Below are 56,529 nucleotides of genomic sequence, written 5' to 3' on the forward strand. Positions count from 1 at the left end.
GCCAGAGATATAATTATAAGGAAAAAGTAGGACGTCTGGAAGATATCCGCAGCATGAAAATGTGGATCACCAATTACATTAACTGGGTAATGGATTATTCTGTGGGTAAGATCGATGCCATGGAGACGAATGTGATCACGAAAGCGAAACGTTACCTGGCGGATCACTATGACGATGCGGAACTGACGCTTGCGAAAGTAGCGGAGCATGTGGGACTGAGTGAAAAATATTTCACCAACCGCTTTACCAAAGAGACCGGGGAGACCTTTTCCAACTATCTTACCCAGCTGCGGATCCAGAAAGCCAGAGAACTGCTCCGGACTACTACGTTTAAAAGCTATGAGATCGGAGAAATGGTGGGTTACCGGAATGCGGAGCACTTTACGAGGATGTTCAAAAAAGAGACCGGATGCACTCCGGCACAGTATCGAAAACAGGGCGAACAATAAAAAACATACAGAGATACAATACAAAACGCAGGGAAAAACCCTGCGTTTTGTTACGTTTCATCAAGAATTCCAACGATAGATCAAAAACAGGCAAATCGTACTTAGTACCATTTATCAAGAAAACGAAAGATATGAAATGGCGCAAATATTGCACGGTTGTTATACTTAGCCTCGTAAACAGCAACAAAACATTTTTCCACAAGGAGGAAGAAAACGTATGAAAAAGAGGGTTATAGCAGCAGTGCTTGCATGCGTTATGGGCGTGGGGTTACTTACCGGATGCGGCAGCACAGCAGAAAGCAGCACTACTAATAATGGTGCAACGACAGAAAGCAAAACAGAAGGAACCGCAACAGCTTCCAATGAGAACTTAAGCGGAACCATTACTTTTACCATCTGGGACAACAACCTGAATGACTTCATTGAATCCAATGATATGGTAGGCAAGTTCCAGGAGAAGTATCCTGACATCGATATTGAAATAGAGAAGATCAAGGATGACTCCGAATACTGGAACGCCATGAAGATGAGAGCATCCGCAAATCAGTTACCCGATGTTATGTTCAATAAGACCTTTACTCTGGCAAGATTTAAGGAGTACCTGCTGGATCTGTCCGATACCGAGGCAGCAAAGAATAATGAACTGGCAGCAGGATATGCCGTAGACGGCAAGATCCTCGGCATCCCCATGACCTGTGGTTATGAGTATGTATATTATTGGAAAGACATGTTCAAAGAGGCGGGAGTAGAAGTACCTACCACTTGGGGTGAGTTCGAAGACGCAGCCAAGACCTTACAGGATTATTATGGAAAAGACAATGCCAACTTCATGGCAATTGCCTGTGGATTCAAGGATGAGTGGCCGGATTACCCTTACATGGAGTTCATGCCCGCACTGGAATCCGGTAACGGACAGAACTGGAACACCATGGCAACTCAGGATGAGCCCTTCTCCGAGGGAACAGACATCTACAAAGCATACAGCAAGGCTTATGAACTGTTCAACTCCGGTGTCATGGGCAAGGATCCTCTGGGTATGGGTTCCGATCAGGCAACCGCACTGTTCTCTTCCAAGCAGGCAGCCATCATCGCACTGGGTGACTGGGGACTCCAGAATATCCAGAACCAGGCAGAAGATACTTCCGAACTGGGAGCATTCTACCTTCCTACCAGAAACACTACCTCCGATCCTTACAATGTGATCGTACAGGGTGACTCCTTCATGGGTGTGACCACACATTCCAAGAACCCCGAAGCTGCCAAGGCTTTCGTAGAGTGGTTCTACTCAGAAGACTGGTATCCTGAGTACCTGGCATACATCTCTTCCTCTTCTTCTATGACGAACTTCCCGAAGGAGAAGGATCCTATCCTTGCAGAAGCAGATACTCTCTGCAAGGATAAGCAGATCATTACCTATGACGGCGGCGGAGATGACTTCACAGCCATCCAGAATGAGACCACCTTCGACTACAAGAAGCTTGGTGCAGAGATGCTGACCGGCAACTTTGATCTGGACAGCAAGATGAGCGAGCTGAACCAGAAGTGGAAAGACGCAAGAACCAAACTGGGCATCCAGTAAAAAGGATTTAAATCTGATAGATCGGGAGCTGCGAAGCGGCTCCCGAAAATCATAAAGAGAGGGATATCCATGAATAAATTAAACAAGAAACGCAGACAGTTTATCTTCATATCCTTGCTGATACCGGTTACTTTGCTGATCGCATTTGTGGTGTTCCCGGCGATTGACCTGTTCCGTATGAGTTTCACGGACTGGGACGGATTTTCAGCAGATTATCATTTTATTAATTTTGAGAACTATATTTCCATGTTCCACAATAAAGACCTCTGGCTGTCCTTACGGAACAATGCCGTATATTTTGTGATCCATTTATTTATGATCCTGGTTGAGCTTGCCTTTGCAGTCTTGCTGACCAGTAAGCTTCGGGCGGCAAAGTTCTACAAGACCATGGTATTTTTACCTTATATTATTAACGGCGTTGCTATTTCCTATGCCTTTTCCTATTTCTTTTCCCCGATCAACGGTGCCTTCAACGGAATCCTGACTGCCCTGCATCTGGAAAGTCTGATCCGCAATTGGTTATCCGATGAGAAAATTGTAAACTTCGTATTGGCATCTGTATCTGTCTGGAGATTCAGCGGATACCATGTGATCCTGTTCATGGCAGCCCTGCAGTCCATCCCTACGGACATTCTGGAGGCAGCAAGGATCGACGGCGCAAGTACCGGACAGATTTTCAAATACATACAGATTCCTGCAATCATGCTGATGGTGGACTTCGTATTGTTCGACAATATCCGCGGAGCATTGCAGGTATTCGACATTCCTTTCGTTATGACGGCAGGTGGTCCCGGCTATGCTTCTTCTACCTTTACCCTGTACACCATCAAGACGGCGTTCACCTTCTCGAACTTCGGACTGGCGGCAACCATGGCAGTGGCGATCATGCTGATGATCGTGATCATCTATGTGATCCAGAACAAGATCATCCACGGTCTGGTTCTGAGAGACAAATAAACAGAAAGGATGCTAAACATATGGCAAAGAGAGTAATTCAACAGGTAATCAAACAGGTAATATGTATCGGCATGGTCATTATCGTGTTGGCACCAATCCTTCTGACATTGTTCGCTTCTTTAAAGTCCAAGGGCGCCATGACACTGTCTTCCCCATTGCTGCCCCCTGCCGGAAGTGACCTGACTTTTGAAAATTATAAAAAAGTATTTACCAATAAATATTTGCTGATCGGCTTTAAAAATACTATAATAATACTGGTGGTTTCCCTGATATTTAATGTAATGCTGGGAACCATTACCGCATTTATCATCGAACGATTTGAATTCCGCGGCAAAAAGTTCGTCGTGGGACTGTTTTTCCTGGGAATGTTGATTCCTTCCTTTGTAACAGAGATTTCCAGATTCCGTATCATCAATGGTTTCCATCTGTACAATACACTGGGAGCACCGATTGTGATCTACATTGCATCCGACCTGATGCAGCTGTACATTTACAGACAGTTTATTTCCGGATTATCGGTATCTCTGGATGAGGCGGCACTGCTGGATGGCTGTTCCTATTTCCAGCTGTTCTACAAGATTATTTTCCCGCTGCTGGCACCGGCTACAGCCACGGTATGTATCGTGAAGGCCATCAACATCATCAACGACATGTACATCCCTTATCTGTATATGCCGAAGAACAAGCTGCGTACCATCACTACATTTCTGATGGACTATGCGAATGCACAGCAGGGATCCTGGCAGACACTGGCAGCAGGTATCATCGTAGTCATGATCCCAACAGTTCTGACTTACATTTTCTTCCAGAAATACATTCTGGCAGGAATCGCAGCCGGTGCTGTCAAGGAATAACAGAAGAAAACAAGAAGAAATTAAGGAGAAATCAGGAGGAGAAAACATGGAAGCAGATATCCGTTGGCTGGACGATCCGAAGGTGTTCCGGGTTGGTCAGCTGCCAGCCCACAGTGATCATCCGATCTATCAGGATACGGAAGAAGCGGCAGAGGGCAGAAGCTCCCTGGTACAGTCTCTGGACGGAAACTGGGAGTTCGCCTATTCGGTGAATGCGAAGAGCCGTCCGGTGGATTTCTACCGGGAAAATGCTGACAGTGCGCAGTTCGATACGATCCGTGTGCCAGGACATATTGAACTGGCAGGTTATGACCAAATTCATTATATCAACACCATGTATCCCTGGGAGGGCAAAATTTACCGCCGCCCGGCTTACACGCTGGGAAAAGGATTGGCAGAAGGTGCTTTCAGCGAGGCAGAGTATAATCCCGTAGGTTCTTACCGGAAGCGTTTTCATCTGGCAGAAGGTCTGCGGGGAAAGAGAGTCATTATCTGTTTTGAAGGTGTGGAGCAGGCCATGTATGTCTGGCTGAATGGCCGTTTCGTGGGATATGCGGAAGACAGTTTTACTCCTTCGGAATTCGATCTGACACCATATATTAAGGAAAAAGATAACCTGCTGGCGGTGGAAGTGCACAAGCGCAGTACGGCGGCATTTCTCGAAGACCAGGATTTCTTCCGCTTTTTCGGAATCTTCCGCAGTGTAAAGCTTTATGCAAAGCCCAGCTGGCATGTGGAAGATCTCTGGGCAAAGCCTAATTATAGCGTACAGGATGCAATGGGCACTTTAGATCTGACGGTAAAAGTATCTGCCGCAGATGCGGGACAGCACCCGGGCAAAATGCAGATCCGTCTGTCGGATCCTGCGGGGAAAGCGTTGCTTACGCGAACCGAGTTTTTACAGCCCCAGGCGGAGCAGGCTCTGCATCTTAAGGAAGAACTGGCAGAGAAAGTAACACCCTGGAGTCATGAGAATCCTTATCTGTATCAGTTGGAGATCACGCTGACAGACAGTGAGGGTGAAGTGACGGAAGTGGTGCCTTATAAGATCGGCTTCCGGGATTTTATTTTGGATTCTACGGATAGAGTGATGAAACTGAACGGCGAGCGGCTGGTGATCTGTGGAGTGAACCGCCATGAGTGGAATGCAGCTTCCGGACGGTGTATTTCCCTGGAAGACATGAAATGGGACATCGAATGCTTCAAACGTAACCATATCAATGCCGTCCGTACCTGTCATTATCCGGATCGCATGGAATGGTACACATTGTGCGATGAAGCCGGTATTTACATGATGGCGGAGACGAATCTGGAGAGTCACGGCTCCTGGCAGAAGATGGGAGCTGTGGAACCTTCCTGGAATGTGCCCGGTTCCCTGCCGGAGTGGAAGGAAGCGGTAGTGGACCGTGCCAGAACCAATTTTGAATGCTTTAAGAACCATCCGTCAATCCTGTTCTGGTCCCTGGGAAATGAATCTTATGCCGAGGATGATATCGCTGCGATGCAGCAGTTCTTCAAGGAAAAAGACGACTTGCGTCTGGTGCACTATGAGGGCGTTTTCCATAACAAGACATATGAGGATGTGATTTCCGATATGGAGAGCCGGATGTATGCATATCCGCAGGAGATTATAGATTATCTGGAAAACGACCCGAAAAAGCCGTATCTGTTGTGCGAATATATGCATGATATGGGCAATTCCCTGGGTGGAATGAAGTCCTATATGGAATTATTGGATCGCTTTGAAATGTATCAGGGCGGATTTATCTGGGATTATATTGACCAGGCGCTTTGGGTGGAAGATGAAGTCACAGGACGGAGAGTCCTGCGCTATGGCGGAGACTTTGATGACAGACCCAGTGATTATGAATTCTCGGGAAATGGAATCTTATTCGCAGACCGTAGTGAAAAACCGGCAATGCAGGAGGTGAGATATTATTATGGCACTCAGAATCGTAATCGGTGATGTGACTATCGGTATACAGGGACAGGATTTTTCCTATATTTTCTCCGTGGGCTCCGGAGGCATGGAGTCTTTATATAAGGATGGCAAAGAGTGGCTGTACAGGTCTCCCAGACCGGCGTTCTGGCGCGCGGTCACGGATAATGACAGAGGGTGTGGATTCGCATTCCGCAGTGCGGTATGGTCCGCGGCGGATCGTTTTGTACGCTGCAGCCGGGTAGAGGCCCGGATGGATGGGCAGGAGATTGCCATCCCGCTGGCACCGGCGAATAATAAATACACCGGAAAAGAGACCTGTGACAGATTCGAGATCGTCTATACGTATAAGACACCGACAGTTCCGGTGACGGAGGTGACAGTGACTTATACGGTGGAAACGGATGGCAGAATCCATGTGCAGGCAGATTATTGTGGAAAACAGGGTCTGCCGGAGCTTCCGGTATTCGGAATGCGGTTCCTGATGCCCACCGCAGCGGAGAGGTATACCTATGAAGGATTGTCCGGAGAGACCTATCCGGACCGTATGGCAGGAGGAATTCCCGGTGTGTATGAAGTACAGGGCCTGCCGGTGACACCCTATATGGTGCCTCAGGACTGTGGGATGCATATGCAGACCAAATGGCTGGAGATCGTTAGGAAGACTTCCCTGGATAATACAGACCGTGGAGAAAGAAGCAGCCGTTTAAAAATAACCGCGGAGGAGGGAAAATACTTCGCATTTTCCTGCCTGCCTTATACGGCACAGGAACTGGAAAATGCCATGCACCACGAAGAACTACCTCCTGCCCGCAGGACGGTGGTATCCATCCTGGGAGCAGTGAGGGGCGTGGGTGGTATCAACAGCTGGGGCGCTGATGTGGAAGATGCTTATCATATCAGCGGAGAACAGGATATCACTTACGGATTCTGGATCGAATGAAATACTTCCCCGATCGGGCCCTGAACTAGGAGATCTGCGTGGCTGTCTCTGGGGGTCGCACTTTTGTTGATGACCACCAGCTTATCACCCTGAAAATAATCAATTAACCCGGCTGCGGGATAGACAGCCAGAGAAGTGCCGCCGATGATCAGGACATCTGCTTCGTGGATGTATCTGACGGCGGCATTTAACGTCTTCTCATCCAGTCCCTCTTCGTACAGAACCACATCCGGCTTGATGATACCACCGCATTTTTCACAGCGGGGAATACCGGTGCTGTTTAAGATCGTGTCGATTCCATAGAACTGATAGCATTTTTCACAGTAATTGCGAAGCACGGAGCCGTGGAGCTCCAGTACGGTCCTGCTTCCGGCAGCCTGATGCAGTCCGTCGATATTCTGGGTGATCACGGCCCGGACTTTCCCGGCAGCTTCCAGTTCTGCCAGTTTTTTATGGGCGGCATTGGGCTGTGCATTGGGGAAGAGCATCTTATTCCGATAAAAACGAAAGAATTCCTCCGTGTGGGAACGATAAAAGGTGTGACTTAAAATCGTCTCCGGCGGGTAATCGTACTGTTGGTGATACAGTCCGTCCACGCTTCGGAAATCCGGGATTCCACTCTCGGTGGAGACACCGGCACCACCGAAAAATACGATATTGCCGTAGGTATCAATGATCTTTTGCAATTCCTGAATCTGTTTGTTCAAATTTTCCATAAGTTATTCCTCCTTTTCCTTATGAGAATTACGAAAATTTTGAAAATATTGTTTCCGTATCGGTTGCAGGCTGGTGGCAGTAGTAATAACCGCCAGATATTTGAACATCTGCAGCAGAATGTAGACGCCACAGGAATAGAAGCTGTTGATGAACTTTTGCATGTCTTCGGAAAACCATGCGGTGAACAGGCCACAGCCGAAACGCAGCAGAACGGCACTGAGCAGAATCCCACAGGTCAGGATCCACAGTTCGAGATCTTTTGTGTCCCCATGGAAAAGTCCATGGATCACGCGGACGGTCAGCACACAAAGGGCAAGCAGTGCCAGCAGGAACATGGGCTGTCCCAACAACTGATAGATAGCGTTGCTCTTATTCAGAAGAGATACCATACCGGAACTGTAGATCTCATTGAAATCATATAAGGTCTCATCCTCAATGGAATCATAATCGGCAGCCTGAAACTGTGACAGTGTGGGGTACACGGTCAGGCAGGAGGCAAAGGATTCCATACGACGGATATCCGACAGCCGGCCGGCACTTTTGGCGGAACTGCTCAAAGCACAATTGGTGTATCCTGCAATTTTCCAGATATTCTGCAAAGTATCACTGAGGATACCGGGAATTTCTTCCGGCAGTACGCCACGGGATTGGGAGGAAAAATAGAGGGCACCGTCCGTCTTTTCGGTCAGCTCGCCACTGGCTACGGCTGCCCGCAGTTCGGAGAGGACGTTGCCATAAAAGGTCTGTGCACTGACGGCATTCGGGGCAATTCCCGAGTCCTGTACCGCATCCCGCAGTACCCAGCTGAAGTGATCGCCGGGAATCTCACCATCCCTTGTGGCCCAGTCTTCGGTATAACTGTCCAATAGTGGCTGAATCTGCTGCAGAGTGGGACTGGCTGCTTCTGCTCTGACAATAGTATCCCGGGAGATCCAGATGTCGGGATTGGTTCTCGTATTGCTGTCCAGATGATACAACAGGGACATCAGCTCTGCAAAATTTCCCTCCGTGCGGTCGTTGTTCAGGAAAACACCGTAGTGGATCCGGTTGACGACGGAGACACCGGTGTTGGCGCCGAACAGGAGAAGGAGTGGCAATAACATGGTCAGGCAGTGAAGCAGAAGTGCCTTTGTGTTTAATTTCTTATGCAGGACCAGAATTACATAACCCACGTTCCATACCGTCATAACGGCGATAAACGGCAGGATCCAGACGGAATCCTCCTGGATCTGCCAGAAAAAGGCAAGAGTCAGTCCGGTCAGGAATGCCCAGGGCAGCTGTTTTTTCAAGGGGAGCTCTTTGCGCAGAGTCAGTCCGATCATGCTGGAAAATACCACCAGGACCATTCCTGGAACGATTGCCATGCGGTACAGCCGCTGCGTGACCAACAGCGTGAGGCTGATGGGGGAAAACAACAGGAGCAGATAGAGAATTGCCTGCCCATAGGGATTCTGCCATCTCACAGACACTGCGCGGACAAACAGCCATGCACCGGCCGCCTGCAACAGCGACAGCAGAACAGAGTAGGGAAGGCACAGCTTTTTCGCCAGTACCAGAAACAGCGGATAGCCGATTCCTTTTGCCAGTGTATAAGAATCGTAGCTGCCAAGCCACACGCCGCTCAGCAGATCGTAAGCATTCTCGAACAGCAGCCGGTCATCATAGCGCTGATTTGCCAGGATCATATAAGGAATCCTCAGTCCGGCGAGGACGCGGAAAACGGTCATCACCAGAAGGAGGAAGGGCAGATATCGGGAAAAATCTTTTTTGGATAATGTGGTATGCATAAGGTTTCCATCCGTTTCTTTTTTCAAAAGTAGTATGTTAATTACATCATAGTGTTAGGTGAGTGACAAGTCAATCAGTGTCCGGTAAAGAAAATTTTCGAAAAAATTAAGAAAACCCTAAAATATGTGGTATTGAGACTGCCGTAGGAGATATGCTACAATAGATCGTAGGAAAGAATGGAGGCAGTATGAAAAGGAACCACTTGATTCCGAGGGAAAAAAGTAAAAAAGTGATCTATCTGGATCCCAGAGGCAGAGGCGTGGGAGAAAAACATTACGGAGCAAGGGCGTTATATGTTCTGGCGGTGCTGTGTCTGCTGTACTGTGTGGGGATCGGTCTTTTTGTTGCCTTCGGCAGCTACTTTTTCCTGGTCTGGGGTGTGATTGGTGCTTTTTGTGCCGCATGGGCATGGGTGCTGACCCACAGAACCGTATATTACTGGATCCCCCGATGGCTGCATATTACATTCCGGAGTCTTGTGATGGCAGGGATGGTATTGCTTCTTATTATAGAAGGGATGATCGTCAGTCAGTTCCATGCCACGGCGCAGGAAGGTGCGGATTATATGATCATACTGGGAGCCCAGTGGAAGACTTCCGGCCCCAGTTATGTGCTACAGAAACGGCTGGATAAAGCCATAGAATATCTGAATGCCAATCCGGAGACCAAAGTCATCGTGTCCGGTGGACAGGGATACAATGAACCCATCAGCGAGGCCGAGGGAATGCAAGGATATCTGGAAACCGCCGGGATCGATCCGGAGCGGATCCTCATGGAGGATGCTTCCACGAATACCACGCAGAATCTGATCTTCAGCGGAGAACTGCTGGACAAATCAGAGGACAGTGTTGTGGTTATTACCAACAATTTTCATATGTTCCGGGCGTTGGCTATTGCGAGAAAACAGGGCTATGCCCATGTAGAGGGACTGTCCGCGGGAACTTATCCCGTTACCGTACCGAATAACCTGCTGAGGGAGGCTTTCGGGGTAGTGAAGGACTTTATGGCGAATCATTTATAATACAGAATCACAGGCCTCTGTCGCGACATGTTTGCGGAGGAGTGGCGATACAGGCAGGAAAAGAAGAGGAAAATGTTATGGATATTAATGTGGGAGATGTATTGAAACTGAAAAAACAGCATCCCTGCGGCAGCAGAGAATGGGAAGTACTCCGTGTGGGAGCAGATTTCCGGCTGAAATGTCTGGGCTGTGGACACCAGATCATGATCGCAAGAAAACTATTAGAAAAAAATGTGAAAGAAATCGTTGAAAAATCTTGAAAAGTGGACAGGAATATGGTATCATGTTCCTTCGTGAGACACTTTATTCCTTGCTCATATATAAAATATGGGCCAGAGACCAAAAGGAGGTAACTAACATGAACAAGTACGAATTAGCCGTTGTTGTTAGCGCTAAGATCGAGGATGATGAGAGAGCAGCCGTTGTTGACAAGTGCAAAGCACTGGTTGAGAGATTCGGCGGCAACATCACAGAAGTGGACGAGTGGGGCAAGAAGAAGCTTGCTTACGAAGTTCAGAAGATGAAAGAAGCTTTCTACTACTTCATCAGATTTGAAGCTGAGAGCACTGTTCCTGCAGAGATCGAGAGCCGTGTTCGTATCATGGACAACGTGATCAGATACTTATGCGTTAGACAGGACGAGGCATAAACAGAAAGCGAGAAGCGAAATATGAATAAAGTAATTCTTATGGGACGTTTAACAAGGGATCCTGAGGTAAGATATTCTCAGGGAGCTACCGCAACAGCGATCGCTCGTTTTTCCATAGCAGTAGATAGAAGATTTAAGCGTGACGGTGAGCCGGATGCTGATTTTATTAACTGTGTAGCGTTTGGCAGAACCGGTGAGTTTATTGAGAGATACGGCCACAAGGGAACAAAGTTCGTTGTGGAAGGACGTATCCAGACCGGAAGCTATACCAATAAGGATGGACAGCGTGTGTATACTACTGATGTAGTGGCTGAGAACGTAGAGTTCGCAGAGAGTAAGAACGCATCTGCCGGCAATAATGACGGTGGATACCAGAACGCTGGCTTTGGTGGCGGTAATAATGCCCCTGCTCCTTCCGGAGCAGGTGATGGCTTTATGAACATCCCTGACGGCATCGATGAAGAATTACCCTTTAACTAAGTTTCAGTGACAAGCGGAGCTGACACCCGCCTCTGCCCTGACAGATTCCGATAGGAGGTAATAATAATGGCTTTTAATAAGACTGAGAAGACCGATTCTCCGATGAGAAAAAAAGGCGGTATGCGCAGAAGAAAGAAAGTTTGCGTATTCTGCGGTAAAGATAACGTAATCGATTACAAGGATACAGCTAAGCTGAAGAAGTATGTATCTGAGAGAGGTAAGATCCTTCCTCGTCGTATTACCGGTACTTGCGCAAAGCATCAGAGAGCACTGACCGTTGCTATCAAGAGAGCACGTCACGTTGCACTTATGCCTTACGTAGCTGAATAATTCAGACTAAGATGAGAGACCAGCCCTTTGTGGCTGGTCTTTTTGTGTATACCATGAGCCGAGTACAGGGTAACAGTTGCGTTTGACGGGGGCCGGATGCTCCATTATAATAAAAAGAGAAAATTATTGGAGAAAAGGTATCGCAAAAGCATGAGTACAGATAAGCATAGATTAATACCAATTACTGATCTGCATACAGCGGAACTGGAGATCTACAATGAACGCAGAGAGGTACAACTTTTTCATTATTATGAGCCAGAGCGGGGGCTGTTCATTGCGGAGAGCCCCAATGTGATTCTGCGGGCACTGGCAGCGGGATATGAGCCGCTGTCACTTCTGATGGAACAGCGGGAAGCGGATTCGGAGAAGGGCAGGGAAATCCTGGGGCGGATTGCAGAGGTGTCTGGGGAAATTCCCGTATATGTGGCATCCAATGCAGTGCTGTCGGAGATTTCCGGTTTTAAACTGGCGAGAGGAATGCTCTGTGCCATGCGCAGAAGAGCATTGCCGAAGATGGAAGACTTGTGCGGAAATGCCAGACGCATTGCTGTTCTGGAAAATGTTGTAAATCCCACAAATGTAGGCGCAATTTTCCGTTCTGCGGCAGCGTTGGGAATCGATGCAGTATTGTTGACGGGAGGCTGCAGTGACCCGTTGTACCGTCGGGCAGCAAGAGTCAGCATGGGAACCGTATTCCAGGTGCCGTGGACGATCCTGGAGACAAAGGACTGGCCGGAGCATACCATGGAACAGCTGCGGAAGATGGGGTATCATACCGTAGCCATGGCTTTAAAAGAAGACAGCTTGCGGCCGGATGATGAGAAACTGCATAATGTCGAAAAGCTTGCCATTATTCTGGGAACGGAAGGGGAAGGACTGGCAGCGGATACCATTGCGGACTGTGACGATACGGTGTGCATTCCCATGGCCCATGGTGTGGATTCTCTGAACGTGGCGGCCGCCAGCGCAGTGGCTTTCTGGGAACTGTGTAAGTAAGAGAACGGCTCTCCGTCCGGAAAAGCTGACAAAAAGCACAAATTTGACAGAGGAATATTGTCTATTCGTCAAAATAATATGGTGGCGGAGCGGGTTATTATTTGTTATAATAGAAGTTGTCGAACGCAAATATTGAGAGGTGTTCTTTCATGAAAAAACGAATCAGACTGAAAGGCAGGATCCGTACATATATCCAGTTTACCCTATATCTGGGCCTGTTACTGCTGGCTATCGATGCGGCGGTATTCATGTTGGATTTCCGTGCAGGACTGCTTACCTTCGGATTTACGATTTTTTATTTTGCAATTACCCTGACGCTGTATTTCTACAACAAGCCGATCATCATGAACGAGCTGATCAGCTTTGCCACGGAATATGGTCAGATCCAGCGAAAACTGTTGCGGGATCTGGAATTGCCATACGCCCTTCTGGACGATTCCGGCAAGGTGATCTGGACCAACATTGCTTTTGAGAATGTGGTGCATCAGCCCAAGGGCTACAGTAAATCCATCACTTCCCTGTTTCCTACCATTACCCGGGACAGGCTTCCGGACGAATCTGGTGTGGACGAGGCACAGTATGAACTGGAATACGAGGGCTGTGAGTATGTGGCCAAATTCCGCAAGATTTCTCTGAAGGAGATGGCGGAACACAGCGATATGATCGATGCGGAAGGCTATAACGGTTACCTGATTGCTGTGTATCTCTTCGATGAGACGGCACTGCATATCGCATTGCAGGAAGTGGATGACCAGAGCCTGACCGTAGGCATGATCTATCTGGACAACTACGAGGAAGCCCTGGAGAGCGTCGAGGAAGTCCGCAGATCCCTGCTGATTGCTTTGATCGACCGTAAGGTAAATAAATACATTGCGGCACTGGATGGTATCAGCAAGAAGCTGGAGAAGGACAAGTATCTGGTAATCATGCGGAAAAAAGCAGTGGCACAGCTGCAGGAGAACCGTTTTGATCTGCTGGAAGAGGTCAAGACGGTGAACATCGGCAACGAGATGGCGGTGACCATCAGTATCGGTATCGGTCTGGATGGACTGACATATGCGCAGAACTACGAGTTTGCCCGTACCGCCATTGATCTGGCGCTGGGACGCGGCGGTGACCAGGCGGTCATCAAGACGCCGGAGAGCATTACCTACTACGGCGGCAAGAGCCAGCAGGTAGAGAAGAATACCCGTGTCAAGGCAAGAGTAAAAGCTCATGCCCTGCGGGAAATCATCACCGGCAAGGATCGTGTCATTGTCATGGGACACCGGATGCCGGATGTGGACAGCTTCGGTTCTGCGGTGGGTATTTACCGGATCGCCCAGACCCTCGGCAGAAAGGCTCACATTGTATTGAATGAGGCTACTACTTCGGTACAGCCTCTGGTAGAACTGTTTAAGAACAACCCGGAATATGACGAGGATATGATCATTACCAGCCAGCAGGCCATTGATATGGCGGGCAGCAATACGGTTCTGGTGGTGGTGGATGTCAATAAACCCTCCATCACGGAGTGCCCGGATCTGCTTCGCTTCTGCAAATCCGTCGTAGTACTGGACCACCACAGACAGGGTACGGAGACCATTGAGAATGCCACATTGTCTTATGTGGAGCCTTATGCATCCTCCGCCTGCGAGATGGTATCCGAGATCTTGCAGTATACCTACGACAATATCAAGATCCGTACGGAAGAGGCAGATTGTATGTATTCCGGTATCATGATCGATACCAATAACTTTATGACCAAGACAGGTGTCCGCACCTTCGAGGCGGCAGCCTTCCTGCGCAGAAACGGTGCGGATGTGACCCGTGTGAGAAAGCTGTTCCGTGAGGATGCAGCAGAATACAAGGCCAAGGCGGATGCTGTCAGTCAGGCAGAGATCTACAAGCAGTTCTTTGCAATCTCTCTGTGTACCGCAGAGGATCTGCCCAGCCCTACCATCATTGGTGCGCAGGCAGCCAACGAACTGCTGAATATCAAGGGCATTAAGGCAAGTTTTGTACTTACCGATTATCAGGGCAAGATCTATGTCAGCGCCAGATCCATTGATGAGGTCAATGTACAGATCATCATGGAGCGTATGGGCGGTGGAGGCCACATGAATACCGCAGCCTGCCAGATGGAAGGCGTGGGACTGGTAGAGGCCATTGGCGTATTGAAGAACACCATCGACGACATGCTGGAATCCGGTGAGATCTAAGGGATTCCGTTTGAAAAGTTTTACCATATAAAACAGAAGATTCAGGAAAGGCAGGTTAATCCTATGAAAATTATTTTACTTCAGGATGAAAAAAAGCTGGGAAAAAAAGGTGACATCATTGAGGCCAGCGAAGGATATGCAAGAAACTATATTTTACCGAAGAAGATCGGTGTGGAGGCAAGCTCCAAGAATCTGAACGATCTGAAGCTCCATAAGGCAAACGAAGAGAAGGTGGCACAGGAGAATCTGGATGCGGCAAAGGCGCTGGCAACAGAGCTGGAGACCAAGCAGGTCGTGGTCAAGATCAAGGCAGGAGAGGGCGGAAGAACCTTCGGTTCTGTATCCTCCAAAGAGATTGCAACTGCCTGCAAGGAACAGCATGGTATCGAGATTGACAAGAAGAAAATCCAGCTGCCGGAGAGTCTGAAGAACTTCGGCTCCTATGAGGTAACAGTGAAGCTTCATCCCCAGGTGGCAGCGAAGCTGACGGTGAAAGTTACGGAGGCGTAGACGACCCCATGCCCGCAATGGATGAAAATGTAATCAAAAGAATAATGCCTCACAGTTTAGAGGCGGAGCAGTCGGTCATCGGCTCTATGTTCATTGACGCGGAAGCCATTGCGGCCGCCACAGAGCAGATCTCCGGAGAGGATTTCTACAACAGGCAGTACGGTGTGGTATTTGACACCATCGTAGAGTTGAACAATGAAGGAAAGCCCATTGACTTTGTCACTTTGCAGGATCGGTTGCGATCCAAGGAGGATGTGCCTCCCGAGGTCAGTGGACTGGATTTCCTGACGAATCTGATTGCAGCAGTACCTACTTCCGCCAATATCAAGTATTATGCTGGAATCGTGGCGGAGAAGGCAACACTCCGGCGTCTGATCCGTACCAATGAAGAGATTGCCAATACCTGTTATAGCGGCAAGGAGAGTCTGGATACGATTCTGGAGAGTACCGAGAGCAAGATCAATGAAGTGGTACAGAAGAAAAACGTCAAGGAATTCGTACCGATTCGTACCGTAGTCATGAACGCCATGGACAAGATCGAGAAGGCTTCCAAACTGCACGGAACCGTCACAGGTATTGCCACCGGATTCATTGATCTGGACTATCGTACCGCCGGAATGCAGCCCTCGGACCTGGTGCTGATCGCAGCCCGTCCTTCCATGGGTAAGACGGCGTTTGTATTGAATATCGCGCAGCATGTAGCATTTAAGCAGAATCTGCCGGTAGCCATATTCAGTTTGGAAATGAGTAAGGAGCAGCTGATCAATCGTATGTTTTCCCTGGAATCCAGCGTGGATGCCCAGAAGCTCCGTACCGGCCAGCTGAATGACCAGGAATGGGAACGACTGATCGAGAGTGCCGGTGTCATCGGCAAGTCCAAGCTGATGATCGACGATACCCCCGGTATCAGCATTGCCGAGCTTCGTTCCAAATGCAGAAGAATGAAGCAGGAAAACGGTCTGTCCATGATCATCATCGACTACTTACAGTTGATGTCGGGAAGTGGCGGAAGAAGCAGCGATTCCAGACAGCAGGAGATTTCCGATATTTCGAGATCCCTGAAAGCAGTCGCCAGAGAGCTGTCCGTACCGGTGCTGGCATTGTCTCAGTTGAGTCGGGCTGTAGAGCAGAGACCGGATCATCGCCCTATGTTGTCTGACCTGCGTGAGTCCGGAGCCATCGAGCAGGACGCCGACGTGGTAATGTTCATCTACCGTGATGATTATTATAATCACGATTCGCCGGATAAAGGTATTTCGGAGATCATCATAGCCAAACAGAGAAACGGTCCCATCGGAACCGTACAGCTGGCATGGCTGCCGGAATACACCAAGTTTGCCAATCTGGAAAACGACAGAAAAAAAGATTTCTAAGTATATTACGAATACAGAACATAAAATACGAAAGAGAACAAGTGAGGGAGATTCCCCGCACCTGTTCTCTTTCGTATTTTTATTATATATGGATATGTGGAAAGGAAGAGAATATGGGAGAGTATTTATTGATTTCGGATGCTGCAAAACAGGTAAAGGTGGAGAGCCATGTACTTCGCTATTGGGAAGAGGAATTACATCTGCCCATCAAAAGAAACGAGCTGGGGCACCGCTATTATACGAAGGAAGATGTGGAACGGTTCAAAGAGATCAAGAGCATGAAAGAAAGGGGATTACAGTTGAAAGCAATTAAAATGATATTAAAGGACGGACGGCTGGACGTACTGCCGGAGGAACGGGAAAAAGAGCCTGTAGAAGCCCGGAAAGAGCCGGCAGAAGTCCGGACACCACACATGGCCATCGAGATCGTTGATAAACCGGTGGATAAAGAGATGCCGGTACAGCCGCAGGAGAGGATATGTACGGTGCCGGAGAAGGAAGGACTGCAGAGTGAAAGCAGGGAAGAGAAGGCTAAAAGGCTCCAGTGGATCCTGCAACAGTTGATCCGTGAGGCAGTACGGGAGAATAACCAGGACCTTTGCCGGGAACTCAAGGAAAGCATGGTCAAGGAGCTGGATTATCAGTTCCGCAGCAGAGAAGAACGGGAAGAGGAGAGAGACCGCAGACTGGAACAGCGCAGCGAGGAGTACTATCAGAAGATGGACGAGCTGTTGCGGAAAAAGACCAGGGGACAACTGCGGAAACAGCAGAAAGAGGAGAGAAGGACGAAAGTGGAAAAAGAGTCCACAGAGATCGCAGACAAAGAAAATACCGGCAGGGAAATTAAGGCAGAAAAAAAGAAAAGGCATTTCATTTTCTGAAATGCCTTCCCCGGGGTACGTTCTGAATCAGGAATTAATCCTCTGCGATAGCACCAACAGGGCACTGACCTGCGCAGGAACCGCAGCTGATGCACTTATCTGCATCGATTTCAAACTTTCCGTCGCCCATGCTGATAGCGCCAACGGGGCACTGTGCCTCACAAGCTCCACATGCTACACAAGCATCACCAATAACAAATGCCATAATCTTTTCCTCCTATTTTGCGTGTATCAAATCTCTTGTTTGATACAAATTTATCAATATAACCACTTGTATTGTAATATAAATGGGCTTTGAATACAAGCCTTATTTAGTATTTTTTATCAATAGTTACAGTTGCTTATTTATATTTATTGAACTCCAGAATCTTCTTCGCGTTCTGGATCCTCTCTTCGGTGGGCGGTTCTACACCCTCAAGCTTGTAAGGAATCCCCAGTTCTTTCCACTTGTACTCACCCAGAGTATGGTAGGGAAGAACTTCTACTTTCATGACGGTATCCAGAGTATCAATAAATTCTCTTGTCTTTTTCAGATATTCGTCATTGTCAGTAATTCCGGGCACCAGTACATGACGGATCCACATGGGAATACCCTGCTCGGAGAGGTATCTTGCGCAGTCTAGAATATTCTTGTTGGTATGGCCGGTTAGCTTCTTGTGTTCTTCATCATCAATATGTTTGATGTCCAACATGACGAGATCAGTATATTTCAGTAATTCATTGAATTTGGAGAAGAAAGGCTCTTCTCTGGTAAAAGGCTGTCCGGAAGTATCAAGATTGGTATTGATGCCTCTCTCGTGGGCCTTGCGGAAAAGATCGATCAGAAAATCGATCTGTAATAAGGCTTCGCCGCCGCTGACGGTGATGCCGCCTTCTTTGCCCCAGTAGCTGCGGAAACGCTCTGCTTTATCCAGAAGCTCGTCTGCTGTCATCAGATTGTCAGTGTCGGGATTCCAGGTATCTACGTTGTGGCAATATTGACAACGCATATTGCAGCCCTTGAGGAAAATAAGATAGCGGATTCCGGGTCCGTCTACTGCGCCGAAGGATTCTAATGAGTGAATTCTGCCTTTGATCATTGTAATAATCTCCATTCTCTGCCGTGCAGGCAGCTGAGGGGTGGTGGTTCTCTGAATAGTTTTACCAAAAAGGAGCCGGACAATACTGCCCGGCCCCATATACATCAATTATCTCAAAACCTGTAAGAATTACAGACTCTTATGGCAGGTTCTTGCGATAACGTCATCCTGCTGCTCCTTGGTCAGGCTGATGAACTTAACAGCATAACCGGATACACGGATGGTGAAATTAGCGTACTCAGGCTTCTCAGGATGAGCCTGTGCATCTAACAGCTTCTCGGTACCGAATACGTTAACGTTGAGGTGATGAGCACCACGATCGAAGTAACCATCCATTACACGTACCAGAGTTTCTTTCTGCTCGTCAAGGTTGTGACCAAGAGCGGAAGGAGCCATGGTCTGGGTATTGGAGATACCATCCAGAGCATACTCATAAGGCAGCTTAGCTACAGAGTTCAGAGAAGCCAGCAGACCACTCTTCTCAGCACCGTAGGAAGGTGATGCACCGGGAGCGAACGGTGTGTAAGCTGCTCTACCATCGGGCAGAGCACCGGTAGCCTTACCATATACAACGTTAGAGGTAATGGTCAGTACGGAAGTGGTAGGCTCAGAATTTCTGTAGGTGTGGTTCTTCTTGATCTTCTCCATGAAGGTCTTCAGCAGCCATACAGCGAATTCATCAGCTCTGGGATCATCGTTACCGTACTTAGGGAAGTCGCCTTCGATCTTGAAGTCTACAGCACAACCCTGGTCATCACGGATAACCTTAACCTTAGCATACTTGATAGCGGACAGGGAGTCAGCTACGTGAGACAGACCTGCAATACCGGTTGCGAAGGTTCTTCTTACATCGGTATCGATCAAAGCCATCTCAGCTGCTTCGTAGTAGTATTTATCATGCATGTAGTGGATCAGGTTCAGGATGTTAACATACAGAGATGCACACCAGTCAAGCATGATGTCGTATTTATGCATAACTTCATCGAAATCAAGGTACTCGGAAGTGATAGGAGCGATTTCAGGACCACACTGCATATGTTTGCCGTCCTTGTCCAGATGCTTCTCATCCTTACCACCGTTGATAGCGTACAGTAAGCACTTAGCCAGGTTAGCACGAGCACCGAAGAACTGGATCTCCTTACCGGTCTGAGTAGCGGATACGCAGCAGCAGATGCTGTAGTCATCACCCCAGATAGGCTTCATAACGTCATCGTTCTCGTACTGGATGGAAGAAGTATTCACAGAAATCTTAGCTGCGTACTTCTTAAAGTTATCAGGCAAAGCGCTGGAGTACAGAACGGTCAGGTTCGGCTCGGGGCTGGGTCCCATGTTCTCCAGAGTATGCAGGAAACGATAGTCGTTCTTGGTAACCATATGACGGCCGTCCATGCCGATACCACCAACTTCCAGAGTAGCCCATACGGGGTCACCGGAGAACAGCTGGTTGTAAGAAGGAATACGAGCGAACTTAACCATACGGAACTTCATGGTCATATGGTCGATCAGCTCCTGAGCTTCTTTCTCGGTCAGGGTGCCTTCCTTTAAGTCTCTTTCAATATAGATATCCAGGAATGTGGAGATACGTCCAACGGACATAGCTGCACCGTTCTGGGTCTTGATTGCTGCAAGGTAACCGAAGTATAACCACTGTACAGCTTCCTTAGCGGTTGTAGCCGGGCCGGAGATATCGTAGCCGTAAACAGCTGCCATCTTCTTCATGCCCTGCAGAGCTTTGATCTGTTCAGCGATCTCTTCTCTCAGACGAATGGTCTCTTCATCCATAACGCCTACGCCGCAGTTCTTCTTATCTTCCTGTTTCTTCTGGATCAGGAAATCGATACCGTACAGAGCAACTCTTCTGTAGTCGCCTACGATACGGCCACGGCCGTAAGTATCCGGCAGACCTGTAACGATATGGGTATGACGAGCAACCTTCATCTCATCTGTATAAGCATCAAATACAGCCTGGTTATGAGTCTTATGATACTCATTGAAGATCTTGTCATATTTCGGGTTTACTTCAAAGCCGTAAGTGCTTGCAGCCTGCTGAGCCATTTTGATACCGCCATAAGGCATGAATGCTCTCTTTAAAGGCTTGTCTGTCTGCAGACCAACGATCTGCTCCAGATCCTTCATAGATTCATCAATATAGCCAGGGCCATAAGCGGTCAGACTGGATACGACCTCTGTTTCGCATTCCAGAACGCCGTTATGCTCACGCTCTTCCTTCTGTAACTCCTGAAGTCTGCCCCAAAGCTTATTAGTTGCTTCGGTAGGTCCCTCCAGGAAGCTCTCATCTCCATCATACGGAGTGTAGTTGGTCTGGATGAAGTTACGTACATTGACGTCTACATCCCAGTGGCCATCTTTTTTAAAACCTCTCCATGCTTCTGCCATGAAAATTTACCTCCTTCTGGTAAAAACAATTAATATTATCAACTGAGAGTACCAGTTGCGCTGGCATCCCAAGCTGTTTCTTTACGATAAAAGTGTACTACCTGACAAGGGTAAGTGTCAACCTTTTTAGGAATTGTTCCGAGTTTTGTACATCAGCTCTGACATGAAAAAGAGGTTGACGTGCGTGGGTGCTTGCACACAAAGCACGAAAATCTCTTTTTCATGGACAAAGCACACCAACATGAAATAAAAGATGAGCTGCGAAGCGGCGCCATTTGCGAAGCAAATGCTTTTATAAATGTGGTTCGCGGCAGAGCTGATCTTCGGGGAAGAACAAATGCGGATGTACAAGAATAATCTTGCCTTATTCCGGGGAAAGTATTATACTAAAAAAGCCTTATACGGCAGAAAGGAGACCGATATGACCGGAGTAACAAAAGACATGACCATTGGTGAGATCTTACGTGCCAATCCTGAAGTAGCTCCCGTACTCCTCGATGCAGGAATGCATTGCCTGGGATGCCCTGCTTCACAGGGAGAGACCCTGGAAGAGGCAGCTATGGTACATGGCATTGATGTAGATGAGCTTATGAAAGTGATCGAGGAGCTGTAATCTTTGTATGTCTGTTTTGGCAACATCGCCTGACCGGGGCACACAGGTGAAACAAAGTATTTATGGAATTTCATAGCTCAGATTTCCGCGCAATCGAAATGTGTCCGCCGATTGCGCGGATTTGAGAAATCTAAAGAATTCAAGGAACTCAGATCATCGGCCTCTGGCCGTCTATTTTTTCGTTTTTTCCCTTAGATAAAATATTCAATCCGACATTATGAAGTATGACTGGCACGGTAGATTCTTTCAGGGGAGGCTAATTCTGTGGTACTTTCAGTTCCCAGCCTGAATAAATCAGAGCAGGATTGCGGATCAGTTCCCGGTTCAGGGAAACGATTTCAGCCACGGAGCAGCCGCATTTTCTGGCGATTGCCCAGAGGGTGTCGCCCTGTCTGACGATGTATATCCCGCTTTTCTTATTCTCAGGCAGGACAGCATCGGGAGTGCCGCCTGTGATAGGCGCTCCGCTTTGGGGAATCTTAAGCTGCCAGCCGGCGTGAATCCGGTTCGGGTTCTTGATCCGGTCACTGTTGGCTGCCACGATCTCGGTTATGGAGCAGTTGTATTTTCTGGCGATTGCCCAGAGAGTGTCACCTGCCTGTACGGTATAGGTCATATAGGAGGTGGTGTTTTTCATGACAGGAGAGGGATTCTCACGGTCAGCCTTTTCCTCGGAGCCGCTGTCAGTACTTTCCTGTTCGGTGTCAGCATTCACATCATAGTAGAGCTTCAAAGTCACGATATCCTCCGGACCGCTGATCTTCTTTAACGTTCCGCTGGCGGTGGAGATTGCCGGATTGTAGGTAAAGCCTTCATAGGTTTTCGGCGTTGCTGTGACGGTATCACCTGTCTTCCCTGCGGAATGTTCTGTTTCCGCCAGCGTGTAGCCGCTGCCGTCCGTCTTGTAGTGCTCCACGATATAATTGATCGTGTTTCCGGAGATGATGGGAGTCGTGTTTCGCGTCCACTTTGCATATAGCGTTTTATTTCCCGTATCGGTAGCTGTGATCTCTCTAACGGGCAAACCGGAAAAGCTGCTGTCTGCGTACCAGCCGTCAAAGCGGTATCCCTCGCGGGTAATATCATTGGTGGTAGGAAGAACTGCCCCGGTGCCGTAAGTGTAGCCGGTTACTTCTTTTCCGCTGGCAATCGTACCGCCGTCTGTCTGCAGCGTTACGGAATAGGTGGAGAGTTCCCATTTTGCCTTGAGGGTCATAGTGCATTTGACTGTATCCGTGTCAAAGTTCCATTTTGTTTCCGTACCGTTGTTATCATAATACCAGCCTTCAATACTATGCCCCTCATTGGTGGGAACGGGATCCGGTGCGGTGAGTGCCGCTCCGTCCTTACTCCAATTCACTTTCTGTGTGCTGGGCTGATCCCCATTGTTTGGGTCAAAAGTGATCACGAGCATACCGTTCAGGGTGGCACCGCTGAAATCACCGTCTAAAACCGTACCATCATTGTTCGTAATCGCGCCGGTGAATGTGCCGCCGTTAATGGTACCACTGCTCTCATTTATGACCTCATTCTTGAATGTGCCCTTCCGGATGGTGCCGGTGTTGGTCACTTTGCCATGGAACTCAGTGCTGCCGGCGGCACCCTCACTGCCGGTGATCGTGCCGGTGCCGTACCTGTTGGTATCGTTCGTCATTGTGCCGGACATTTCGCCGCCGTCAGCATTCAGGATGCCAACGTTTGTTACATTTGTGTAGATTTTTGCATTGTCGCGCATAGTAAGAGTAACTCTCTGAGTGGAAGTATTGTATACATGGCTTGGGTCTTTTTTATTATCCGGATCACCGATCGTGCCCCTTGTCATGGTGAACTGATTATCATTCCACACCCCGCCGCTTGAAGCATACTGGGTGGTGGTGCTGATGCTGGCTTTAATCGTACCGCCTGACATAATAAAGGATCCAGAGTTGTAAACACCGCCGCCGTATAATCCTGTGCATGTACGGATTGTTCCGCCGTTCATGATAAAGCAGCCGATGATATTTGAATTCCACAGGGCGCTGATGTCCACACCGCCACCCCCGGATTGTGCGTTGCAGTTGCGGATCTCAGAGCCGGAACCCATGGTGAATGTGCACCCCGGGGAGACAGACACACCGCCGCCGTTTTTTGCCGCGCAGCCGATAATACTTCCGCCCGTCATGGTGAATGTGCTGCTCTTGCCGATGGAAGAGTCATAGGCAAGGTGTACACCGCCGCCGAGACCACCTGCCGAGCATCCGACGATGCTGCCACCGGTCATGGTCAGTTTACCGCCGACATTAACAAGCACACCGCCGCCATCACTGTGGGTAAGATCACCGCCACCGCCCGTAATAACCCCACCAGAGACGATTTCCGTGCCGGTGTCTTTGTCCAGTTTCCATAGGCCACATCCCCACATATCTGTATAGTTCGGGTTAAATTTATGTACTTTGTTGGGAGTGCTGTCCGCAATTGTCAGATCGCCGCCCGACTCTACCTTGATTACGCTGAAGCCGCCGGTCATTTTCAGTACATTACCGTTTAAATCCAGTGTCACAGTACGGCTAACCGTCAGCGTGGTGCCGATGGTAATGTCTGCCGTCAGTTTGACTGTGTCATTCGCATTGTTTTCCAGTGCGGCCGTCAGTTCCTCCGCTGTCGCCACTTCCTTCACACCGTTTGTGACCGGCAGTGCTGCGTACAGTCCGTTCAGAACCGCTGCAGCTTCATTTCCCGATGCGCTTTCCGGGGAACCTGGACCCTCTGTGGATGTAGGGGGATTCGTCAGCTGTCCGGTTTCTGCTGCCGATACCGGCGTGGAGACCAGAGAAAATACCATGGAACTGCAAAGCAGCGCCGCATAGAACCGAATTTTTTGCTTTTTCATGAATTTTTTTCCTCCCATTGTTGTGATGCGTTTCCTTTTCCCGTGCCTTGTCCGCGGTGTTCTCTTTCCCGGAGTCTGATACACAGCACAGTGATCATGACTGCTGTGGAGAAAGAAATTACCCCAACCAGCACATAACCGCCGGCGTCTTCATGCAGCAGGATAGAACCGTACATTCCCCGGGCGGTGATCTGCGTCTGGCCGGCTGCTGTGTGCACCGTTCCCACAAGGAACGCAGACAATGCCATGCACAGGGCAGACAGCCGGCAGATCCCGCGGCGCTTCTTCCGGCGATATTTTTCGTGCACCCGTTTTTTCACCAGTTCGACCCGCTTTTCTGTATCATACATATTGCTGAAAACCTCCCTTCGGAAAGTAAAGTCATAAAATACATATGCCCTTCATCTAATTAGGTACAAAAAAGCGAAAAAACTCTCACCTGAAAATCAAATTTTTTGAAAAAGGTTGAAAAAAACAGGAGCTGCCGACAGCAGCTCCGCAAAAGACAGGATTCAGTTGTGACTCTGGGGCAGGCGGACAATCAGTTTTCCCACCGCCAGGATCAGCACAGGCAAAATGTATGCGATATACTGTATCGCACCGCCATAGGCGATCAGAAGATTATAAATTGCATGAAAAGTGATGGCTGCCCCGAGCAGACCGCAGGTTCCGGCGATCTTCAGCCAGGTGCGCTGCCATACATACGCCAGCCCACCGCCGACGATGGCACCACAGATCACGTGCATGGCACCCGTTCCAATGCCCCGGAAAAAGATAAAGGAAAAATGTCCGGCTCCGTTTTGAATCAGATAGCAGACATTCTCAAAGGTGGCAAAGGAAAGTGCAACGATGATGGCAGCATTTTTTATCGGCATCGGTTCAGGCTCAAATACAAGAAGATAAAAGAGCAACGGCAGGAGTTTCATTACTTCTTCTACCACAGGTGCGATCTCTGCGGTGGCGGTAATCGTATCTGCTGCGTAAAGAGCGGCAAAGAAGGTATTGATGTAAGCGGAGAGCAGGCATGCCCCCATTCCTGCAAGACAGCACAGAAAGAATTTAGCCTGCCGCCTACCCATGCACAGGGCAGCGATCAACAGGGGTGAGGCCATACAGATAAATACATTTTCAATATAGGTCATGTCCGCACCGCCTTTCCTGTGGCAGGCAGCAGCCCGAAAAGGCAGAACGTCAGCAGAAGATCACACCAACAATAGGGACTGAAGATAGAGTCGTCCGGCCAGAAGCAGCCGGAGGTCCACAGAGCGTATTCTGTCGCAACATAGCAGAGGATTCCGATGTGAAAATACCGCAGGTTCCGTCCTTTTCCCGTCTGTGTCTCTGCGTAGACAAGACCGTGGATGGAACGATAGGAGACAAGGATCATCATGCCGCACCAGAGCAGGTTGGAGAGAATGTCACCAAAGGTACAGTAAAATGCGCACAACGGAACTCCGATCAGTGGAGCCAACAGGGATTTCCGACAGGAAAAGCTTCTTTCCTCCGGGGAGGAGAGAGTATATTGTAGGAGACAGAGAAAAATAACGCTGGAGACCCAGCCGAATTCCGATACATAAAAGATCCGTGGTGTTTCGGAAAACAATAACAGATACAATGTCCAGTACAGGGAGCCCAGTGCGAAACAGCCATAAAAGCAAATCAGCAGAAAATATGACAGTGTCCGATGTCTCAGATAACGAATGCCGCTCAGACAGAAGCCCAGCATGGTAACGAAAAATTGCAAAAGATTAATGATCAATTCCATTGGCGCGGTCCCCCCTCTGCTCTGCCTGCTCTTCTTTGTCCAGCAGATGGACACGAAAACACAGGATCGTCACGCATACGCCGAGAAGAAATGAAAGCAACCCTATTATGATATATTCGGGTGCAGCACCTCCGCCGAGGATCGTTGCCGCCGTTTCATATCCGGAGGAGATCCCCGGCACCATTTGCCCAGAAATCCCGGACATGACAAAGGAAGCCCCGAAGATCACAGCAAGGCATGCCGCTATGCAGGTAATAGCAACGATCCGCCGCTGTTTCCGTCTTTTTTGTCGTTCTTTTTCCGCAATCCTTCGTCGGACTTCTGCGATCCGTTCCTCATGACTCCGCATTTGTTATTCCCTCCCGTTCCAATAATCCCCGCAGACGCTCTTTTCCCCGGTACATTATATTAGTGATCTGCTTCACGCTTTTTCCCATAACTTCAGCGACCTGCCGGTAACTCATACCCTCAAAATAGGTCAGATAAAGAGCTTCTCTGTAATCCGGATGCAGTTCACCCATGCATAAATGCAGGATCTGATTCCGTTCTTTTGTCCGGATCACCTCATCCACCAGTTTCCCACCTTCCGGCTCTTTGGTCAGATCATCAAGACAGAAGTGATGTCGCCGGATGCTTTTATGGCGCAAAGCCATATGCCGTGCCGCTTTATACAGGTAAGCCCTGAATCCGCCATCCCGGATAGGGGGCCTTTTGGAGAACAGGTAGGAAAATACTTCTATCATCAGGTCCTCCGCCTCATGAATGTCATGCAGATAGCCGTTGATGTATAAGGTCAGTGGGTTGCCGTATTTTTTCATCAATTCTACCAACCCTGTTTCATCGCCGCTCAAATATTGTCGGTATAATTCTTCATCGGAAATCATATCGTGTACATCCTTTCCACTGTAGCCGGCGGTTCGTCCCTTTGTAATCCCAAATGTGTATGGAATTGCGTAAGCTGCATGCCTACGGATTACTTTGTTTATTAAACATCATTATATGCGAATAAGGTTATATTTTCAAGTTATGCATTTTCCGGCTCCTTTCCCGTAGCCCCGCCGCTAGGGAAAAGAATAAAACAGCTATAAAATAAGAGAGTCCCCACAAAGTGGGAACTCTCCTGAATATTATGATCTGTCGTCACATTGAAGTATTTGCAAGACGCTGTAAAGCATATTTGGCGATCAGTGTGGAACAATGTTCCTCAAGAAAAGTAAGGCTTGCCGGTGTGGAACGCTTGGGAATACCGTATTCAGAGATGACATTGCAGACACGGTCGAAGACCTCGCGATCTTCTTCGCCCTGCGTCAGGATCAGATAATACCCGTCGGTGCCCTCCTCGTGATACAGAGTGCTGAACCCATGATAATGACCGGCAGCCACGACGGCAGCGTTGATTACCTGATTCAGAGTATCCATACGGAACAGGCGGGATCTGACAGCATCGTTTTCCTCGGGAGCGGGAGCGGCGGGAGTCTCGGCTGCAGCCTCCTCATTTTGGATACGGCGGAACAGATCCAGAACCTCGTCTGCCGTGCTCTCATCACTGTCATCATCACTGTCTTCCGTAACGGAAGGTGCAAAGCGGGAAAAACGGGTGTCCAGTTCTTCCGGATCTTCCACTTTGGTAATGATCAGTACGATACAATCCGCATTCAGAGGGATGGCTTCAATCATCAGGGGAATATCCTCTGCTTCGAAACCAAATTCAAAATTGGCCTGCTGCATCATATCACGGAACAGAGATTTAGCTTTTTCTGTGCCGTAGGCAAGTTCACTTATTTTTAATTCGCGGCTGGCGAGATCCTCACGGGTCAGGGTGCAGCGAATCTGATTTTCATTTACTTTTTCTATTTTCATGCGACAACACTTCCTTTCTGCTTTCGCATTGGTATGGTATATAGCTTATACTTTCCCTATATTTTAGTCAATAGAAGCTATTCACAGTTTAAAAAAATTTAATAAAACATCTTGTCAAATAGCAGGCTGCAGTGTATAATCCGACCTATAGATGCCTCTGATACTCCGGTACGGAGAGGAGGTCGACAGTTTTCCATTTTTTCTTGTTGATTTACCAGGGAACGATTCGTTCCAGTTCATCCCCTTTTTTATTTTATGATGCAGATGGCTGTTAATGTATTTGGGAAGGATAGGTTATGCTGATCTGTAAAATATAGTATGGAGATGTCTTACAGGCATATACGTGTCTGGTCATAATATTTCAACAGATATTTTTCACGAACATAATTCCAACATTTTCACACAAATTACTACAAGTACTGTCAGAGGCATTTATAAGTAACTATTCAGAGCCACGCAAATCGTGTCAATATGTACGTCGAATGCTTGCATTCGTAAGAACATTTGACATGATTTATATTGCGAATAGTGTTCTGAATAGTTACGCTTATATGTACTAGCGGAAAAAGCAGCGTTATTTTAAAGTGTTTCACGAATCCTTTTGGTAAAATATGCTGCGGACGGGAGGTGTCTGTGGAGGACCGGGAAACTGTGACTCCCGGGAAGAAGTTTCCCAGGAGAAAGGTGGAAAAATATTTTCAAAAGCTTCAGAAAAACGGCACAGAATTGTATGTCGACGGAGAAAAGGTCTCACCGTCGCAGGCGGCAGCGTATGCCGTCAGAGAAGAAAGCCCGTATATGGCAGACTATATATTGGGAGAACAGGGCAAAATCAGCCAGGTCCGGCTGGATAAGGTGGATCTGCGTTAAAGGGTGTCAGCTCTTGCCCGGGTAATACTTTGAAACAGAGAATGCGCTGCGGGGATGCAAAACGGGATTGCCTCTCTGGCTGTATCCCGCAGTGCAGGATCTGTCTCTATTGTTCCTTGTATTATATAGAGGAATTGTGATAGAATAAAACTGTTCTGCCGATAGAAGACGGAACGGAAGAAAAGGCAAGAATGGTGCAGGCGGCAGCCTGCGGATGGGAGCACATATGAAGAAAAGAATACTACCGGTGATCATAGCAATCCTGCTGATCCTTGTGATCGCGGGCGGAGCACTGGGAAAGGTGCTGTTGGATAAATATTCCTACAGCAAAGAAGAGGCAGACTGGAACGAATTTTATCAGGTGTCAGAGAGTGACAGAAGTGCCATTATTTTACAGGACGAAATGGTAGAAGAACAGGCACTGATCAGAGATGACGTATGCTATTTTGATCTGGCAACTGTCCATAAATATATGAACGAAGTGTTTTATGCGGATATGACGGAAAAACTGTTGTTGTACGCCAATCCGACAGAAGTGATCCGTACGACTTTCGGCGAGACTTCCTATACGACAACAGAAGGCACACAGGATGCCGGATATGTGATCAGTTTCGTGGAAGGGGATACCGTATATGTGGCGGCGGATTATGTGAAGCTGTTCACAAATTATTCCTATGATTGTTATGACAGACATGTGCAGGTCTACACCGAATGGGGGACCAGACAGGTGGCACAGCTGAAAAAGGATACGGCGGTGCGTCTGCGGGGCGGTGTGAAGAGCCCGATCCTCACGCAGGCAGCGAAGGGAGATACCCTGGAGATTCTGGAGCAGATGGAGACCTGGAGCAAGGTGAAGACAGCGGATTCCGTGATCGGATATGTGGAGAACAAGCGTCTGGGAGATATTACGGAAGAGACCGAGACTCCGGTGACGGATTATCAGGAGCCGGAATATACTGCCCTGACTTCTGACAGCAAGATCTGCCTGGGCTGGCATTCTATCGGCGGTGCAGGCGGTAATGACACTCTGTACTCCATGGTGTCCGGTACGAAGGGTATGAATGTCATTGCACCGACCTGGTTCAGTCTGACGGATGAGAACGGAAGTATCCGGAACTTCGGAACAGCGAATTATGTAACCACGGCCCACAATATGGGCTTACAGGTATGGGGCGTGGTGGATAATTTTAATTACGCCAATGAGACCGGAACGGCCATCAGTACTCTGAATATGCTGTCCTCCACCACCAGCCGGCAGAACTTTGTGCGGAACGTGACAGATGCAGCAGTCAGCCTGGGACTGGACGGCATCAATGTGGACTTCGAGCAGCTGAGCAGTGACTGCGGACCGCATTATGTGGAATTTATACGAGAACTTTCCATTCAGTGCCGCAACAGGGGACTGGTATTGTCCATTGCCAACTATGTACCGTTTAATTTCAATGATTATTACCGTCTGGATATCCAGGGACAGGTTGCAGACTATGTCATTATCATGGGATATGACGAACACTGGCACGGAAGCAAGGATCCCGGAAGCGTGGCAAGCATCAGCTATGTATCCGGCGGTCTGGACAGAACATTGCAGGAGGTGCCTGCAAACAAGGTAGTCAATGCCCTTCCGTTCTACACGATCCTGTGGAAGACCGAAGGCACGGATGTGACGGATGAATATATTACCATGAACAACGAGGCAGACTTCATGAACAGAGCCGGTGTGACGGCAGAGTGGGATGAGGAGACCTGTCAGAATTATGCAGAATGGACCTCCGGAAATGCCACCTATCAGATCTGGCTGGAAGATGCGGAATCCATCGCAGTGAAGCTGAACATGATGGCTACCAAGAATATTGGTGGTGTGGCGGTATGGAGACTAGGTTACGGAACACAGGCAGCCTGGGAACTGATCAATGCCTATCTGCAGTAGGAACAGAATAAAATAGTAAAAGCCCGGTCCCGCAAGGGACTGGGCTTTATTGCTGCCGAAAACTTTATTTCGCTTCCTGTACGTTCTTTCTGCGGATGGTATAGCCTCCGGCCATGCATACAACTGCGGCACCCAGAAGCCAGAACATTGCAGAATTTTCACCGGTCTTTGGAACGTTGTCATATTCGGAAGAAGTACTGTTCTGTGTGGCCTGTGCAGGAGCTGTGGTCTGTGTGGGCTGCTCGGTAGCTGCAGGAGCTGCTTCTGCGGCAGCAGCGGGAGCGGGAGCGGTGGTGCTGTAATACTTTGCTTCGGTCTTCAGGGATCCGTCTTCAATGGCCAGCTTACCTGCGGCGAAACTGTAGGCCTCATAGAAAACGCTCTGGTCACGGTTGTCTTTGGCAATCAGATGATTGACGGTACCGACACCGTTGATGGTGGCATGCAGATTATTGGATTTATCATCTGTCAGGCCGATCATTTCCAGAGTGTCTACATTGCTGTTGAAATTTGCCTTGGCATCGCCATATACATAGGCATGAGATACATCACCGTTGACAGCACCGGAGGTACCGCTCAGGAAATAGACACTGTCATAGCCGTTGGCATAGACTACGGGAACACCAACAGTATTCTTGAAAGTCAGGTTGCCCAGACGGACAGAAACCTTGAGGGCCAGGGCATTGTTCTCCACATCGTTGTCGATGACAATATAGTCACCGTCTTTGATATTCTGCTGCAGATAATACAACTCGCGGTCCTGAACTTCTGCGGACCAGCTGGATGCTTCCTTGTATCTCCACTCGGAACTGCTGTCGGAATAGTTCAGAACATAGGTGGTGGGCTCCGCAGCCTTTACAGTGATCTTTCCCAGACCGGGAATAGCAAAGCATACGGCAGCCAGCGTGAACAGTGTGACAAATTTTTTAAGTCTCTTCATAAGAAAACCTCCTGATTGTCTGTGAGTTATTCCTGTATGGGAAGGTAGTGATCACCGGGTTCCACTTCTTTGGCAACGACTACGAACCGGCCCTGCTCTACATGGTATACGCAGGTGGACAGTGTCAGAAAATGATCTCCGAACTCTGCGGTGACACCGGTGTCATACTGGGATAACTGCTTGATATTGTTATAAAAGTCATCAAATTCTTCCTGCGTATCCGCCTGGAAAAATTTGTAGAACTTAAATACCTGATCTGTTTTCCGGTAGACCTGGGAGCGAAAGACGGCAATGATCTCGTAATTGCGCTGACACTCTTCGGTATAGAGGATAATGTTTTTGTGTTCCTTATAGAAATCCTGATTCTCGTAATCGGTCAGATTGCCGAACATGGCACCGGATTTCATATTGTGACCGTGAATGATAAGATTCGTGGTCAGAGGATCTACACAGCTCTCATCGTCAAGGAGCAGACAGCCGTTTTTATTTTCGCTGCCGTCAAAAGCACGGTAGAGATAATAGGTCTCATCTTCCGGAGTCCACATTACCGGATAATCGATATTGGTGCCCGGAATCTGTAGCCAGGCCGCCATATCCTTGTTGGCAAGAAAACTGTCGGCATAAGGGTTGGCCACTCGTTCGAACTCCTCGGTGGAAGCCGGGGTCTCTTCTGTGGACGGTTCCGGGGAGGCGGTAACGGTCGGCTCACCTTCGACTGTGGAAGGTGCCTGCGTGGTCTCCGCGGACTGCGTCGGGCGCAATTCATCCAGCGCTTCCTCCATACGCCGGTCTTCGATCCGCCCTTTTACCAACAGGATCACTGCAGCAAGAACACAAATTCCCGCCAGAACAAATAAAATGATAGAAAGAGTTTTTTTGCTTATTTTCATAATGGTATTATACGCTGAAGTAGTAAGGGGATGCAATAGTTTAAAACAAAAGGATTTCTTAATTTTCGGAAGATATTTCCAGAGAAAAAGGCATATAAAATCATATAGAATAAAAGAGACACCGGAGAACAGGGATGGAACAGAAAGTGTTAAGGGCGGTGATGGTATGCCTGTTGCTTATGTCTATGGCGATACTTGGCAGGGAAACGGCGACATATGTGGAAACGGTAAATGTCGTGAATGCCTTGCAGGGGAATAATGCGGACACGGACGGAATACCGACGGTAGTGATCGATGCCGGCCATGGCGGGGATGACCCGGGGAAGATTGGTATCAACGGAGCACCGGAGAAGGATATCAATCTCCGGATCACAGAGAAACTGAGACAGTATCTGGAGGCAGACGGAATCCGGGTGGTGCTGACCAGAGAGACGGAGGATGGATTGTATGATGCATCTGCTCCCAATAAGAAAGTGCAGGATATGAAACGCCGGATCGAAAAGATTGAGCAGACGGATCCGGTTCTCACGGTGAGCATCCATCAGAACAGCTATCCGGAAGAGTATGTGCACGGAGCGCAGGTCTTCTATTATAATGGCAGCAGCGGAGGGGAACAACTGGCAGGGCTGATCCAGACACAGCTGGTCCAGGATCTGGATCCGGAGAACCACCGGCAGATCAAGCCCAACGACAGCTATTATCTTTTGAAAAAAACCAAAGGAACCATCGTCATTGTGGAATGCGGCTTCCTGTCCAATGCGGCAGAGGCGGGAAAACTGTGTGACGAGGCCTATCAGGACAGAGTGGCATGGTCGATCCACAAAGGAATTTTACAGTACATTAACGGGATACAGAGGGATTGAAACGGGAAATACAAAATAAAGGCACGAGTTGTATACACAGTGTTATTATGATAATATAGGATTTGTATGTTATGACAGAATTTTATAAAGTTACGGGAGAGAAAATGAGTCGATATCAAAAAATAAGAAATGTTCTGTTGACCGTGATCGTGACACTGGCATTGCAATGTACATTTGAAGTCTGCCTGGGAGGATACGTGGATTCGAATCTTGTCAATGGGCTGAATAAACTGTGCGGAGCATTTACGGTGCTGGATTATACAGACCTGTTAACGGCTGCGGCAGTATTTGTAATGCTTAAGGAAGTGAAGAAAAGAGAGGCGAAGACAGATGTGGCAACGTTGGTGCTTTCTGTTATTCTGTCATTCCTTCTTATAGTATGTATCAGCTTTAAGAAATATGATTCTGCCATTTTCCTGTGGGGCAATTCTTTTCAGATACTATTATCCACGTTCTGTGTTTTGGGGTTTGCAGTGTTATTGTATCTGGTATTGCGCCTGGTATATTTTGGGCTGGAGCATGTGGAATTACCCGCAGAGCAGGGCAAAAAGCACCTACAGATGGTGGGCTTTTTTGTAATAGCCTTCAGCTGGCTGTTCTGGATCCTGCTAAATTATCCGGGAACTACCAGTGGGGACGGTCTGGTGCAACTGAAACAGTTTCTGGGTGAACAGGACTGGGGAGCGGCACATCCGCCATTTTCCTCCGCAATTATGGGAATCTGTTTTGTGCTGGGAAGAACCATTGCAGATGCCAATTTCGGCTTTTTCCTGTATTGCCTGCTGCAGACACTGGTAGGGGCCTATGCTTTTTCCCTCAGCATGAAAAAACTGCAGGAGCTGGGAATTTCATGGAAATGGTGTGCCGTGGGAATCCTGATTTTCGCCCTGACACCTTTTTGGGGAACCTATGCCCAATGGTTTGAGAAAGATCTGCTGTATGCGGAAATGACGGTGTTACAGGCAGTATATCTGATGTCGGTACTGAAAAAGAAGGAATGTGGCGGGAAAGATGCGGCGGGACTGATTGTATTCAGTGTATTATCCTGCCTGCTTAGAAATAACGGGATCTATGCGATTGTTCCGGCACTGCTTTTGCTGGCAATTTATCTGAAAGGCAAAGAACGCAGGAAGGCATTCCTGGTATTGCTGGCAACTGTGGTGATCTATGAACTGATCACGGTGGTGGGATACAGAGCGTTGATCGATGTGGGAAAACCGGCAGCTTCCGAGGGGCTGAGCGTACCGTTCCAGCAGACGGCGAGATATGTCTGCGAATACGAAGATGAGGTTACGGAATATGAGAGACAGGTGATCAATGATACCCTGAACTTTGATGCTATGAAAAATTATGAACCCCGGATTTCGGATCCCATCAAAATATTATATCGAGGCGGAGACCTGGGGCCCTACATGAAAATATGGGTGCAGATGTTTTTCAAACATCCGGGATGCTATGTGGCGGCATTTGTCAACAAGGGCTATGGCTATCTGGCACCGGTGGAACAGAACATAGAGGCCTGGATCCAGCTGGAGTATCCGGAATATGCGCAGGAACAGGGAATTCATCATACATTCCCCATTCAGACATCGGAGTTTCTGCTGCAGATCTGGTTCCTCAGTATGCGGCTGCCGCTGATCAAGTATCTGTGTACTCCGGGATTGTATACCTGGATTCTGGTAGTGCTGGCATTTTTCCTGTGGAAAAAGAAAAGATACAGTGCGTTGATACTGTTGGTTCCCAGCTTTATAAACGTGTTGGTGTGCCTGGCATCCCCCATGTCCAATGCAATCCGCTATGAACTGCCGACCGTGGCGGTGATTCCGCTGCTGGTCGGATGGACCGTTTATTCTATACACACAACATCCCGGCAGACCGGAGAGGAATAATCTTTCCATTTGACTGGGGATATGATATACTATATCCAAATGCAATTTAGAACACAGAAGGTAAAAACATGGAGACTGAGATCATAAAGATTCGTCCCGGAGATGGCCCCGTCAGCGAAGAAGATGAGGAGAAACTCCGGGCGGCGGGAGCAATCCTGCAGCAGGGAGGACTGGTGGCTTTCCCTACCGAGACCGTGTACGGGCTGGGGGGAGATGCACTGAATCCTTCGTCTTCCCAGAAAATATATGCGGCAAAGGGCAGACCGTCCGACAACCCACTGATCGTTCATATTTATCGGTTTGAGGACATTTACAAGATTACAAAGGAGGTACCGGAAGAGGCACGGAAGATCGCGGATGCTTTCTGGCCGGGTCCCCTGACCATGATCCTGCCGAAATCAGACGCGGTGCCTTATGAGACCACAGGTGGTCTGGATACGGTAGCGATCCGTATGCCCTCGCATCCGGCGGCGCAGAAGCTGATCAAATACAGCGGGGGATATATTGCGGCGCCCAGTGCCAATACTTCCGGCAAGCCCAGTCCCACAGTGGCAAAATATGTCGAAGAAGATATGATGGGGCGGATCGATGCCATCATTGATGGCGGTGAGGTGGGGATTGGCCTGGAATCCACCATTATTGACCTGACGGTGACACCGCCACAGATCCTGCGGCCCGGATACATTACCCAGGAGAAACTGAGCACAGTGCTGGGAACAGTGGATACGGACACCACGATCCTGCGGGCAGACAGCGGACAGGCACCCAAGGCCCCCGGAATGAAGTACAGACATTATGCACCCAGGGGAGAACTCACCATCGTAGAGGGAACCCCGGAGCAGGTAAGGGAGTATATTAACCGGGCTGCGGCAGCAGACCATACCGCAGGAGAGAAGACCGGAATCATCGGAACCGAAGAAATGCTGTCCGGTTATATAGCAGATGTGGTGAAAAGTGTCGGCAGCCGTAAGGATGAGGGCAGTATCGCCAGACATCTGTACACCATTCTGAGAGAATTCGATGATGAAGGTGTGACAAAGATCTATTCCGAGGGATTTTCCACGGAAGGCTTCGGACAGGCCATTATGAACCGGCTGTTGAAAGCAGCGGGCCATAAAGTAGTAAAACTTTAAACAGAAAATACGAGGAGAAGGAAAATGATAGCAATTGCAAGTGATCATGGCGGATATGATCTGAAAGAAAGAGTAAAGAAATATTTAGAGGAGAAGAACATTCCATATCAGGATATGGGATGTGACAGCAAGGCAAGCTGCGATTACCCTGTGTTCGGACATGCAGCGGCAAGGGCTGTGGCAGACGGTACCTGCGAGAAGGGCATCGTGATCTGCACCACCGGTATCGGTATCAGCATTTCTGCCAATAAGGTAAAGGGGATCCGCTGCGCACTCTGCTCCGATCCTCTGTCGGCGAAGATGACCAGACTGCACAACGATGCCAACATGCTGGCAATGGGTGCAGGCATTGTCGGTGAGAACCTGGCGCTGGAGATCGTGGAGACTTTCCTGAATACACCTTTTTCCGGAGAAGAGAGACACAGCCGCAGAATCAGCCTGATCGAAGAGGTTTAATGCATTACACAGACACGAACAACAACGAAATATCATTATAACAAATACAAAACACAGGAGGACAACAATATGTCAAAAGTAGTAGTTATGGATCACCCCTTAATCGAGCAGAAGATCGGAATCATCCGCAGAAAGGAGACCGGTACCAAGGACTTCAGACAGAACATCAGCGAGATCGCAATGCTGATCGGTTATGAAGCTACCAAAGATCTGAAGCTGGAAGAAGTAGAGATCGAGACCCCTATCTGCAAGACCACCGTGAAGCAGTTAAAGGGTAAAAAGCTGGCACTGGTACCTATCCTGCGTGCAGGTCTGGGTATGGTAGACGGTATGTTATCCCTGATCCCTGCTGCAAAAGTAGGACATATTGGCCTGTATCGCGATCCTGAGACCTTAAAGCCTGTAGAATATTACTGCAAGCTGCCTGCAGACTGTGCAGAGCGTGAGGTATTCGTGGTAGATCCCATGCTGGCTACCGGCGGTTCTTCCATCGCAGCCATCCAGCTGTTAAAGGACAAGGGCTGCAAGAGCATCCGTCTGCTGTGCATCATCGCTGCACCCGAAGGTGTAAAAGCTATGCAGGAAGCACATCCGGATGTGGATATCTATATCGGAGCACTGGATCAGAAGCTGAATGATCATGGATACATTGTTCCCGGACTGGGAGATGCAGGAGACCGTATTTTCGGTACCAAATAAAGGAGACACCCATGAGTGCCAAACGCAGCGATTATATCAGCTGGGATGAATATTTTATGGGGGTGGCCCACCTGTCTGGAATGCGGTCCAAGGACCCGAATACCCAGGTGGGAGCCTGCATTGTCAGCCCGGACAACAAGATCCTGTCCATGGGATACAACGGCTTCCCCAAGGGTTGTTCCGACGATGAGTTCCCCTGGGAGAGGGAGAACGACAATGACAGGAATCTGACAAAGTATCCCTTTGTAACACATAGTGAACTGAATGCTATTTTGAATTATCGTGGCGGTTCCCTGGAGGGGACGAAGCTGTATGTCTCTCTTTTTCCCTGCAATGAATGTGCGAAAGCCATTATCCAGGCGGGGATCCGCACGGTGGTATATGACAGCGATAAGTATGAGGGAACTCCGTCCAACCGGGCAGCCAAGCGGATGTTTGACGCGGCCGGAGTGAATTACGTGCAGTACCGTAAGACGGGCCGCATGATACGCATCGAGGTCTGAAGCAACAGATAAAAGGAGTAAAACGGTTGAAGCGCCTACAGAAGACAGCTGTGCTGCTTACAGCAGTGATCCTTGCAGGAGCCTTTTCTTCAGAAGATATCAAAGTGGAAGCTACCAGCAGTACCTGGCAGCAGATTCAGAAAGAGCAGGAAGAGAAAAACAACCTGCAGAATCAGCTGAATGAGGAAAATGATAATCTGGAGAACCTGAAGGGAGAACAGAATTCCCTCAAGGGACAACTGAATAATCTGAACGGTCAGCTGACGGAAGTCAGTAACAATCTGTCAGATCTGGAACAGCAGATCGCAGACAAGGAGCAGGAGATCGCGGATACCCAGGCCAGTCTGGAAGAGGCGAAAGCTACGGAAGCATGGCAGTATGAGTGTATGGTGATCCGGGTACGGGATATGTACGAGCGGAATGAGACCAGTTACATCAACGCTTTGCTGAATGCCCAGAGCTTCGATAAACTGCTGAACGCTGCGGACTTTTTTGAACGGATCGCAGCCTATGACCAGAAGAAACTGCAGGAATTCGAAGAGAACCGCAAGCTGATCGAAGAGGAAGAGGCGAGACTGCAGGCAGAGAAAACGGAGCTGGATAGTCTGAAGATGGCAGCGGAAGCCGAGAAAAGCAAGGTGTCCGGTCTGATCAGCCAGACATCTAACAGCATTGCAGAATATGCCGGGGATATTTCGGAAGCAGAGCAGAGAGCCCTGGCATATGAACAGGAGATCAAACAAAAAGAAGAAAATCTGGAAACACTCCGGAAAAAGCTGGCAGAAGAGATCGCCATGTCCCAGAAGGCGGCAAACGCAACCTGGCGGGACATTTCGGATATCTCCTTTGAAGAGGGAGACCGTTATCTGCTGGCAAATCTGATCTATTGTGAAGCGGGCGGAGAACCCTATGACGGTCAGCTGGCGGTAGCCAGTGTGGTTATCAACCGTGTCAGAAGTTCTGTTTATCCCAACACAGTGGTAGGAGTGATCTATCAGAACAAACAGTTCTCACCGGTGGCTAGCGGACGTCTGGAACTGGCATTGGCCACCAATAAAGCCACCAGCCGCTGCTACCAGGCGGCAGACGAGGCTATGTCCGGTGTGACCAATGTAGGAAACTGTGTATATTTCCGCACACCGGTGGAAGGACTGACAGGTATCAATATCGGCGGACACGTATTTTATTAAACGAAAGCGAAAATCTATGAGAGTCAACAGCGTAGAACAAAAGGGTTATGCAAATAGAATCATGGACTGGAAGATCTTCGTAAGGCAGGATCTGGTAGTAGCCAAGGCGTCGGAATTTTTCTATGAATTCGTAGGGGAGAATTCTTTCCGGCCGGTGAGTGAGCTGCTTCTGCCGGAAGATGGGGAGCTGTTGAAAAAAGCAGTGGAGGCGGATACGTTCCAACCGCTGGAACTGATCACGGTGCTTCACAATCTGAAGGACAGTGTAAGGAATGTGTATCTGCGTCTGGAACAGAGTGAACAGACGGAGAACGGGATTCCGTTGTATCAGATCACCGTTTCAGATATTCATGATCTGGAGAACCGGAATTTACGACTGGAGCAGAGAATTCTGAAGTACCGTCATTTTATGACATTGGAAGATGTTTACTTTTTTGAATATCTGATCGAACAGGACAGTATTACGGTCTATAAATATGTCAACGAGCGGGCCATGAACCAGTTTGAAGGGCCTATGAATGCGCTGATCCGGAATGTGGAACAGGCACATGAGGGCAGTGATATTTCCAGACTGGAAGATCAGCTGCGGACCTTTTGCGCACATCTGCGTAACGGGGACGATTTCTTCGAGATGGAATTCGTCAGCGGGCAGGAGGACAAGGGAATATGGAAGGTCAAAGGCGCACGGATCCCGAAGAAGCGTGATATGGTAGCGGGCATCATAACCCCGGACAGAAACCGGGAGAAGGAAGCCTATTATCTGACTCCGGCAGCCAGAGATGCCGGAACCGGTCTGCTGAACAAGCGGGCATGGACAGAGTACACCATCGAACAGCTGAACTGCAAGGATCATAGTACCAGATGGCTGGTGATCATTGATATTGATGATTTCAAACATATCAATGATACCTATGGACATATTTTTGGTGACCAGGTCATCCGGAGAGTGGCGGAGATCATGCAGGTGCTGGTGGGACAGCGGGGCGTGATCGGACGATTCGGCGGAGACGAGTATGTGATCCTGTTGGAGAAAGTGGAGACCAGAGAACAGCTGAAGACACTTTTGAAGACCATTGCGAAGGAATTTGCTCTGGCATTTGATCCGAAGACCCATGTGACAGCTTCTATCGGCGTATCGGAGTATCCGGTAGATGGAAGCGAATACGAGGAACTGATGCGCAAGGCGGATAAGGCACTCTATCTGGCCAAGGAAAAAGGCAAGAACCGCCATATCATCTATGAAGAGAGACTTCACGGCAAGCTGGAAAGCGACGATATGCAGAACATGGCTATGGCCTATGTGGTATCTAAGGAGAAAAAGCGGGAAGTCATCACGAAGATGATCACCGAACTGTGTGTATCCGATGTGAACTCCATTGTAAAAAAGGAAGAACGGCTGCAGCAGATCCGCAGTCTGTTTGATCTGGACGGAATCACAATTTATTCAGAGGCAGGTGCACACCTGGTATGCCGGAATGGTAATTACATGGTAGAAGTACCGGATGGAAGAGGACTTTTTGAAGATGAGAAGTATCTTGCGCTATTCGGGGATGATGATAATTTTATAGAATCCAACACATTGAAACTCAGATCCCAGGATCCGGCGGCATTTGCCGTGATGCAGAAGCAGGAGATCGGTGCTTTCCTGCAATGTCTTTCCCGCAAAGAGGGAGTGCCGAATGTGATCGTGAACTATGATGTGTTCAACCGCAACCGTAAGTGGTCGGATGAAGATATTACACTGTTGACGATTCTGGGACACTGCATCGGAAACCTGCTGAACTATTCAGAGTAAAGTAAGTGAGAGCAGAAGCTCGTCGGACACTTGTGCCCGTAAGAGCCTATGCTCTCATTTATTTTGCGAATGTGTTACTCTGAATAGTTCTGACCAGGGAGCAAAAAGTAAGCACTGCAGCTACAGCCCGCTCCTATCCAACGGATTCTGCAGCCTGTCGAACTTGTCCCGGTAGATAATGGTGATCAGGTTGTTCAGCTGGCGCAGGCAGGCACTCATCTGAGCCTGGGTGATCAGCCCCTTTTCCAGAGCCTCGGCCAGCTCGTCCAGATCCACGACATGCATCCTTCCATCGGGATAGAGGATAATGTCAGCCAACAGATCCGTGACGATCAGGGAATTATCTTCCGGCCGGGAAGTATATTCCACAATATCGCAGTACCAGTACAGCAGAGAACCGTCATGGCGGTAGAACTTGCTGATCTTGAAGCCTTCCTTGAGATAATAGCAGGAACAGCCGTGGGAAAACGTGGTCTTGGGATTCAAGGTCTTCCATTTGGTCAGAATGTAGTCTTCGTTCTGCTCGACGATAATATCATCCTTTAATAAAATGCATTCTTCCGGGATCAGCCGTTTACGGTAGATCTGAAGTTCGTTGCTCATAGAGTTTCTCCTTTGTGCGGTGTGCTTTACAACGGTCACAGTTCCGGAAACGGGATAAAAGGCCTGGGAGGGATCGTGTGAGGACACAGCGTCTTCTCCATCCAGATCATATCATGCCATGCATCCTGCTTGTAACCGGAAGCGTGAAAATGTGCCACGGTTTTATAACCATGCTTTTCGTGGAAGGCGATGCTGGGAGGATTGGGGTAGGTGATGCAGGCACAGACATTGCAGACGTGCTGTGCGGTCAGGTATTCCTCCAGCTTTTCGTATAACAGACTGCCGACACCGCTGCTTCGAAGATCCCGGCTGACATAGATGGAAGTCTCCACAGACCAGTCATAAGCAGCGCGGCTTTTAAAAGCGGATGCGTAAGCATATCCTGCCGGCTCCCCGTCCAGTTCAGCCACCAGGTAAGGATAACGGGTAAGAGTGTGACGGATCCGGTCCGCAAATTCTTCTGCGGAAGGAACGATGTACTCAAAGGTAATAGAGGTATTTTCCACATAAGGGGCATAAATGGCAACCAGCCTTGCAGCATCCTCAGGGGTGGCGATACGGATCCGCAGCTGTCTTTTGATGTCTGTAGTCTTTATTCGCGTCATCCTTCTTTCTATAAGGGTGTAAAGTCACTGAATAGTTACTCAAATAGTACTTCCGGAGAGATTTCAAGTCAATCTTTTTTTCGCAGGATTTTATAGATTTTTTACCATCTGGACAGGAGGATTTTACTGGACATCATATTAAGATTTCGTTATAATGACTATAGGTTTGCCCTGCAGTGGGAAAATATTTTCAAAAATGTACAAAAATAAATGCTGAGAGCAGAAATCAACACAGGAGGACACAGTGTCAAGAAAAAAGAAACCCTACGACAGACAGGTGTTTCGGGCGATCACACTGATCATGCAATTTGGTATCAATATGTTGGTACCGATCTGCCTGATGTCCGCAGCCGGCATCTGGGTGGATAAACATTTCGGAACGGACTTCTGGATGATCCTGCTTTTCTGTATGGGAGCTGTGGCCGGAGGGCAGAATGTATACCGGATGGCCAGGACAATTTATGAAGACGGCGATGATAAACACACTAAAAAAGATAAATAGAACGGTTCTGGAGATGGATCTGGGGATCTTGTTCCTGGGAGTGTCAGCGCAGATCATAGGAGCATTTATTGCAAAGGATGAAGCAATGTATGCCAAAAGTCTGTGGTTTGGCGTTCTGCTGGCGCTGGTTTCCACATATCATATGTACCGTTCCCTGGACCGGGCATTGGACCAGCCCGAGAAGACTGCTACGAAAATGATCATCCGTGCCTATGTCTTACGATATGTCATGTTGATTTTTTTCCTGTTGGTGATGATGAAGACCGGAGTGATGAATCCTCTGATTTTCTTTTTCACCTATGTTATATGTATGAAAGTAACGGCATTTCTACAGCCGCTTACCCATAAATTATGCAATAAACTGTTCCACGAGACGGATCCGATACCCCAGGCGATGCCGGAGGAGACTGCGGAAGACAAAACTGCTCCGCAGACTGCGGAAGAAGCGGAAGCCCCGAAGGATGGAGAAGTGACAGAGGAACAACAGAATAAACAATAAGGAGGTGAAACAATGGAACATGGAATTCTGTTATCCGGTGCCGACAATATCGACTTTATGATACATGGCGTGTTTAAGTATTACTTTTTTGGCCATGAGGTATGGATAACGACCACACATGTGTGTGTGCTGATCGTCATGTTGCTTATCATTGGTTTTGCCATTGCTGCCAACCGCCAGATGGCCAAAGCCAGAGAAGTGCCGGAAGGTTTTCAGAATGTGGTGGAGCTGATCGTGGAGAAGCTGGATGCCATGGTGGATGCTCCCATGGGCAAGGCCGCACCGAAGTTCTACAACTACATCGGAACAATCTTCATCTTCATTCTGGTGAGCAATATTTCCGGTCTGTTAGGCCTGCGTCCCCCCACAGCGGACTACGGCGTGACATTGCCTCTCGGTGTTCTGACCTTCCTGCTGATCCATTACAATCAGTTCAAGTACCAGAAGCCGAAGGAAATCTGGGAAGGCATGTGTTCCCCGCTGCCCCCCTGGCTGCCGATCTGGCTGCCCATTAACCTGATCAGTGAGGTCGCAGTACCGATTTCCCTTTCATTACGTCTGTTTGCAAACGTATTGTCCGGAACGGTAATGATGGCACTGATCTACGGACTGTTGGGTGTGATCGCTACAGCGTGGCCCGCAGCACTGCATGTATACTTTGACCTGTTCTCCGGAGCCATCCAGACATACGTATTCTGTATGCTGACCATGACTTACATTGCCAATGCAAGAGGAGACGCTTAAAGCTGTACTGTTCAGGTATGGCTATCTGAAACTATGCTAGAAAGATTCTGATAAGAATCTCAATAATAGGAGGATTTACTATGGATTTTAATGAAAACTTTATCTTAGGCTGTTCTGCAATCGGTGCTGGTCTGGCAGTTATTGCCGGTATCGGACCCGGTGTAGGCCAGGGTATCGCAGCAGGACACGCTGCTGCAGCAGTAGGACGTAATCCCGGAGCAAAGTCCGAGATCACTTCTACCATGTTATTGGGACAGGCAGTTGCCGAGACCACCGGTCTGTACGGTCTGTTGATCGCTATGCTGCTGCTGTTCGTAAAGCCCTTACTTCCCTGATTAAACGAAAGGAATGCGGATGAAAATGATACTATTAACAGAAGGCGAGACCATGTCAAGACTGTTTGACCTGGACTGGCAGCTGCTGGCAGACTCCTGCCTGATGATCATTGCCATCTTCGTATTGTTCCTGGCACTCAGCTATTTTCTGTTCAATCCGGCCAGAAAGTTCTTAAATGATCGTAAAGAGAAGATCAGGGGAGAACTGGAAGAGGCAAAGGACAATCAGGAAAAGGCCGCAGAACTGAAGGCACAGTATGAGGCGAAGTTGAAAGACATCGACAAAGAGGCGGAGGACATCTTAAGTGATGCCAGAAGACGGGCTCTTCAGAACGAGGAGCGTATCGTCACACAGGCCAAGGAAGAGGCAGCCAGAATCCTGGCGAGAGCACAGGAAGAAGCCAGACTGGAAAAGCAGAAAATGTCCGATGAGATCAAACAGGAGATCGTATCCGTGGCATCTGTCATGGCAGGTAAGCTGGTAGGCGCTTCCATAGACACCACCAGACAGAACAGCCTGATCGAAGAGACGCTGAAGGAAATGGGTGAGGATACATGGCAAAATTAGTTTCCAAAGTCTATGGAGAAGCCCTTTTCGAAGCGGCAGTCGACCATGGAAATGCGATCCAGCTGATGAATGAGACCGCACAGCTTGAGAAAATATTGGAAGACAATCCGGATTTTGACAAGCTGATGAAACATCCCGGAATCCCCAAACAGGAAAAACTCTCCATGGTGGAACAGGTCTTCCGTGGCAGAGTCAGTGATGATCTGACAGAGTTTCTGAAGATCGTGGTGACCAAGGAACGTTACGGCTCATTAAAGGCAATCTTTGCTTATTTTACCGAACTGGTCAGAGAATCTGAAAAGATGGGAACCGCATATGTGGATACCGCAGTGGAACTGACGGAGGCCCAGAAGCAGGCAGTGAAAAATAAGCTGCTGGCTACGACTTCCTATCAGACCTTTGATGTGTATTACCATGTGGATCCGACGCTGATCGGCGGAATGGTGATCCGGGTGGGTGACCGGGTGGTGGACAGCAGTATCCGGACCAAACTGGAAGATATGAAGAAACAATTATTAAATATTCAGCTGGGATGACCGGCTGAAAGAAAGGTGCGACAGATCCATGAATTTAAGACCAGAAGAAATTAGTTCCGTCATTAAGGAACAGATCGAAAGATATTCTTCCCAGCTGGATGTATCCGATGTCGGAACCGTCATTCAGGTAGCGGATGGTATCGCTCGTGTACATGGACTGGAAAATGCCATGCAGGGTGAGCTGTTACAGTTCCCCGGCGATGTATATGGCATGGTGCTGAATCTGGAAGAAGATAATGTCGGTGTCGTATTGTTGGGAAGTGCCAGCAATATCGAAGAGGGTGATATCGTCAAGACCACCGGACGTGTGGTAGAGGTTCCCGTAGGAGACGCATTGCTTGGACGAGTAGTGAACTCCTTAGGACAGCCTATTGATGGTAAAGGCCCCGTACAGACTGACAAATTCCGTAAGATTGAGCGTGTGGCAAGTGGTGTAATCACTCGTAAGAGCGTAGACACGCCGCTCCAGACAGGTATCAAGGCAATCGACTCCATGGTTCCCATCGGAAGAGGTCAGCGTGAGCTGATCATCGGTGACCGTCAGACCGGTAAGACCGCTATTGCGATCGACACGATCATCAACCAGAAGGGTCAGAATGTAAAATGTATCTATGTAGCTATCGGTCAGAAAGCATCTACCGTGGCTAATATCGTAAAAACACTGGAGGAGTTCGGTGCCATGGCTTATACCACCGTTGTGGTATCCACGGCAAGTGACCTGGCTCCCTTACAGTATATCGCTCCTTATTCCGGTTGTGCGATCGGTGAGGAGTGGATGGAGAACGGAGAAGACGTACTGGTGGTATATGATGACCTGAGCAAACATGCTACTGCATACCGTACACTCTCCCTGCTCCTTCGTCGTCCGCCCGGACGTGAAGCATATCCCGGTGACGTATTCTACCTGCATTCCAGACTGCTGGAGCGTGCAGTCCGCATGAGCGATGAATACGGCGGAGGTTCCCTGACGGCACTTCCCATCATCGAGACCCAGGCAGGCGATGTATCTGCATACATCCCTACCAACGTTATTTCCATTACCGATGGACAGATCTATCTGGAGACAGAAATGTTCAACTCCGGTTTCCGTCCTGCGGTAAATGCAGGTCTGTCCGTATCCCGTGTAGGTGGTGCCGCACAGATCAAGGCTATGAAGAAGATCGCAGCACCTATCCGTACCGAGCTTGCCCAGTACAGAGAGCTGGCTTCCTTCGCACAGTTCGGATCCGAACTGGATGCGGATACCAAGGAGAAGCTGGCACAGGGCGAACGGATCAAAGAAGTGCTGAAGCAGCCTCAGTACCAGCCCATGCCGGTACAATATCAGGTAATCATCATCTACGCAGTCACTAAGAGATTCCTGCTGGATGTACCTGTAGAGGAAATCACCAGATTCGAGAAGGAATTCTTCGAGTATCTGGATACGAAGCATCCCGAGATCCCCGCAGCGATCGCTGAGGAAAAAGTGATCTCCGATGCTACGGAAGAGAAGCTGGTAAAAGCCCTGAATGATTTCAAGGCAGAATTTCTGAAATAAGTGTGTCGGCCGCAGATTGCGGCAGAATGAGAGGTAACTATGGCATCAATGCGTGATATCAAGCGCCGTAAGACCAGCATTCAGGGCACACAGCAGATCACCAAGGCCATGAAGCTGGTATCTACGGTAAAGCTTCAGAGAGCCAGAGCAGGTGCAGAACGTTCTCAGACGTATTTTGACTGTATGTATGATACCGTAAACAATATCCTGTCCAGGGTAGGTCATCTGGAACATAAGTATCTCGTTCCGGGGGCTTCCCCCAAAAAGGCGGTCATTGTCATCACCTCCAACCGAGGTCTGGCAGGCGGTTACAACTCCAATGTGGCCAAGCTGATCACTGGACAGGAGGAGTGGAAGGCAGAAGACGTTGTGGTCTATGCCATCGGTAATAAGGGCCGGGAGATTCTGGAGAGAAAGGGATATACCGTGAAGGAATCCTATCCGGAGGTCATCGAAGAGCCCACATATGCCGAAGCAATGCTTCTGTCGGACAAACTGCTGACATCATTTGCAGCCGGAGAGATCGGCGAGATTTATCTGGCATACACACACTTCAAGAACACGGTGAGCCACGAGCCGAAGCTGTTGAAGCTTCTGCCCGTGGAATATGATGCAGAGGCGGGTGCATCCACAGAGGGTGCCGATGCGCTGATGAATTTCGAACCGGAAGATGTGGAAGCACTGGATATGATCATACCGAAATATATATCCAGTCTGATCTATGGTGCACTGATGGAAGCGGCAGCCAGTGAGAACGGTGCCCGTATGCAGGCCATGGATAATGCCACCAGCAATGCGGAGGATATGATCAGTGATCTGTCACTGAAGTACAACCGCGCAAGACAGGGAAGCATTACCCAGGAGCTTACAGAGATCATTGCAGGCGCAGAGGCGCTTTAATATTTATATTTTGCACTGCTTTTCTCTGACAGGCTTTGTATCTTCCACGCAGACACGCTTTCGCTCGGATCGAAACGTAGCGGTACTAAATTCGCGCTGAAGCGCTCATTAAGTGCCGACGTTTCTTTACGGTCTGCTTAGGAATGATACAAACCTGTCAGGGACATAAGTGCAAAATGTGAGTTGATTATGAAATGCCCGCATAGTGGGCAGGAAAGAGGTAGAAATGGCAGGAGAGAATAAAGGAAGGATCACCCAGGTCATCGGTGCCGTACTGGATGTACGCTTCGATGAGGGCAAACTTCCCGAGATCAATGACGCGATCCGCATCCCTACCAGAGATGGAGGAGAACTGGTAGTGGAAGTCTCCCAGCATTTGGGTGATGACACTGTCAGATGTATTGCCATGGGTACTACCGACGGACTTGTGAGAGGAATGGAGGCTATCGCCACCGGATCTCCCATTTCCGTACCGGTAGGAGAGAATACCCTGGGCAGAATATTTAATGTACTGGGTCAGCCGATTGATAACAAGCCGGTACCGGCAGGAGTGTCTTACGAGCCTATCCACCGTGCCGCACCGACCTTCGCAGAGCAGTCTACGGACACAGAACTGCTGGAGACCGGTATTAAGGTCGTTGACCTGCTCTGCCCTTATCAGAAGGGTGGTAAGATCGGTCTGTTCGGTGGTGCCGGTGTAGGTAAGACCGTACTGATCCAGGAGCTGATCCGTAATATCGCAACCGAGCACGGCGGATATTCCGTATTCACCGGTGTAGGCGAGCGTACCCGTGAGGGTAACGACCTGTACCACGAGATGCAGGAGTCCGGCGTATTGGACAAGACCACCATGGTATTCGGACAGATGAACGAGCCCCCCGGAGCAAGAATGAGAGTCGGTCTGACCGGACTGACCATGGCAGAGTACTTCCGTGACAAGGGCGGAAAAGATGTGCTGTTGTTCATCGACAACATCTTCCGATTCACCCAGGCCGGAAGTGAGGTATCTGCACTGTTAGGCCGTATGCCTTCCGCAGTAGGATACCAGCCTACATTACAGACAGAGATGGGTGCGCTCCAGGAGCGTATCACATCCACCAAGAACGGTTCCATTACTTCCGTACAGGCAGTTTATGTGCCTGCGGATGACCTGACAGACCCGGCACCTGCGACCACATTCGCACATCTGGATGCCACCACGGTTCTGTCCCGTTCTATTGTAGAATTGGGAATTTATCCCGCAGTGGATCCTCTGGAGTCCACATCCCGCATTCTGGATCCCAGAATCGTAGGTAAGGAGCATTATGAGACCGCCCGCGGTGTACAGGAGATCCTGCAGAGATATAAGGAATTACAGGATATTATTGCTATCCTCGGTATGGATGAGCTGTCCGAGGAAGACAAGCTGGTCGTATCCCGTGCCCGTAAGATCCAGAGATTCCTGTCCCAGCCTTTCTTCGTGGCAGGACAGTTCACCGGTCTGGAAGGAAAATATGTACCTATCAGCGAGACCATCCGTGGATTCCGTGAGATCCTGGACGGTAAGCATGATGATATTCCGGAGAGCTACTTCCTGAATGCCGGAAGCATTGATGATGTACTGGCAAAGGTTCATGCATAGCATGAGAGGGGAGTACAGATATGGCAGATAAAGAATTCACACTTCGTATCATAACCCCGGAAAGAGTATTCTATGAGGGAATTGTGGATATGGTAGAATTCAATACCACGGAAGGACAGATTGGTGTCCTTCCGGGCCACATTCCCCTGACGGTGATCGTGAAGCCGGGTATCCTGCATATTACGGAGAAGGACGGAGAGAAGGAAGCAGCATTGCATTCCGGATTCGCCGAGATCCTTCCCGAAGGAGTTACCATTCTGGCAGAGATTATCGAATGGCCGAATGAGATCGATGAAAACCGTGCGGAGGCAGCATTGCACCGTGCGGAAGAGAGACTGCGCAGCAAGACGCCGGAGACGGATATTGCCAGGGCAGAGACGGCATTGCAGAGAGCAATGGCGAGAATTCAGGTGCTGCGATAAGCTTCGCAGCACCTCTTTTTTCTTTTACGCATATGCTATAAAAAAGCATGAGGCATTTGGATATGGTATCAAGGCCTTTTTTTATGACACTTCCGGGCTATCCGGGGAGAATGGATGAAAACGAGATCTTAAATGATCTGGAATATCTGCAGCAGACCTATCCCGGAGAAGTCAGACGCTGTCAGCGCAGGATTGCGGAAATATTGGACAAATACGACTATGAAGGAAGCATGATCTATGATGAATATCCGGACCGCCTGAGTCTGTTCCGGATAGCGGATACGATCAGCACGATCCTGGAACAGGAAGCGGAAAAAGTATCAAATGATCTGATCCATGTGTTGGTGTGCAATGAGATCTACAAAAGGAGACACGGTGGACGACGGGGAATGATTGCGTTCTTATAGGAAAGCGTGCTATAATATGCGCAAAACATTTGAAAAACAGGATAAACCATGGAAGAACTGAAAATACTTTTACAGAAAATTTTGAATAAAGATCTGCAGCAGATCATCCTGAGCAACAGCCGTCATCCGGAACAGACCCAGAAGGTAAAGATCCGCCCGGTGCTGATCCGGGAGGAACTGTTGTTCCAGGAGACTGCTTACAGAGGAACTCAGGTGTTTCACGAGAATTTTACAGCAGAACAGCTGACGGACCGGATCTGCACCGCCTTACAGGAGCAGTTCCGGCAGGGAGAATTCTCAGCGAAGACCCTGCAGGCCACCGCTCTGGTCAGCAAAAAAGGCAAGCTGACACTGAAGGTGAAAAACAGTGGCAAGTCACCGCGGACGGAGGGGGCGGCTGCTTCTGAAGAGGAGGAACTGCAGGCACTGGCTCACAACCGTACCAAGCATTATATTTTAGAGGAAGGAAAACCGGTGGATTTCCTGGTAGGACTGGGCGTGCAGACCCCGGACGGCCGGGTGACCAGGGCGAGATTTGATAAATTCCGTCAGATCAACCGGTATCTGGAATTTATCGAGGATGTGATCGATGAACTGCCGAAAGACCGTACCATCCGCATTATTGATTTTGGCTGCGGCAAATCCTATCTTACCTTTGCAATGTACTATTATCTGCATGAATTACAGCATAGAGATATCCAGGTGACCGGACTGGATCTGAAGACCGATGTGATAAAACACTGCAATGAACTGGCGGAAAAGCTGGGGTATGACAGATTAAAGTTCGAGAGGGGAGACATCAGTACCTACGAGGGCACAGATGTGGCGGACATGGTGGTGACCCTGCATGCCTGTGACCTTGCCACAGATTATGCGTTAGACAAGGCGGTAAAATGGGGGGCCAGAGTCATTCTGGCGGTTCCCTGTTGTCAGCATGAACTGAACCGGCAGATAAAATGTGATCCTTTAAAACCAGTGTTAAAATACGGCATCATCAAGGAGCGCGTGGCTGCACTGCTCACCGATGCTCTGAGAGCAAATCTGCTGGAACAACAGGGCTATGAGACCCAGATCCTGGAATTCATCGATATGGAACATACCCCGAAGAATCTGTTGATCCGGGCAGTGAAAAAGAACGGTATGCGCCCGAAGAAAAGCGCAGATATCGGTACTGTGGAGGAACTGCTCCATGTGGCACCGACACTGGAAAAATTGCTGAATAATGAATGAGTGAAGAATCAAGAATGAAGAAAACGATCATTAGAATTGCCGTGTGTGTTGTAGTATTTCTGGCATCAGCACTGATCATCGGCAGCATTATGAATCAGGGACATAACAATATGACCATGGAGATGGCTCCGGCCACTCTGCCTATGATCACCATGGAAAGCGGCGGTGTGGCATGCAATGAACTGCACGGAAATACCGTGGAGATGGATGTGGCTTACCAGAAGGACTGCATTACTCTGCTGGGGGAGGGCAGACAGGCGAATTTCACCGTGGATACGTTCGGAAGAGAAATTACGGGGATCTCGACAGAGGTTCGCAGCATCGACGGCAGCCGGCTGATCGAGAACAGTGAAGTCACCGGATGGAAGGCAAATGGGAAAAGCTTTTCCGTTTCCCTTACGTTAAAAGACCTGATCGACACGAATACACAATACAGTCTGACCCTGATCCTGGAACTGGAAGGGGAACAGAAGGTATATTATTATACGACTATTTTATGGAATGATGATGTGCATATTTCGGAAATCCTGGAATTTGCGACAGATTTCCACGGAAAATTATACGACAAGGAAGTGGCCAAGGAACTGACGAAATATCTGGAACCGAATTCCAAGCTGACAGATAACGGCACTTTTCATAAAGTGAATATTCACAGCAGCTTTCAGCAGATCACCTGGGGCAGTCTGGAACCGGTCCAGGAGGACGCGGCTTCCATCCGGCTGACACAGATCAGTGGGAATGTGGCCTCTCTGCTGATGGATTTTGTGGTATCCACCGGAGAGGGCAAAAATAAGATCTACTACAATGTCGAAGAGTATTACAGAGTCAGATATACTTCGGAGAGAATGTATCTGCTGGATTATGAGCGTACCATGACACAGATCCCGGATACTACCCGGATGTATGCCAATGACAAGATCCTTCTGGGAATCACGGATGAAAATGTGGATATGATGGAGAGCGCGGATGGCAATACCGTGGTGTTCTCCGATATGGGGCAGTTACTCAGCTATAATGCGGCTACCAACGGACTGACAGTGATCTTCTCCTTCTATGATAAAGATAATGCCGACCGGCGGACTCTGTATGACAATCATGGCATCAAGATTCTGGATGTAGACGAGGGCGGTAATGTGAAATTTGCCGTGTATGGTTACATGAATCGCGGAAGACATGAGGGAGAGACCGGCATTCAGATCATCAGCTATGACAATTCGCTGAATACGATCGAGGAAGAAGTCTATATCCCATATTCCAAGAGCTATGCGGTGCTGAAGGATGAGATGGAACAGCTGCTGTACCGGAACAGACAGCAACATGTATATTTTTTCCTGGAAAACGGTGTCTATGATGTGGATCTGGAGAATCGCAGCGCTGAACAGCTGGTAAGTATAAGACAGGATGACAGCCTTCAGGTATCGGAGAACCATGAGATCATCGTATGGCAGGAAGGGGATGACATCAACCACAGCAACCAGCTGAATGTCCGGAATCTGAATACCGGAGAACAGACAGTGATCCGGGCGGAGGACGGTGAGGCTATCCGGCCGCTTGGCTTCATGGGAGAAGATATTATCTACGGCGTGGCCAGGGAGAGCGACATCCGGACAGAGAATTCCGGACAGATCTTTTACCCCATGTATAAGGTCTGCATCAGCAATTCTTCCGGAGATAATCTGAAGGAATACGGACAGGATGGCATCTACATCGTGGATTGCGCCATCGAGGGCAATCAGATCACCCTGTCGAGAATACAGCGTTCTGAGAACGGCAGCTATCAGGAGATCCTGGATGACCAGATCATGAACAATGTGGAAGAAGAGCCGGGACAGAATAAAGTAGTCACAGCGGATATTGATATTTATGAGAGATATGTGCAGATACAGACCAAGACAACCATTGATACCAGGACTATCAAGGTGCTGAATCCGAAGGAGGTCGTATTTGAGGGCGGAAGAGAACTGACACTGGATGCGGTCAGCGAAGTTTCCAGATATTATGTATACAATGCTTATGGGGTACAGGGCATTTACAGTGCTCCCGGGAAAGCGGTGAAGGAAGCCTACGATTCCGCCGGGGTTGTTGCGAACGACCGAGGCATTACGGTATGGCTGAAGGGCAATCGTGTCAGCAGAAACCAGATCATGGCAATCAAGGAAGAAAGTGTCACGGACCAGAAGAACAGCCTGACGGTATGTCTGGACAATATCCTGCGGCATGCCGGAATCACCCGCAACACCGAATATGACCTGGCGCAGGGTAAGACGGCCATACAGATTCTGGAAGAAAATATGACAGGCGTACAGGTACTGGATCTGAGCGGCTGTAGTCTGGATGCGGTACTGTATTATGTGAATCAGGATATTCCGGTACTGGCGATCCTGGAGGACGGGGAAGCGGTGCTGGTGACCGGATTTAATGAATTCAATGTGGTCATTATGGAACCTTCCACCGGAAAGCTGTATAAGAAAGGAATGAACGATGCCACAGCGTGGTTTGCTGAGAATGGCAATCATTTCATCACATACATGAGAACAGAGAATTAAATAGCTTATGATGTCGGGGGCAAAAGCCCCCGACTTTGATGCCTGCGGATTGTTCCGTGCTACGCACTCCCACAATCCCACCCGATATGAGCAAGCTCATGTGGGCTTAGACCTTTTGACCCTGGCATCATAACTTATTTCTGTACGTCAAAAATGTATTTGCGATATTTCTGCAGCACGGTGCGAAGCAGCATGCCCAGGATGCCGCAGGAGATCACTTCCCCGATGCCTACGGTCAGCATGAAATAAGGAATACCACCTTCTAAATGATACACATAAGCCAGCACGAAAGGAACGATAATGGTGTTGGCAATGATGGGAGGCAGGGGAGCCAGCCATTTGTTCCTATCCCGCAGCAGGTAAGTGCCAAATGCACCAATCAGCGTTGCCAGGCTGCCGAAGATAATGTCGAGCAGCATGCAGCCGGTCATGGTATTGCTGATGATACATCCCAGGAAAAGTCCCGGTATGGCAGCAGGGGTAAATACGGGAAGAATCGTCAGGGCTTCCGAGAAGCGGACCTGAATGGCATAATTTGCCAGTCCCAGAGCGTTGGCTAACATGGTCAGCACAACATAGAGAGCAGCAATCACCGCTCCGTGTACGAGGTACAGTACTTTCTTGTTCATTTGTTTTCTCCTTTAGTTTTTATTTACGTGTGGAAGGTCCCGAACACACGAATGGATTTCCGAAAAGCCTTGATTTCAGGGCATTTCAGCCTTACCAGTATACCAGTATTCCGGAAAAAGTCAAGCCCGGGTACAAGGATTTTTGTAAATGGTGAATTTTATTGACGAAATCAAAAGAGAGTGTTAGGATAATAAAAGAAAAGAGTGCTACCGTACAGCAACGGTTCACCTAAGTTAATAGTTACTTATCAAAAAAGCAACTCAATCCTGGCGAGGGCGGTTGCTTTTTTGATGTTTATGTTTCCGTGCAGTCTGTACGATACTGATAAGCGTTACGATGATACTGATGATCGTAACAACAATACCGACAATGCCTACCACTGTTTCCAGCATCTTATGTACCTTTCAATAGATTTCCCATCTGTATCACCTCCAATAATACTGGAAGCTCTCAAAATGTCATCATTTTGGCGAAAGGTGAACCGCTTACCGTTTTGGTAACACTCCACTATTATTATAAAATACAATGCCGGGAATAGATACTTTAGATTCGGAAAATAAGTAACGAAATATGCCATGCGGAAATTGGCTGTTTTCCCGAAAATAAAATTTGTGCAAAATAACCAATAGTTGCATTTTCTGCGTAAAAATGCGAAAATATAAGTTAACGCATTGATTGCAAGAAAGTAAGGAGAAAGCTATGTATATTATCGCAGGGCTGGGAAATCCAGGCAAAGAATATGAAAATACCAGACATAATATCGGGTTTGATGTCATAGACAGATTAGCAGAGGAAGAAAATATCGCCGTCATGGAGAGTAAGCATAAGGCACTGATCGGCAAAGGCTACGTGGCAGGGCAGAAGGTGATCCTGGCGAAGCCCCAGACCTTCATGAACTTAAGCGGAGAGAGCATCCGGGAGATCGTGGACTATTACAAGGTGGATGATACCACGGAATTGATCGTGATCTCCGATGATATCAGCCTGGATGTGGGACAGATCCGCATCCGCAAAAAGGGCAGCGCCGGTGGCCATAACGGCCTCAAGAATATCATCAAAATGTTAGGGCATGATACTTTTATCCGCGTGCGTATGGGCGTGGGAGAGAAGCCGAAGACCTTCGATCTGGCAGACTACGTGTTGGGACATTTTCCGGCGGAGGAACGAAGCATCATGGACGAAGCGGCGAAGACCGCAGCAGAAGCTATCCGTATGATCATCACTGAGAATGCGGATACAGCCATGAACCATTTTAACAGTAAGAAAGCGTAACGGTTGTATAGTAAGAGGAAAAAGCGATGCAGGCACTGATTGCGCCACTGAAAGAACTGGCGGAATATGATGAGATCCGGAAAGTGACCAGACAGGGAAAAGGAACCGTAGCTCTGTCCGGCTGTGTGGACTCCCAGAAACTTCATATGATCTACGGACTCAGCGAT

At 48.7% G+C, this 56,529-nt stretch carries 60 protein-coding genes (2 of these 60 running past the window's edge); 42 read left to right on the plus strand and 18 right to left on the minus strand.

Annotated elements, in window-relative coordinates:
* The 6 genes from ACLTOH_RS07315 to ACLTOH_RS07340 all read left to right on the plus strand — a co-directional run.
* Positions 1 to 449 carry the 3' end of a helix-turn-helix domain-containing protein gene (locus ACLTOH_RS07315; RefSeq protein WP_337769941.1) on the plus strand. Its footprint begins 1,807 nt before the window's first position, so the window shows 449 of its 2,256 coding nt (coding positions 1,808–2,256); the start codon falls outside the window, past its left edge; it ends in the stop codon at positions 447 to 449.
* A 217-nt stretch (positions 450 to 666) separates the two neighbouring features.
* Entirely contained in the window at positions 667 to 2,028 is a 1,362-nt protein-coding gene (locus ACLTOH_RS07320; RefSeq protein ID WP_337769942.1) for an ABC transporter substrate-binding protein, read from the plus strand.
* A gap of 69 nt (positions 2,029 to 2,097) precedes the next feature.
* A complete protein-coding gene (locus ACLTOH_RS07325) occupies positions 2,098 to 2,985 on the plus strand; it encodes a carbohydrate ABC transporter permease (protein WP_227062059.1) in 888 nt (295 codons plus the stop codon).
* A gap of 20 nt (positions 2,986 to 3,005) precedes the next feature.
* Entirely contained in the window at positions 3,006 to 3,839 is an 834-nt protein-coding gene (locus tag ACLTOH_RS07330) for a carbohydrate ABC transporter permease (protein ID WP_337769943.1), read from the plus strand.
* Positions 3,840 to 3,885: 46 nt separating this feature from the next.
* Positions 3,886 to 5,805: a glycoside hydrolase family 2 TIM barrel-domain containing protein gene (locus tag ACLTOH_RS07335; RefSeq protein WP_337769944.1), complete on the plus strand. Its 1,920-nt coding sequence runs from the start codon at positions 3,886 to 3,888 to the stop codon at positions 5,803 to 5,805.
* A complete protein-coding gene (locus ACLTOH_RS07340; RefSeq protein ID WP_337631673.1) occupies positions 5,780 to 6,721 on the plus strand; it encodes a beta-galactosidase small subunit in 942 nt (313 codons plus the stop codon). Before ACLTOH_RS07335 ends, ACLTOH_RS07340 begins: the two co-directional genes overlap by 26 nt.
* Here ACLTOH_RS07340 and ACLTOH_RS07345 read toward each other — a convergent pair.
* Together ACLTOH_RS07345 and ACLTOH_RS07350 are read right to left on the minus strand one after the other, a co-directional pair.
* On the minus strand, positions 6,700 to 7,437 hold the full coding sequence (locus tag ACLTOH_RS07345; protein ID WP_227733939.1) for an NAD-dependent protein deacylase: 738 nt from the start codon (positions 7,435 to 7,437) through the stop codon (positions 6,700 to 6,702). The two genes, ACLTOH_RS07340 and ACLTOH_RS07345, sit on opposite strands and share 22 nt — an antisense overlap.
* A gap of 3 nt (positions 7,438 to 7,440) precedes the next feature.
* Entirely contained in the window at positions 7,441 to 9,225 is a 1,785-nt protein-coding gene (locus ACLTOH_RS07350) for a hypothetical protein (protein ID WP_412223783.1), read from the minus strand.
* A 188-nt stretch (positions 9,226 to 9,413) separates the two neighbouring features.
* On the opposite strand from ACLTOH_RS07350, the gene ACLTOH_RS07355 reads away from it, so the two are divergent.
* The 10 genes from ACLTOH_RS07355 (at position 9,414) to ACLTOH_RS07400 (ending at position 17,667) form a co-directional block, all read left to right on the plus strand.
* A complete protein-coding gene (locus ACLTOH_RS07355) occupies positions 9,414 to 10,247 on the plus strand; it encodes a YdcF family protein (protein WP_337769945.1) in 834 nt (277 codons plus the stop codon).
* Positions 10,248 to 10,324: 77 nt separating this feature from the next.
* Entirely contained in the window at positions 10,325 to 10,507 is a 183-nt protein-coding gene (locus tag ACLTOH_RS07360) for a DUF951 domain-containing protein (RefSeq protein WP_022312293.1), read from the plus strand.
* Between the two features lie 98 nt (positions 10,508 to 10,605).
* Positions 10,606 to 10,896: a 30S ribosomal protein S6 gene (gene rpsF, locus ACLTOH_RS07365; RefSeq protein WP_022154888.1), complete on the plus strand. Its 291-nt coding sequence runs from the start codon at positions 10,606 to 10,608 to the stop codon at positions 10,894 to 10,896.
* A 21-nt stretch (positions 10,897 to 10,917) separates the two neighbouring features.
* Entirely contained in the window at positions 10,918 to 11,376 is a 459-nt protein-coding gene (locus ACLTOH_RS07370) for a single-stranded DNA-binding protein (protein ID WP_117465714.1), read from the plus strand.
* Positions 11,377 to 11,442: 66 nt separating this feature from the next.
* On the plus strand, positions 11,443 to 11,706 hold the full coding sequence (gene rpsR / locus ACLTOH_RS07375) for a 30S ribosomal protein S18 (RefSeq protein WP_022154890.1): 264 nt from the start codon (positions 11,443 to 11,445) through the stop codon (positions 11,704 to 11,706).
* Between the two features lie 150 nt (positions 11,707 to 11,856).
* On the plus strand, positions 11,857 to 12,702 hold the full coding sequence (locus tag ACLTOH_RS07380) for a TrmH family RNA methyltransferase (protein WP_022312023.1): 846 nt from the start codon (positions 11,857 to 11,859) through the stop codon (positions 12,700 to 12,702).
* Positions 12,703 to 12,851: 149 nt separating this feature from the next.
* The gene (locus tag ACLTOH_RS07385; RefSeq protein ID WP_227733936.1) at positions 12,852 to 14,903 is read left to right on the plus strand and encodes a DHH family phosphoesterase; all 2,052 of its coding nucleotides are present in this window, start codon (positions 12,852 to 12,854) and stop codon (positions 14,901 to 14,903) included.
* Between the two features lie 63 nt (positions 14,904 to 14,966).
* A complete protein-coding gene (gene rplI / locus ACLTOH_RS07390) occupies positions 14,967 to 15,413 on the plus strand; it encodes a 50S ribosomal protein L9 (RefSeq protein WP_022312021.1) in 447 nt (148 codons plus the stop codon).
* Positions 15,414 to 15,430: 17 nt separating this feature from the next.
* Positions 15,431 to 16,786: a replicative DNA helicase gene (gene dnaB, locus ACLTOH_RS07395; protein ID WP_117465767.1), complete on the plus strand. Its 1,356-nt coding sequence runs from the start codon at positions 15,431 to 15,433 to the stop codon at positions 16,784 to 16,786.
* 113 nt (positions 16,787 to 16,899) lie between these two features.
* Complete coding sequence (locus ACLTOH_RS07400; RefSeq protein ID WP_022312019.1) at positions 16,900 to 17,667, plus strand: helix-turn-helix domain-containing protein; 768 nt, start codon at positions 16,900 to 16,902, stop codon at positions 17,665 to 17,667.
* 34 nt (positions 17,668 to 17,701) lie between these two features.
* Here ACLTOH_RS07400 and ACLTOH_RS07405 read toward each other — a convergent pair whose 3' ends face one another.
* From ACLTOH_RS07405 to pflB, 3 genes are all read right to left on the minus strand, one after another.
* Positions 17,702 to 17,872, minus strand: coding sequence for a DUF362 domain-containing protein (locus ACLTOH_RS07405; RefSeq protein WP_022154896.1), 171 nt, complete (start codon positions 17,870 to 17,872; stop codon positions 17,702 to 17,704).
* A 136-nt stretch (positions 17,873 to 18,008) separates the two neighbouring features.
* A complete protein-coding gene (gene pflA / locus ACLTOH_RS07410) occupies positions 18,009 to 18,746 on the minus strand; it encodes a pyruvate formate-lyase-activating protein (protein ID WP_117465717.1) in 738 nt (245 codons plus the stop codon).
* 129 nt (positions 18,747 to 18,875) lie between these two features.
* Complete coding sequence (gene pflB, locus ACLTOH_RS07415; protein ID WP_412223784.1) at positions 18,876 to 21,143, minus strand: formate C-acetyltransferase; 2,268 nt, start codon at positions 21,141 to 21,143, stop codon at positions 18,876 to 18,878.
* A gap of 421 nt (positions 21,144 to 21,564) precedes the next feature.
* Here pflB and ACLTOH_RS07420 point away from each other — a divergent pair, with 421 nt between their 5' ends.
* On the plus strand, positions 21,565 to 21,756 hold the full coding sequence (locus tag ACLTOH_RS07420) for a DUF1858 domain-containing protein (protein WP_117465768.1): 192 nt from the start codon (positions 21,565 to 21,567) through the stop codon (positions 21,754 to 21,756).
* A 256-nt stretch (positions 21,757 to 22,012) separates the two neighbouring features.
* Here the strand turns inward: ACLTOH_RS07420 and ACLTOH_RS07425 are convergent, their stop codons facing one another.
* The 7 genes from ACLTOH_RS07425 to ACLTOH_RS07455 all read right to left on the minus strand — a co-directional run bounded on the left by ACLTOH_RS07425 (position 22,013) and on the right by ACLTOH_RS07455 (position 28,250).
* Positions 22,013 to 24,625, minus strand: a complete 2,613-nt coding sequence (locus tag ACLTOH_RS07425; RefSeq protein WP_337769947.1) for a LysM peptidoglycan-binding domain-containing protein — start codon at positions 24,623 to 24,625, stop codon at positions 22,013 to 22,015.
* Positions 24,622 to 24,975, minus strand: coding sequence for a hypothetical protein (locus ACLTOH_RS07430; RefSeq protein ID WP_118538475.1), 354 nt, complete (start codon positions 24,973 to 24,975; stop codon positions 24,622 to 24,624). The genes ACLTOH_RS07425 and ACLTOH_RS07430 overlap by 4 nt, the downstream gene beginning before the upstream one ends.
* A gap of 162 nt (positions 24,976 to 25,137) precedes the next feature.
* Positions 25,138 to 25,767 (minus strand): PrsW family glutamic-type intramembrane protease, encoded by a 630-nt coding sequence (locus ACLTOH_RS07435; RefSeq protein WP_337769948.1) that lies wholly within the window; start codon positions 25,765 to 25,767, stop codon positions 25,138 to 25,140.
* Positions 25,764 to 26,390: a histidine kinase gene (locus tag ACLTOH_RS07440; protein ID WP_227732771.1), complete on the minus strand. Its 627-nt coding sequence runs from the start codon at positions 26,388 to 26,390 to the stop codon at positions 25,764 to 25,766. The genes ACLTOH_RS07435 and ACLTOH_RS07440 overlap by 4 nt, the downstream gene beginning before the upstream one ends.
* Positions 26,374 to 26,739 carry a DUF4179 domain-containing protein gene (locus tag ACLTOH_RS07445; RefSeq protein ID WP_337537364.1) on the minus strand — a complete coding sequence of 122 codons (366 nt, stop codon included), beginning with the start codon at positions 26,737 to 26,739 and terminating at the stop codon, positions 26,374 to 26,376. Before ACLTOH_RS07445 ends, ACLTOH_RS07440 begins: the two co-directional genes overlap by 17 nt.
* The gene (locus tag ACLTOH_RS07450) at positions 26,726 to 27,274 is read right to left on the minus strand and encodes a sigma-70 family RNA polymerase sigma factor (protein WP_337763457.1); all 549 of its coding nucleotides are present in this window, start codon (positions 27,272 to 27,274) and stop codon (positions 26,726 to 26,728) included. Before ACLTOH_RS07450 ends, ACLTOH_RS07445 begins: the two co-directional genes overlap by 14 nt.
* 256 nt (positions 27,275 to 27,530) lie before the next feature.
* Complete coding sequence (locus ACLTOH_RS07455; protein ID WP_412223786.1) at positions 27,531 to 28,250, minus strand: adaptor protein MecA; 720 nt, start codon at positions 28,248 to 28,250, stop codon at positions 27,531 to 27,533.
* A 633-nt stretch (positions 28,251 to 28,883) separates the two neighbouring features.
* Between ACLTOH_RS07455 and ACLTOH_RS07460 the strand changes: the two genes are divergently transcribed.
* A complete protein-coding gene (locus tag ACLTOH_RS07460; RefSeq protein WP_227062085.1) occupies positions 28,884 to 29,120 on the plus strand; it encodes a hypothetical protein in 237 nt (78 codons plus the stop codon).
* A gap of 226 nt (positions 29,121 to 29,346) precedes the next feature.
* Complete coding sequence (locus ACLTOH_RS07465) at positions 29,347 to 31,047, plus strand: glycosyl hydrolase family 18 protein (protein WP_022312624.1); 1,701 nt, start codon at positions 29,347 to 29,349, stop codon at positions 31,045 to 31,047.
* A 64-nt stretch (positions 31,048 to 31,111) separates the two neighbouring features.
* Here the strand turns inward: ACLTOH_RS07465 and ACLTOH_RS07470 are convergent, their stop codons facing one another.
* Complete coding sequence (locus tag ACLTOH_RS07470; RefSeq protein ID WP_022312623.1) at positions 31,112 to 31,987, minus strand: hypothetical protein; 876 nt, start codon at positions 31,985 to 31,987, stop codon at positions 31,112 to 31,114.
* Between the two features lie 26 nt (positions 31,988 to 32,013).
* A complete protein-coding gene (locus tag ACLTOH_RS07475) occupies positions 32,014 to 32,877 on the minus strand; it encodes a class B sortase (protein WP_022312622.1) in 864 nt (287 codons plus the stop codon).
* Positions 32,878 to 33,011: 134 nt separating this feature from the next.
* Between ACLTOH_RS07475 and ACLTOH_RS07480 the strand changes: the two genes are divergently transcribed.
* The 8 genes from ACLTOH_RS07480 (at position 33,012) to ACLTOH_RS07515 (ending at position 41,405) form a co-directional block, all read left to right on the plus strand.
* Entirely contained in the window at positions 33,012 to 33,740 is a 729-nt protein-coding gene (locus ACLTOH_RS07480; protein WP_022312621.1) for an N-acetylmuramoyl-L-alanine amidase, read from the plus strand.
* 104 nt (positions 33,741 to 33,844) lie between these two features.
* A complete protein-coding gene (locus ACLTOH_RS07485) occupies positions 33,845 to 35,629 on the plus strand; it encodes a DUF6020 family protein (protein ID WP_412223787.1) in 1,785 nt (594 codons plus the stop codon).
* A 68-nt stretch (positions 35,630 to 35,697) separates the two neighbouring features.
* Positions 35,698 to 36,762, plus strand: a complete 1,065-nt coding sequence (locus tag ACLTOH_RS07490) for an L-threonylcarbamoyladenylate synthase (RefSeq protein ID WP_337770162.1) — start codon at positions 35,698 to 35,700, stop codon at positions 36,760 to 36,762.
* Positions 36,763 to 36,786: 24 nt separating this feature from the next.
* Positions 36,787 to 37,218, plus strand: a complete 432-nt coding sequence (gene rpiB, locus ACLTOH_RS07495; RefSeq protein WP_022312618.1) for a ribose 5-phosphate isomerase B — start codon at positions 36,787 to 36,789, stop codon at positions 37,216 to 37,218.
* Between the two features lie 69 nt (positions 37,219 to 37,287).
* Complete coding sequence (gene upp, locus ACLTOH_RS07500) at positions 37,288 to 37,917, plus strand: uracil phosphoribosyltransferase (RefSeq protein WP_117465732.1); 630 nt, start codon at positions 37,288 to 37,290, stop codon at positions 37,915 to 37,917.
* 11 nt (positions 37,918 to 37,928) lie between these two features.
* A complete protein-coding gene (locus tag ACLTOH_RS07505; protein ID WP_022312616.1) occupies positions 37,929 to 38,420 on the plus strand; it encodes a deoxycytidylate deaminase in 492 nt (163 codons plus the stop codon).
* 26 nt (positions 38,421 to 38,446) lie between these two features.
* Positions 38,447 to 39,610: a cell wall hydrolase gene (locus tag ACLTOH_RS07510; RefSeq protein ID WP_227732792.1), complete on the plus strand. Its 1,164-nt coding sequence runs from the start codon at positions 38,447 to 38,449 to the stop codon at positions 39,608 to 39,610.
* Positions 39,611 to 39,626: 16 nt separating this feature from the next.
* On the plus strand, positions 39,627 to 41,405 hold the full coding sequence (locus ACLTOH_RS07515) for a diguanylate cyclase (protein WP_412223788.1): 1,779 nt from the start codon (positions 39,627 to 39,629) through the stop codon (positions 41,403 to 41,405).
* Positions 41,406 to 41,525: 120 nt separating this feature from the next.
* On the opposite strand, the gene ACLTOH_RS07520 is transcribed toward ACLTOH_RS07515, so the two are convergent.
* Positions 41,526 to 42,008, minus strand: coding sequence for a DUF402 domain-containing protein (locus ACLTOH_RS07520; RefSeq protein WP_022312613.1), 483 nt, complete (start codon positions 42,006 to 42,008; stop codon positions 41,526 to 41,528).
* A 35-nt stretch (positions 42,009 to 42,043) separates the two neighbouring features.
* The gene (locus ACLTOH_RS07525; RefSeq protein ID WP_227732796.1) at positions 42,044 to 42,613 is read right to left on the minus strand and encodes a GNAT family N-acetyltransferase; all 570 of its coding nucleotides are present in this window, start codon (positions 42,611 to 42,613) and stop codon (positions 42,044 to 42,046) included.
* 244 nt (positions 42,614 to 42,857) lie between these two features.
* Here ACLTOH_RS07525 and ACLTOH_RS07530 point away from each other — a divergent pair, with 244 nt between their 5' ends.
* The 13 genes from ACLTOH_RS07530 to ACLTOH_RS07590 all read left to right on the plus strand — a co-directional run bounded on the left by ACLTOH_RS07530 (position 42,858) and on the right by ACLTOH_RS07590 (position 54,460).
* Positions 42,858 to 43,115 (plus strand): AtpZ/AtpI family protein, encoded by a 258-nt coding sequence (locus tag ACLTOH_RS07530; protein ID WP_337630627.1) that lies wholly within the window; start codon positions 42,858 to 42,860, stop codon positions 43,113 to 43,115.
* Positions 43,116 to 43,128: 13 nt separating this feature from the next.
* Complete coding sequence (locus ACLTOH_RS07535) at positions 43,129 to 43,614, plus strand: ATP synthase subunit I (protein ID WP_181969155.1); 486 nt, start codon at positions 43,129 to 43,131, stop codon at positions 43,612 to 43,614.
* 12 nt (positions 43,615 to 43,626) lie between these two features.
* The gene (gene atpB, locus ACLTOH_RS07540; RefSeq protein WP_412223789.1) at positions 43,627 to 44,358 is read left to right on the plus strand and encodes a F0F1 ATP synthase subunit A; all 732 of its coding nucleotides are present in this window, start codon (positions 43,627 to 43,629) and stop codon (positions 44,356 to 44,358) included.
* A gap of 80 nt (positions 44,359 to 44,438) precedes the next feature.
* Positions 44,439 to 44,693 carry an ATP synthase F0 subunit C gene (gene atpE, locus ACLTOH_RS07545; RefSeq protein WP_022154830.1) on the plus strand — a complete coding sequence of 85 codons (255 nt, stop codon included), beginning with the start codon at positions 44,439 to 44,441 and terminating at the stop codon, positions 44,691 to 44,693.
* 19 nt (positions 44,694 to 44,712) lie between these two features.
* A complete protein-coding gene (gene atpF, locus ACLTOH_RS07550) occupies positions 44,713 to 45,261 on the plus strand; it encodes a F0F1 ATP synthase subunit B (protein ID WP_331682160.1) in 549 nt (182 codons plus the stop codon).
* Positions 45,249 to 45,797, plus strand: a complete 549-nt coding sequence (gene atpH, locus ACLTOH_RS07555) for an ATP synthase F1 subunit delta (RefSeq protein WP_022312607.1) — start codon at positions 45,249 to 45,251, stop codon at positions 45,795 to 45,797. Before atpF ends, atpH begins: the two co-directional genes overlap by 13 nt.
* 28 nt (positions 45,798 to 45,825) lie before the next feature.
* On the plus strand, positions 45,826 to 47,334 hold the full coding sequence (gene atpA, locus ACLTOH_RS07560; RefSeq protein ID WP_118730616.1) for a F0F1 ATP synthase subunit alpha: 1,509 nt from the start codon (positions 45,826 to 45,828) through the stop codon (positions 47,332 to 47,334).
* Positions 47,335 to 47,373: 39 nt separating this feature from the next.
* Positions 47,374 to 48,234: an ATP synthase F1 subunit gamma gene (gene atpG / locus ACLTOH_RS07565; RefSeq protein WP_022312605.1), complete on the plus strand. Its 861-nt coding sequence runs from the start codon at positions 47,374 to 47,376 to the stop codon at positions 48,232 to 48,234.
* Between the two features lie 226 nt (positions 48,235 to 48,460).
* Positions 48,461 to 49,855: a F0F1 ATP synthase subunit beta gene (gene atpD / locus ACLTOH_RS07570; protein ID WP_022312604.1), complete on the plus strand. Its 1,395-nt coding sequence runs from the start codon at positions 48,461 to 48,463 to the stop codon at positions 49,853 to 49,855.
* 20 nt (positions 49,856 to 49,875) lie between these two features.
* Entirely contained in the window at positions 49,876 to 50,277 is a 402-nt protein-coding gene (gene atpC, locus ACLTOH_RS07575; RefSeq protein ID WP_022312603.1) for an ATP synthase F1 subunit epsilon, read from the plus strand.
* A gap of 62 nt (positions 50,278 to 50,339) precedes the next feature.
* On the plus strand, positions 50,340 to 50,684 hold the full coding sequence (locus tag ACLTOH_RS07580) for a hypothetical protein (RefSeq protein WP_412223791.1): 345 nt from the start codon (positions 50,340 to 50,342) through the stop codon (positions 50,682 to 50,684).
* A 48-nt stretch (positions 50,685 to 50,732) separates the two neighbouring features.
* Positions 50,733 to 51,914 carry an SAM-dependent methyltransferase gene (locus ACLTOH_RS07585; protein WP_337537146.1) on the plus strand — a complete coding sequence of 394 codons (1,182 nt, stop codon included), beginning with the start codon at positions 50,733 to 50,735 and terminating at the stop codon, positions 51,912 to 51,914.
* A 14-nt stretch (positions 51,915 to 51,928) separates the two neighbouring features.
* The gene (locus ACLTOH_RS07590; protein WP_412223792.1) at positions 51,929 to 54,460 is read left to right on the plus strand and encodes a hypothetical protein; all 2,532 of its coding nucleotides are present in this window, start codon (positions 51,929 to 51,931) and stop codon (positions 54,458 to 54,460) included.
* A gap of 134 nt (positions 54,461 to 54,594) precedes the next feature.
* Here ACLTOH_RS07590 and ACLTOH_RS07595 read toward each other — a convergent pair whose 3' ends face one another.
* Complete coding sequence (locus ACLTOH_RS07595; protein WP_022313604.1) at positions 54,595 to 55,089, minus strand: QueT transporter family protein; 495 nt, start codon at positions 55,087 to 55,089, stop codon at positions 54,595 to 54,597.
* A gap of 261 nt (positions 55,090 to 55,350) precedes the next feature.
* Positions 55,351 to 55,482 carry a hypothetical protein gene (locus ACLTOH_RS07600; protein ID WP_255713199.1) on the minus strand — a complete coding sequence of 44 codons (132 nt, stop codon included), beginning with the start codon at positions 55,480 to 55,482 and terminating at the stop codon, positions 55,351 to 55,353.
* Between the two features lie 307 nt (positions 55,483 to 55,789).
* Here ACLTOH_RS07600 and pth point away from each other — a divergent pair, with 307 nt between their 5' ends.
* Positions 55,790 to 56,362 carry an aminoacyl-tRNA hydrolase gene (gene pth / locus ACLTOH_RS07605; RefSeq protein WP_227062112.1) on the plus strand — a complete coding sequence of 191 codons (573 nt, stop codon included), beginning with the start codon at positions 55,790 to 55,792 and terminating at the stop codon, positions 56,360 to 56,362.
* Between the two features lie 26 nt (positions 56,363 to 56,388).
* A protein-coding gene (gene mfd, locus ACLTOH_RS07610) for a transcription-repair coupling factor (RefSeq protein ID WP_412223795.1) crosses the window boundary here: on the plus strand, positions 56,389 to 56,529 show its start. The gene runs 3,426 nt beyond the window's last position; 141 of the gene's 3,567 nt are visible here — the first part of the coding sequence; its start codon is at positions 56,389 to 56,391; its stop codon lies off the right edge, out of view.

The sequence above is a fragment of the Waltera sp. genome (assembly GCF_046969025.1).
Lineage (GTDB): Bacteria > Bacillota > Clostridia > Lachnospirales > Lachnospiraceae > Acetatifactor > Acetatifactor acetigignens.

What these genes read in the sequence shown, in the direction of transcription:
- ACLTOH_RS07320 (WP_337769942.1), top strand. Translation starts at nt 667, where the DNA reads ATGAAAAAGAGGGTTATAGCAGCAGTGCTTGCATGCGTTATGGGCGTG.
- ACLTOH_RS07325 (WP_227062059.1), top strand. Translation starts at nt 2,098, where the DNA reads ATGAATAAATTAAACAAGAAACGCAGACAGTTTATCTTCATATCCTTG.
- ACLTOH_RS07330 (WP_337769943.1), top strand. Translation starts at nt 3,006, where the DNA reads ATGGCAAAGAGAGTAATTCAACAGGTAATCAAACAGGTAATATGTATC.
- ACLTOH_RS07335 (WP_337769944.1), top strand. Translation starts at nt 3,886, where the DNA reads ATGGAAGCAGATATCCGTTGGCTGGACGATCCGAAGGTGTTCCGGGTT.
- ACLTOH_RS07340 (WP_337631673.1), top strand. Translation starts at nt 5,780, where the DNA reads ATGGCACTCAGAATCGTAATCGGTGATGTGACTATCGGTATACAGGGA.
- ACLTOH_RS07345 (WP_227733939.1), bottom strand. Translation starts at nt 7,437, where the DNA reads ATGGAAAATTTGAACAAACAGATTCAGGAATTGCAAAAGATCATTGAT.
- ACLTOH_RS07350 (WP_412223783.1), bottom strand. Translation starts at nt 9,225, where the DNA reads ATGCATACCACATTATCCAAAAAAGATTTTTCCCGATATCTGCCCTTC.
- ACLTOH_RS07355 (WP_337769945.1), top strand. Translation starts at nt 9,414, where the DNA reads ATGAAAAGGAACCACTTGATTCCGAGGGAAAAAAGTAAAAAAGTGATC.
- ACLTOH_RS07360 (WP_022312293.1), top strand. Translation starts at nt 10,325, where the DNA reads ATGGATATTAATGTGGGAGATGTATTGAAACTGAAAAAACAGCATCCC.
- rpsF (WP_022154888.1), top strand. Translation starts at nt 10,606, where the DNA reads ATGAACAAGTACGAATTAGCCGTTGTTGTTAGCGCTAAGATCGAGGAT.
- ACLTOH_RS07370 (WP_117465714.1), top strand. Translation starts at nt 10,918, where the DNA reads ATGAATAAAGTAATTCTTATGGGACGTTTAACAAGGGATCCTGAGGTA.
- rpsR (WP_022154890.1), top strand. Translation starts at nt 11,443, where the DNA reads ATGGCTTTTAATAAGACTGAGAAGACCGATTCTCCGATGAGAAAAAAA.
- ACLTOH_RS07380 (WP_022312023.1), top strand. Translation starts at nt 11,857, where the DNA reads ATGAGTACAGATAAGCATAGATTAATACCAATTACTGATCTGCATACA.
- ACLTOH_RS07385 (WP_227733936.1), top strand. Translation starts at nt 12,852, where the DNA reads ATGAAAAAACGAATCAGACTGAAAGGCAGGATCCGTACATATATCCAG.
- rplI (WP_022312021.1), top strand. Translation starts at nt 14,967, where the DNA reads ATGAAAATTATTTTACTTCAGGATGAAAAAAAGCTGGGAAAAAAAGGT.
- dnaB (WP_117465767.1), top strand. Translation starts at nt 15,431, where the DNA reads ATGGATGAAAATGTAATCAAAAGAATAATGCCTCACAGTTTAGAGGCG.
- ACLTOH_RS07400 (WP_022312019.1), top strand. Translation starts at nt 16,900, where the DNA reads ATGGGAGAGTATTTATTGATTTCGGATGCTGCAAAACAGGTAAAGGTG.
- ACLTOH_RS07405 (WP_022154896.1), bottom strand. Translation starts at nt 17,872, where the DNA reads ATGGCATTTGTTATTGGTGATGCTTGTGTAGCATGTGGAGCTTGTGAG.
- pflA (WP_117465717.1), bottom strand. Translation starts at nt 18,746, where the DNA reads ATGATCAAAGGCAGAATTCACTCATTAGAATCCTTCGGCGCAGTAGAC.
- pflB (WP_412223784.1), bottom strand. Translation starts at nt 21,143, where the DNA reads ATGGCAGAAGCATGGAGAGGTTTTAAAAAAGATGGCCACTGGGATGTA.
- ACLTOH_RS07420 (WP_117465768.1), top strand. Translation starts at nt 21,565, where the DNA reads ATGACCGGAGTAACAAAAGACATGACCATTGGTGAGATCTTACGTGCC.
- ACLTOH_RS07425 (WP_337769947.1), bottom strand. Translation starts at nt 24,625, where the DNA reads ATGAAAAAGCAAAAAATTCGGTTCTATGCGGCGCTGCTTTGCAGTTCC.
- ACLTOH_RS07430 (WP_118538475.1), bottom strand. Translation starts at nt 24,975, where the DNA reads ATGTATGATACAGAAAAGCGGGTCGAACTGGTGAAAAAACGGGTGCAC.
- ACLTOH_RS07435 (WP_337769948.1), bottom strand. Translation starts at nt 25,767, where the DNA reads ATGACCTATATTGAAAATGTATTTATCTGTATGGCCTCACCCCTGTTG.
- ACLTOH_RS07440 (WP_227732771.1), bottom strand. Translation starts at nt 26,390, where the DNA reads ATGGAATTGATCATTAATCTTTTGCAATTTTTCGTTACCATGCTGGGC.
- ACLTOH_RS07445 (WP_337537364.1), bottom strand. Translation starts at nt 26,739, where the DNA reads ATGCGGAGTCATGAGGAACGGATCGCAGAAGTCCGACGAAGGATTGCG.
- ACLTOH_RS07450 (WP_337763457.1), bottom strand. Translation starts at nt 27,274, where the DNA reads ATGATTTCCGATGAAGAATTATACCGACAATATTTGAGCGGCGATGAA.
- ACLTOH_RS07455 (WP_412223786.1), bottom strand. Translation starts at nt 28,250, where the DNA reads ATGAAAATAGAAAAAGTAAATGAAAATCAGATTCGCTGCACCCTGACC.
- ACLTOH_RS07465 (WP_022312624.1), top strand. Translation starts at nt 29,347, where the DNA reads ATGAAGAAAAGAATACTACCGGTGATCATAGCAATCCTGCTGATCCTT.
- ACLTOH_RS07470 (WP_022312623.1), bottom strand. Translation starts at nt 31,987, where the DNA reads ATGAAGAGACTTAAAAAATTTGTCACACTGTTCACGCTGGCTGCCGTA.
- ACLTOH_RS07475 (WP_022312622.1), bottom strand. Translation starts at nt 32,877, where the DNA reads ATGAAAATAAGCAAAAAAACTCTTTCTATCATTTTATTTGTTCTGGCG.
- ACLTOH_RS07480 (WP_022312621.1), top strand. Translation starts at nt 33,012, where the DNA reads ATGGAACAGAAAGTGTTAAGGGCGGTGATGGTATGCCTGTTGCTTATG.
- ACLTOH_RS07485 (WP_412223787.1), top strand. Translation starts at nt 33,845, where the DNA reads ATGAGTCGATATCAAAAAATAAGAAATGTTCTGTTGACCGTGATCGTG.
- ACLTOH_RS07490 (WP_337770162.1), top strand. Translation starts at nt 35,698, where the DNA reads ATGGAGACTGAGATCATAAAGATTCGTCCCGGAGATGGCCCCGTCAGC.
- rpiB (WP_022312618.1), top strand. Translation starts at nt 36,787, where the DNA reads ATGATAGCAATTGCAAGTGATCATGGCGGATATGATCTGAAAGAAAGA.
- upp (WP_117465732.1), top strand. Translation starts at nt 37,288, where the DNA reads ATGTCAAAAGTAGTAGTTATGGATCACCCCTTAATCGAGCAGAAGATC.
- ACLTOH_RS07505 (WP_022312616.1), top strand. Translation starts at nt 37,929, where the DNA reads ATGAGTGCCAAACGCAGCGATTATATCAGCTGGGATGAATATTTTATG.
- ACLTOH_RS07515 (WP_412223788.1), top strand. Translation starts at nt 39,627, where the DNA reads ATGAGAGTCAACAGCGTAGAACAAAAGGGTTATGCAAATAGAATCATG.
- ACLTOH_RS07520 (WP_022312613.1), bottom strand. Translation starts at nt 42,008, where the DNA reads ATGAGCAACGAACTTCAGATCTACCGTAAACGGCTGATCCCGGAAGAA.
- ACLTOH_RS07525 (WP_227732796.1), bottom strand. Translation starts at nt 42,613, where the DNA reads ATGACGCGAATAAAGACTACAGACATCAAAAGACAGCTGCGGATCCGT.
- ACLTOH_RS07535 (WP_181969155.1), top strand. Translation starts at nt 43,129, where the DNA reads ATGGATCTGGGGATCTTGTTCCTGGGAGTGTCAGCGCAGATCATAGGA.
- atpB (WP_412223789.1), top strand. Translation starts at nt 43,627, where the DNA reads ATGGAACATGGAATTCTGTTATCCGGTGCCGACAATATCGACTTTATG.
- atpE (WP_022154830.1), top strand. Translation starts at nt 44,439, where the DNA reads ATGGATTTTAATGAAAACTTTATCTTAGGCTGTTCTGCAATCGGTGCT.
- atpF (WP_331682160.1), top strand. Translation starts at nt 44,713, where the DNA reads ATGAAAATGATACTATTAACAGAAGGCGAGACCATGTCAAGACTGTTT.
- atpH (WP_022312607.1), top strand. Translation starts at nt 45,249, where the DNA reads ATGGCAAAATTAGTTTCCAAAGTCTATGGAGAAGCCCTTTTCGAAGCG.
- atpA (WP_118730616.1), top strand. Translation starts at nt 45,826, where the DNA reads ATGAATTTAAGACCAGAAGAAATTAGTTCCGTCATTAAGGAACAGATC.
- atpG (WP_022312605.1), top strand. Translation starts at nt 47,374, where the DNA reads ATGGCATCAATGCGTGATATCAAGCGCCGTAAGACCAGCATTCAGGGC.
- atpD (WP_022312604.1), top strand. Translation starts at nt 48,461, where the DNA reads ATGGCAGGAGAGAATAAAGGAAGGATCACCCAGGTCATCGGTGCCGTA.
- atpC (WP_022312603.1), top strand. Translation starts at nt 49,876, where the DNA reads ATGGCAGATAAAGAATTCACACTTCGTATCATAACCCCGGAAAGAGTA.
- ACLTOH_RS07580 (WP_412223791.1), top strand. Translation starts at nt 50,340, where the DNA reads ATGGTATCAAGGCCTTTTTTTATGACACTTCCGGGCTATCCGGGGAGA.
- ACLTOH_RS07585 (WP_337537146.1), top strand. Translation starts at nt 50,733, where the DNA reads ATGGAAGAACTGAAAATACTTTTACAGAAAATTTTGAATAAAGATCTG.
- ACLTOH_RS07590 (WP_412223792.1), top strand. Translation starts at nt 51,929, where the DNA reads ATGAAGAAAACGATCATTAGAATTGCCGTGTGTGTTGTAGTATTTCTG.
- ACLTOH_RS07595 (WP_022313604.1), bottom strand. Translation starts at nt 55,089, where the DNA reads ATGAACAAGAAAGTACTGTACCTCGTACACGGAGCGGTGATTGCTGCT.
- ACLTOH_RS07600 (WP_255713199.1), bottom strand. Translation starts at nt 55,482, where the DNA reads ATGCTGGAAACAGTGGTAGGCATTGTCGGTATTGTTGTTACGATCATC.
- pth (WP_227062112.1), top strand. Translation starts at nt 55,790, where the DNA reads ATGTATATTATCGCAGGGCTGGGAAATCCAGGCAAAGAATATGAAAAT.